Origin of the sequence: Moorena sp. SIO4G3 (assembly GCF_010692305.1) — a bacterium.
In the GTDB taxonomy this organism is placed as follows: domain Bacteria; phylum Cyanobacteriota; class Cyanobacteriia; order Cyanobacteriales; family Coleofasciculaceae; genus Moorena; species Moorena producens_A.
In genome coordinates this window covers 1-44,646 of sequence record NZ_JAAHIG010000006.1, presented here as the reverse complement: position 1 = coordinate 44,646, position 44,646 = coordinate 1, and the positions used below count along the sequence as shown (strand labels likewise).

At 43.6% G+C, this 44,646-nt stretch carries 45 protein-coding genes; 21 read left to right on the top strand and 24 right to left on the bottom strand.

Features of this window, described 5'->3' with window-relative positions:
• Positions 1 to 711, bottom strand: coding sequence for a caspase family protein (locus F6J99_RS02030; RefSeq protein WP_293111499.1), 711 nt, complete (start codon positions 709 to 711; stop codon positions 1 to 3).
• Between the two features lie 139 nt (positions 712 to 850).
• Between F6J99_RS02030 and F6J99_RS02025 the strand changes: the two genes are divergently transcribed.
• On the top strand, positions 851 to 1,048 hold the full coding sequence (locus F6J99_RS02025) for a DNA-binding protein (RefSeq protein ID WP_293111498.1): 198 nt from the start codon (positions 851 to 853) through the stop codon (positions 1,046 to 1,048).
• A 207-nt stretch (positions 1,049 to 1,255) separates the two neighbouring features.
• Entirely contained in the window at positions 1,256 to 1,744 is a 489-nt protein-coding gene (locus F6J99_RS02020; protein WP_293111497.1) for a hypothetical protein, read from the top strand.
• Here the strand turns inward: F6J99_RS02020 and F6J99_RS02015 are convergent.
• A complete protein-coding gene (locus F6J99_RS02015; protein WP_293111496.1) occupies positions 1,729 to 3,108 on the bottom strand; it encodes a transposase in 1,380 nt (459 codons plus the stop codon). The two genes, F6J99_RS02020 and F6J99_RS02015, sit on opposite strands and share 16 nt — an antisense overlap.
• A gap of 278 nt (positions 3,109 to 3,386) precedes the next feature.
• On the opposite strand from F6J99_RS02015, the gene F6J99_RS02010 reads away from it, so the two are divergent.
• The gene (locus F6J99_RS02010) at positions 3,387 to 3,572 is read left to right on the top strand and encodes a hypothetical protein (RefSeq protein WP_293111495.1); all 186 of its coding nucleotides are present in this window, start codon (positions 3,387 to 3,389) and stop codon (positions 3,570 to 3,572) included.
• A gap of 23 nt (positions 3,573 to 3,595) precedes the next feature.
• Here the strand turns inward: F6J99_RS02010 and sodX are convergent, their stop codons facing one another.
• A complete protein-coding gene (gene sodX / locus F6J99_RS02005; protein WP_293111494.1) occupies positions 3,596 to 3,943 on the bottom strand; it encodes a nickel-type superoxide dismutase maturation protease in 348 nt (115 codons plus the stop codon).
• 231 nt (positions 3,944 to 4,174) lie between these two features.
• Positions 4,175 to 4,648 (bottom strand): superoxide dismutase, Ni, encoded by a 474-nt coding sequence (gene sodN / locus F6J99_RS02000; protein ID WP_293111493.1) that lies wholly within the window; start codon positions 4,646 to 4,648, stop codon positions 4,175 to 4,177.
• 501 nt (positions 4,649 to 5,149) lie between these two features.
• On the opposite strand from sodN, the gene F6J99_RS01995 reads away from it, so the two are divergent.
• Positions 5,150 to 5,533 (top strand): element excision factor XisH family protein, encoded by a 384-nt coding sequence (locus F6J99_RS01995; protein WP_293111492.1) that lies wholly within the window; start codon positions 5,150 to 5,152, stop codon positions 5,531 to 5,533.
• A 201-nt stretch (positions 5,534 to 5,734) separates the two neighbouring features.
• Here F6J99_RS01995 and F6J99_RS01990 read toward each other — a convergent pair whose 3' ends face one another.
• Positions 5,735 to 5,878 (bottom strand): ribbon-helix-helix protein, CopG family, encoded by a 144-nt coding sequence (locus F6J99_RS01990; protein ID WP_293111491.1) that lies wholly within the window; start codon positions 5,876 to 5,878, stop codon positions 5,735 to 5,737.
• Positions 5,879 to 5,946: 68 nt separating this feature from the next.
• Between F6J99_RS01990 and F6J99_RS01985 the strand changes: the two genes are divergently transcribed.
• From F6J99_RS01985 to F6J99_RS01965, 5 genes are all read left to right on the top strand, one after another.
• Positions 5,947 to 7,164, top strand: a complete 1,218-nt coding sequence (locus F6J99_RS01985; RefSeq protein ID WP_293111500.1) for a transposase — start codon at positions 5,947 to 5,949, stop codon at positions 7,162 to 7,164.
• Between the two features lie 310 nt (positions 7,165 to 7,474).
• On the top strand, positions 7,475 to 7,828 hold the full coding sequence (locus tag F6J99_RS01980) for an element excision factor XisI family protein (RefSeq protein WP_293111490.1): 354 nt from the start codon (positions 7,475 to 7,477) through the stop codon (positions 7,826 to 7,828).
• A 5-nt stretch (positions 7,829 to 7,833) separates the two neighbouring features.
• On the top strand, positions 7,834 to 8,058 hold the full coding sequence (locus F6J99_RS01975) for a hypothetical protein (protein ID WP_293111489.1): 225 nt from the start codon (positions 7,834 to 7,836) through the stop codon (positions 8,056 to 8,058).
• A 262-nt stretch (positions 8,059 to 8,320) separates the two neighbouring features.
• Complete coding sequence (locus tag F6J99_RS01970; protein ID WP_293111488.1) at positions 8,321 to 8,533, top strand: hypothetical protein; 213 nt, start codon at positions 8,321 to 8,323, stop codon at positions 8,531 to 8,533.
• An 82-nt stretch (positions 8,534 to 8,615) separates the two neighbouring features.
• The gene (locus F6J99_RS01965) at positions 8,616 to 10,829 is read left to right on the top strand and encodes an RNA degradosome polyphosphate kinase (protein WP_293111487.1); all 2,214 of its coding nucleotides are present in this window, start codon (positions 8,616 to 8,618) and stop codon (positions 10,827 to 10,829) included.
• Positions 10,830 to 11,071: 242 nt separating this feature from the next.
• Here F6J99_RS01965 and F6J99_RS01960 read toward each other — a convergent pair whose 3' ends face one another.
• The 4 genes from F6J99_RS01960 to F6J99_RS01945 all read right to left on the bottom strand — a co-directional run bounded on the left by F6J99_RS01960 (position 11,072) and on the right by F6J99_RS01945 (position 15,730).
• On the bottom strand, positions 11,072 to 11,755 hold the full coding sequence (locus tag F6J99_RS01960; protein ID WP_293111486.1) for an HAD hydrolase-like protein: 684 nt from the start codon (positions 11,753 to 11,755) through the stop codon (positions 11,072 to 11,074).
• A 151-nt stretch (positions 11,756 to 11,906) separates the two neighbouring features.
• Positions 11,907 to 13,820, bottom strand: a complete 1,914-nt coding sequence (locus F6J99_RS01955; RefSeq protein WP_293111485.1) for a transketolase C-terminal domain-containing protein — start codon at positions 13,818 to 13,820, stop codon at positions 11,907 to 11,909.
• Positions 13,821 to 14,236: 416 nt separating this feature from the next.
• Positions 14,237 to 15,241: an acylneuraminate cytidylyltransferase family protein gene (locus tag F6J99_RS01950; RefSeq protein ID WP_293111484.1), complete on the bottom strand. Its 1,005-nt coding sequence runs from the start codon at positions 15,239 to 15,241 to the stop codon at positions 14,237 to 14,239.
• 318 nt (positions 15,242 to 15,559) lie between these two features.
• Positions 15,560 to 15,730, bottom strand: coding sequence for a hypothetical protein (locus F6J99_RS01945; RefSeq protein WP_293111483.1), 171 nt, complete (start codon positions 15,728 to 15,730; stop codon positions 15,560 to 15,562).
• Between the two features lie 250 nt (positions 15,731 to 15,980).
• Between F6J99_RS01945 and F6J99_RS01940 the strand changes: the two genes are divergently transcribed.
• The 3 genes from F6J99_RS01940 to F6J99_RS01930 all read left to right on the top strand — a co-directional run bounded on the left by F6J99_RS01940 (position 15,981) and on the right by F6J99_RS01930 (position 17,522).
• Positions 15,981 to 16,352: a hypothetical protein gene (locus F6J99_RS01940; RefSeq protein WP_293111482.1), complete on the top strand. Its 372-nt coding sequence runs from the start codon at positions 15,981 to 15,983 to the stop codon at positions 16,350 to 16,352.
• A gap of 193 nt (positions 16,353 to 16,545) precedes the next feature.
• On the top strand, positions 16,546 to 16,938 hold the full coding sequence (locus F6J99_RS01935) for a hypothetical protein (RefSeq protein WP_293111481.1): 393 nt from the start codon (positions 16,546 to 16,548) through the stop codon (positions 16,936 to 16,938).
• Positions 16,939 to 17,144: 206 nt separating this feature from the next.
• A complete protein-coding gene (locus F6J99_RS01930; protein WP_293111480.1) occupies positions 17,145 to 17,522 on the top strand; it encodes a hypothetical protein in 378 nt (125 codons plus the stop codon).
• A 119-nt stretch (positions 17,523 to 17,641) separates the two neighbouring features.
• Here F6J99_RS01930 and F6J99_RS01925 read toward each other — a convergent pair whose 3' ends face one another.
• Positions 17,642 to 18,328 carry a PEP-CTERM sorting domain-containing protein gene (locus tag F6J99_RS01925; protein WP_293111479.1) on the bottom strand — a complete coding sequence of 229 codons (687 nt, stop codon included), beginning with the start codon at positions 18,326 to 18,328 and terminating at the stop codon, positions 17,642 to 17,644.
• A 129-nt stretch (positions 18,329 to 18,457) separates the two neighbouring features.
• On the opposite strand from F6J99_RS01925, the gene F6J99_RS01920 reads away from it, so the two are divergent.
• The gene (locus F6J99_RS01920; protein WP_293111478.1) at positions 18,458 to 19,003 is read left to right on the top strand and encodes an N-acetyltransferase; all 546 of its coding nucleotides are present in this window, start codon (positions 18,458 to 18,460) and stop codon (positions 19,001 to 19,003) included.
• 278 nt (positions 19,004 to 19,281) lie between these two features.
• On the opposite strand, the gene F6J99_RS01915 is transcribed toward F6J99_RS01920, so the two are convergent.
• The 4 genes from F6J99_RS01915 to F6J99_RS01900 all read right to left on the bottom strand — a co-directional run bounded on the left by F6J99_RS01915 (position 19,282) and on the right by F6J99_RS01900 (position 25,115).
• Complete coding sequence (locus tag F6J99_RS01915) at positions 19,282 to 21,522, bottom strand: tetratricopeptide repeat protein (protein ID WP_293111477.1); 2,241 nt, start codon at positions 21,520 to 21,522, stop codon at positions 19,282 to 19,284.
• A complete protein-coding gene (locus F6J99_RS01910) occupies positions 21,522 to 22,952 on the bottom strand; it encodes a caspase family protein (protein WP_293111476.1) in 1,431 nt (476 codons plus the stop codon). Before F6J99_RS01910 ends, F6J99_RS01915 begins: the two co-directional genes overlap by 1 nt.
• 141 nt (positions 22,953 to 23,093) lie before the next feature.
• Positions 23,094 to 24,278, bottom strand: coding sequence for a hypothetical protein (locus tag F6J99_RS01905; RefSeq protein WP_293111475.1), 1,185 nt, complete (start codon positions 24,276 to 24,278; stop codon positions 23,094 to 23,096).
• 603 nt (positions 24,279 to 24,881) lie between these two features.
• Positions 24,882 to 25,115, bottom strand: coding sequence for a hypothetical protein (locus tag F6J99_RS01900; protein WP_293111474.1), 234 nt, complete (start codon positions 25,113 to 25,115; stop codon positions 24,882 to 24,884).
• A 371-nt stretch (positions 25,116 to 25,486) separates the two neighbouring features.
• On the opposite strand from F6J99_RS01900, the gene F6J99_RS01895 reads away from it, so the two are divergent.
• Positions 25,487 to 25,666 (top strand): hypothetical protein, encoded by a 180-nt coding sequence (locus tag F6J99_RS01895; protein ID WP_293111473.1) that lies wholly within the window; start codon positions 25,487 to 25,489, stop codon positions 25,664 to 25,666.
• 50 nt (positions 25,667 to 25,716) lie between these two features.
• Positions 25,717 to 26,388 (top strand): DUF938 domain-containing protein, encoded by a 672-nt coding sequence (locus tag F6J99_RS01890; protein WP_293111472.1) that lies wholly within the window; start codon positions 25,717 to 25,719, stop codon positions 26,386 to 26,388.
• Between the two features lie 165 nt (positions 26,389 to 26,553).
• Here F6J99_RS01890 and F6J99_RS01885 read toward each other — a convergent pair whose 3' ends face one another.
• The gene (locus F6J99_RS01885; protein ID WP_293111471.1) at positions 26,554 to 28,026 is read right to left on the bottom strand and encodes an aldehyde dehydrogenase family protein; all 1,473 of its coding nucleotides are present in this window, start codon (positions 28,024 to 28,026) and stop codon (positions 26,554 to 26,556) included.
• 24 nt (positions 28,027 to 28,050) lie between these two features.
• The gene (locus F6J99_RS01880) at positions 28,051 to 28,251 is read right to left on the bottom strand and encodes a hypothetical protein (protein WP_293111470.1); all 201 of its coding nucleotides are present in this window, start codon (positions 28,249 to 28,251) and stop codon (positions 28,051 to 28,053) included.
• Between the two features lie 107 nt (positions 28,252 to 28,358).
• Here F6J99_RS01880 and F6J99_RS01875 point away from each other — a divergent pair, with 107 nt between their 5' ends.
• A complete protein-coding gene (locus F6J99_RS01875) occupies positions 28,359 to 28,499 on the top strand; it encodes a hypothetical protein (protein ID WP_293111469.1) in 141 nt (46 codons plus the stop codon).
• Here F6J99_RS01875 and F6J99_RS01870 read toward each other — a convergent pair.
• The 8 genes from F6J99_RS01870 to F6J99_RS01835 all read right to left on the bottom strand — a co-directional run bounded on the left by F6J99_RS01870 (position 28,493) and on the right by F6J99_RS01835 (position 36,811).
• On the bottom strand, positions 28,493 to 29,389 hold the full coding sequence (locus F6J99_RS01870; RefSeq protein WP_293111468.1) for a hypothetical protein: 897 nt from the start codon (positions 29,387 to 29,389) through the stop codon (positions 28,493 to 28,495). The two genes, F6J99_RS01875 and F6J99_RS01870, sit on opposite strands and share 7 nt — an antisense overlap.
• Positions 29,390 to 29,488: 99 nt before the next feature.
• Positions 29,489 to 30,295, bottom strand: a complete 807-nt coding sequence (locus tag F6J99_RS01865) for an SDR family oxidoreductase (RefSeq protein WP_293111467.1) — start codon at positions 30,293 to 30,295, stop codon at positions 29,489 to 29,491.
• 15 nt (positions 30,296 to 30,310) lie between these two features.
• Entirely contained in the window at positions 30,311 to 31,384 is a 1,074-nt protein-coding gene (locus F6J99_RS01860; RefSeq protein WP_293063007.1) for an N-acetylneuraminate synthase family protein, read from the bottom strand.
• 350 nt (positions 31,385 to 31,734) lie between these two features.
• Positions 31,735 to 32,673 (bottom strand): glycosyltransferase, encoded by a 939-nt coding sequence (locus F6J99_RS01855; RefSeq protein WP_293111466.1) that lies wholly within the window; start codon positions 32,671 to 32,673, stop codon positions 31,735 to 31,737.
• A 299-nt stretch (positions 32,674 to 32,972) separates the two neighbouring features.
• The gene (locus tag F6J99_RS01850) at positions 32,973 to 33,737 is read right to left on the bottom strand and encodes an FkbM family methyltransferase (RefSeq protein ID WP_293111465.1); all 765 of its coding nucleotides are present in this window, start codon (positions 33,735 to 33,737) and stop codon (positions 32,973 to 32,975) included.
• Positions 33,738 to 33,756: 19 nt separating this feature from the next.
• Positions 33,757 to 34,728 carry a glycosyltransferase gene (locus F6J99_RS01845; protein ID WP_293111464.1) on the bottom strand — a complete coding sequence of 324 codons (972 nt, stop codon included), beginning with the start codon at positions 34,726 to 34,728 and terminating at the stop codon, positions 33,757 to 33,759.
• Positions 34,729 to 34,941: 213 nt separating this feature from the next.
• On the bottom strand, positions 34,942 to 35,136 hold the full coding sequence (locus F6J99_RS01840; protein WP_293111463.1) for a hypothetical protein: 195 nt from the start codon (positions 35,134 to 35,136) through the stop codon (positions 34,942 to 34,944).
• Positions 35,123 to 36,811: a capsule biosynthesis protein gene (locus F6J99_RS01835; RefSeq protein ID WP_293111462.1), complete on the bottom strand. Its 1,689-nt coding sequence runs from the start codon at positions 36,809 to 36,811 to the stop codon at positions 35,123 to 35,125. Before F6J99_RS01835 ends, F6J99_RS01840 begins: the two co-directional genes overlap by 14 nt.
• A gap of 354 nt (positions 36,812 to 37,165) precedes the next feature.
• Here F6J99_RS01835 and F6J99_RS01830 point away from each other — a divergent pair, with 354 nt between their 5' ends.
• From F6J99_RS01830 to F6J99_RS01810, 5 genes are all read left to right on the top strand, one after another.
• On the top strand, positions 37,166 to 37,972 hold the full coding sequence (locus F6J99_RS01830; protein WP_293111461.1) for an ABC transporter permease: 807 nt from the start codon (positions 37,166 to 37,168) through the stop codon (positions 37,970 to 37,972).
• Positions 37,973 to 38,722, top strand: coding sequence for an ABC transporter ATP-binding protein (locus F6J99_RS01825; protein ID WP_293111460.1), 750 nt, complete (start codon positions 37,973 to 37,975; stop codon positions 38,720 to 38,722).
• A 152-nt stretch (positions 38,723 to 38,874) separates the two neighbouring features.
• Positions 38,875 to 39,846 carry a glycosyltransferase family 2 protein gene (locus F6J99_RS01820; protein ID WP_293111459.1) on the top strand — a complete coding sequence of 324 codons (972 nt, stop codon included), beginning with the start codon at positions 38,875 to 38,877 and terminating at the stop codon, positions 39,844 to 39,846.
• Between the two features lie 125 nt (positions 39,847 to 39,971).
• Positions 39,972 to 43,301, top strand: coding sequence for a glycosyltransferase (locus F6J99_RS01815; RefSeq protein WP_293111458.1), 3,330 nt, complete (start codon positions 39,972 to 39,974; stop codon positions 43,299 to 43,301).
• 197 nt (positions 43,302 to 43,498) lie between these two features.
• Positions 43,499 to 44,623, top strand: a complete 1,125-nt coding sequence (locus F6J99_RS01810; RefSeq protein WP_293111457.1) for a methyltransferase domain-containing protein — start codon at positions 43,499 to 43,501, stop codon at positions 44,621 to 44,623.
• The last annotated feature ends 23 nt before the right edge of the window (positions 44,624 to 44,646 follow it).

The following is a 44,646-nucleotide window of genomic DNA, read 5'->3' as shown; positions in this document are numbered from 1 at the left end:
TCAAATCGGCTGCTGGGGAGTACCTTTAAGGGTCTGGTCAATATACTCGATCAACTTGTCATTATTAACCACACCCTCCGGTTGTCCTTTGGGGTCGAGTCCCTCCCAAAGTGTCCGAGAGAACACCCCATGCTGCCCTTCGATATCTTCCTCCGCCAGTTCAAATTCCCGTGCGGCAGCAATAAAAAATCTGGTCTGACCCTGACCTGCCGTACCCAAATCTGCCTCAGTAAAATTAAGCAATTCCCCAGCAAAACAGCAGTCTAACCAAACAATTTGCTGAGGTACTGGACTCTTTTGCAACAATTCCCGCAACCAGCGCAGGGAAACTCCCCACTGCTTTTTCCTAGGACTAACATCACTGGTAGCTAAGAACCCTTCAGTAACTCCACCCCGGTCTTTCCGTAACCCGTGACCGATAAAATACAGTAGTGCGGTTTCTGGAAGGTTGTTTCCTACTGGATTAAACAGTTGGACAATGGCATCCTCTAGAGTATCTGCATCCAACACTGATTCTGGATCGATAATGCGCTCACCCTCTTGAATGGTTTCTGGCAGCCGCCGCACTCGAAACCCACCATACTCTTGCAACCGTTGTGCGATCGCTTCTGCATCTAATGCAGGGGTTTTCAGATGTCTTGCCTTGCTCCTGGGAGTATCTTTTAGAAAGGGATACTGATTAATCCCCACCACAAGGGCATCTCGATTCATGGCAATTAATTAAGTTAGTGTATGGTCAATCAATATTATTTCGTGAGTTAGTCAGATGCTTTCCCTAATTAAAGTATAATACCAAATCTGATTGTAAAAACCCCTTTATAAAGTCAGGAAATTAAATAGAATAATAGCTATGAGTTCTATCCAGATTACGATACCGGATGAGCGTTTGCAAAAACTCCAAGACATTGCAGCTAACCTGAATGTTTCTATAGAAGAGTTAGTGTTGATGAGTGTTGAGCAATATTTAACTCAGTCAGAACTATCTTTTAATGATGCTACAGCATACGTTTTGCAGAAAAATGCTGAACTTTATCGCCGACTGGCTTAATGCGTTATCTCACCGTCACTGAAGTTTTAGAACTTTACTATCGAATTATTCACCCCACCAGCGCTGGGACTTTACTCCCATAAACACCTCCAGTAGCGTAGGCATAGCCCATTAGCTTACAGCTGACTGCTTACAGCTGACTGCTGATAGCTGAATTATTACTATGATAGATATGCTCCTAGAGACGATATCACACTACTCTAATCAATGCCCACGCTGTTGAAATTGGCAATAATTGCCGCTCATCTATCGGTCTATCTGGTTGCTGCGCTTAACATCTGGATTTTTTCTTATTGGAGTCCATTTTATACTTCTGTTGTCAAGGTGCGATCGCTACCACTGATCTACTGTGGCTATGCTTGTTTTGCGATCGCTAACTCCTACGAAATTGCTGAACACATCGGCGATGACTGGATTTATGTCAGCCAAGTTTCTGATCTCAATCGGCTATTCTATACCTTCATTACTGCTGGCATGTGCTTGATTGCCCTAGGACTGAAAAAATCCCGCTTTCTGGATTTGATATTGGTTGCCAGCATGGTTGCTGTTCCCCTACTGTATGGTGTTCAAGAGGGCAAAGAATTAATGCAGTTGGTGCAATTAGTTCCTTCGATCATTTTTGTCTATAACTGGTACTTGACATCTCCCCCGGTTGAAACACGGGGGATTCTACAAGGTTATTACACCGCAGGGTGAACCCGTGCGGTTTCACTTCTCGTGCGATATGATTTTTTAAGGGATTTAAAAATGTCATATCGGTGTGGGACTGTCATAGATCCCCTACCTGCCTTGGTTAGGTCAATTCCTAACTGTACAGCTACTTTCCTAGCAATGTTGCCTGCTCCATTACAATCGGCATTAACTAGGTGCCCTTCAGAAGACTTGTATAGCCCACGTTTAATCCTTTTTCCCGACGGTTTCCATCCTTTGGGTTTTTCACCATGTTTTGGGAGGCTGTCGTCGTCAAGGTAAGACGCTTTACTGGTATACGCTTCCTCAGTAATTGTTAGTTTGATTCCATATTCTGAGCAGAGTTGTTTTAGTCGTTCAATTAGTCTTTTTGTTGGGATAACTACGAAATTCTGATTGCCCCGCTTCCCCATATTGGACTGAGTCTTTTGCCCTTCGTTCCAACCAACAATGAGGTTTCCAATACGATCACTTAGACACCGATTGACAATAAACCGAGCAGCCTTATTGATCGCGTCCCTCATCTGGTTGTTTCGTTTTCTCTGAACCCAATCAAGGTTGGGATCCCAGTAAAATCCTGGCTTTCCTTGTTTGTATTTGGCAACCAACCGGCAGTAACCCTGATTCAGTGATTTGAGTTTGCGACCGTCAATAATTAGGCTTTTACCCTGAGTTGAAACGCCGGTAAGCCAGTTGTCGCCGCCATGGTCAAAGCTCCAGGCTTGTGAATAATCAAGATTGGGGTTGTTTTCGATTGGTTGCTTCCCGTCCGAGATCACCCAGTCAATCCATAACTGTCCCAGGTACGGGCGAATTGTTACTTCTTTAACCCAGTCCGGGTCTATGAAATCTGGTGCTTCTAGTATGATTTCGGTTACCAGATCTCCCTTGCTTTCCTTGCTGACAGATGGATAAAATAAACCTTTTTTGTAGTTAAGGGCTTGTCGTGGAAAGCTAACAGCTGCTAGTCCTCCTTTCTTTCTGTATCTTGGCAGTTTTGGCCTATCGACTTTCCCGCTGTAGTAATGGCCGACTAACTGATTGTAGCCATTGATTGATTCGGCTACAGTCTTGAGCGTTTGTTGCGCAGACTGAGCTGCCATCGCCTTATAATGAGGATTATCTTTTAAATTCTTGCAGAGTTCGGCATACTTGACGTTACATTTATAAGTCTTCCACCCATATCTAAGAATATCCTCTTGCCAATAAGTCGAAAAACCTTCCTCTTGCTGCTCTAACCAGGTGTAATGTTTTTGCTTGGAGTAATAGATAGCACAATTGATCAGATTATTTGCCTGTTGACATTGAAAAACCCAAAAAACTTCCTCTTCATCTGTAAAATTAGCTTTTACTGGAATTGTCTTGTACATCCGATTGCCTCCTACTATAATATTAGCAAGTGTACGCGCAAATGGCAATCCACGATGAAAGATGAGCGATTAATGATCCGAATCACTAGATTTGAAAAAATGCAACTAAAACAAGAAGCGGAACGGCGTGGAATGACTCCGTCTGAGCTGGTTAGGAGTCTAATAGCAAAATTTCCCGAACCTAAACAGAGGGACACGGCGGGTTAAAACCAGTCGTGTCCGTTTCATCCCCTCCTTAAAAGATAGGGGCTCTCACGTTCCCGGATATTTGTGTAGTTATGCGGGACTGGCGAGTTTTTCTATTCCCATTATTCGCAAATCTGATCACTGTTGGTTTTGGTATTGCCCTGATTATTACCGGACAGCAGGCGCTTCATCTGTTCGTCGGTTCTCCTTCAGCGATTGGCTTACTAATTCTTGGGCGAGTTGCGTGGGTAAAACCAAAAAGACATTCCAAGGGATAACTTTGGGATGTTACAGAAAACGACTAAAGAAAACGACTGGTTACTTTACCAATAATTTGCTGAGAATCCACTAAACCAAAAGAGCGGCTATCGGTACTTTCTAATCGGTTGTCTCCTTTTAGGAAACAACGTCCATCTTCCAGGACCAAAGTTACCCGTTTCACCAATCGCAACTGGTTTTGGTAAGGGTGTCTAACAACAACAATGTCACCAACCTTGGGCGGAATGTGCCGATAAGCTCTCGGATCAATTAAGATTTCCTCTCCTGGTTTGAGCAGGGGAGTCATGGATACTCCTGTAACTCTGAAGCGCAACCGTTTTCGCAATATCCACAGTGCTAGCTCAGGAATACTGTTTTTTATAGAAAGCATTTGAATTAAGAATGTAGAATTAAGAATTAAAAATTAAGAATTAAAAATTAAGAACTAAGAATTAAGAATTAAGAATGTAGAATTAAGAATTAAGAATTAAGAATTAAGAATTTTACATTCTGCTTTCTGCCTTCTACATTCTGCCTTCTACATTCTGCCTTCTACATTCTGCCTTCTACATTCTGCATTCTAAATTCTACATTCTAAATTCTACATTCTACATTCTGAGGTTTAGCTAGCTTTATACCAGACAATATCGCGATTCTTGGTTGCCCAGAAAATCTTGTGGATATTCTCTACTGCATCAAGTAGCTCATTGGCGTGCTCAAGGCTAACTTCCACCTTGCAGGCAGAGCATAACTTTGCAGCTTTCCAGAAGGTATCGTGTAGGTCTGGGAACTGCTCCAAGTGTACTGGCTTGAAATAGTCTGTCCACAGGATCAGTATTTCCTCTTTGGTCTTCTGAGCCTGCTCTTCCTTAATAGCAATGAACCGGGATAGGGTATTGTGGTAAGCAGCTAATGCCGGTTGATCATTACTCGCAGGTGGCTCAAGATCAAGGATCTTCTTGGTCATTGAGAGTACTGCCTCAGCGGTGATACGTGCAGCAGCTGGGTCATACACCCCGCAAGGTCCGTCACAGTGGGCATGGACTTCTGGAGCAGGGAACCAGTCTTTGAGCTGGGCAATAACTTTTTTCAACATATTTTTTAGAGTTCGCTTGTGGTCAGAGCACGTGGTAAAAATCGGTAAGGGAGGAATAGCCCCAGGATAGCCTATGGCTAATCAGGGTTTTTGACAACCGACTAGACTAAGTTAGTTAACTAACTTAGTTAGCCCAATCTATTCCATCCCCCCCCTACCCATAGTAAGTTATACCAAGTTGTGTTCTAAAGCGATAGTAGATCTGAAGATATGGAATCGGGAATCGGGAATCGGGAATCCTGGGAGGTGTGGGGAGATGGGGAGATGGGGAGATGGGGAGATGGGGAGATCTTATAGAGTTTTGCGTTCGCGTAGCGGCTCTAAAGGAGCATCGCACCAGGAAACTCTCCTCATAGGCCACTTGACTCTGTGATCTGCTGGGGGTGGAGTTGCAACTGTTTTCAACTATGCTAAAATTTCCGAAAGTAGCTCAGAGTATAAGTTTGGTAGCAGTCCAGCGCCATGATAATCGGGGATAAACCGAAGAAGCTTTCATAACTAATGTCTAGACGAGATGAGTTACATTTCTCCCTGCGCCGCACTCTCGAAAATGACGGGTGGACGATTACTGATGACCCGTTCATCTTAGTGTTAGGACAAACGCTCTTGAAAGCTGATTTAGGAGCCGAAAAGTTTTTCGCAGCTGAAAAAGAAGGACGTAAAATTGCTGTGGAAATTAAAGGCTTCGAGTCCCCTTCAGTCATTAATGAACTGGAAAAAACCATGGGACAGCTTCAGCTTTACGAATGGGCTTTGGAGATGCAAGAACCAGAACGGCAGTTGTTTCTCGCTATCAGTCAAGCTATTTATAGTAAACACTTTCAAAAAACTATTTTTAAGCTAGCCGTCGAGAGAAATAAAATTAACTTGTTAGCTGGCCGGTAAAAGAAGCCCCACGTCTCAATCCGTAAGGATGAGCGTGGTCAGAAGTTACCGCATTCAGAGGGTCGCCTTTATAGTTGCCAGGCTATGCATAAAAGAGGTGCGACCCGTGGCGAATTTAATTCGCCGACGGAAAGCGCACCTTTGGTTAAAACTCGTGGAATAAGGCTCCACTCTTCTAAGGTTTCATCTCCGGGATGAATTTTACACAGAGTCTTTGGGATCAGGGAAGCGAGCTATTAAGCTTCTAAGAACTTCTGATTGGTTCATTCCCCTCTTCTCTGCCTCTTGTTCTAGCTTCTTTTTTTCGTATTCGGTTAACCGTATCGTCATTTTTATAGTTTTCATTTTGACTTGCCATTTGACTAGGTATATACTATACTAATAGTAGGTCGAAAAAACAGAAAATGGCAATAATGATAGCGGCATATCAATACCGGTTGAGGCTGACTAAAACTCAGGAATCTGAAATAGAGAGATGGTTGGACATGCTCCGCTGTCAATACAATTATTTATTAGCAGATAGATTCAACTGGTACGAACAAAATCGCTGCTCTATCAACTCCTGTCCCTTAATTTGTCACTTGCCAGACTTAAGAAACAATCCTGACTACTTTTCCCAGAAGAAAACTCTTCCTCAATTAAAAAAGGATAGACCTTGGTATAAAGTAGTTCAGTCTCAAGTCTTGCAGGACTGCGTCAAAAGGGTCGATCTAGCCTTTAAGCGATTCCTTAAAGGTGACAGCAACGGGAAAAGAAGCGGTAGACCTCGATTCAAAGGAAAGAACAGATACCGGTCTTTTACTTTTCCGTCTCTTTCTAAGTCCCCCATAGATGGCAATATTTTGACTCTTCCAAAGTTTGGGAAGGTCAAAATGATTTATCACCGGCCTATTCCAGAAGGTTTCAATATCAAGACAGCCACCATAACTCGAAAAGCTGACGGGTACTATGTCACGTTATCCATTCAAGATGACTCTGTGCCGAATCTTATTCCGGTAGATAGTGTTGAAAATCCTATCGGGATAGATATGGGTCTCAAGTCTTTTCTGATCAAGTCTGATGGTTCGGAGGTGCCGATTCCTCAATACTATCGAAAGGCTCAAAAACGACTAAAGAAAATCCAAAAAGCTGTCAGTCGTTCCAAAAAAAGTAGCAACAACAGAAAGAAAGCCGTTATTGAATTAGGAAAGGCTCACAAAAAGGTAGCTGACACCCGAAAAGATTTTCATTTCAAGACAGCAAAAAGCTTAGTGGACAATCACGATCTAGTTGCTCATGAAAAGTTAAACATTAAAGGTTTGGCCAGAACTAAATTGGCTAAATCTATATTGGATGCTGGGTGGGGTCAATTCCTGTCGATACTATCAAGCAAAGCCGAGAATGCTGGCTTGGTTACAGTGGCAGTGAACCCTCGAAATACCAGTCAGAACTGTTCTAATTGTGGAACCAAAGTACCAAAAAAATTAAAAGACCGCATTCATTCTTGTCCTTCCTGTGGTTATACCGAGGATCGTGATGTGAATGCGGCAATTAATATATTGAAGTTGGCGGTAGGGCATTCCGTCGGAAGTAAAGTTTTCCGAGTATCCGAACCGGTAGGTGGAGTTGGAGTGCGGCTCGTTCTGAGGTAGGAGCCTCCTGAAACAGGAGGGGTATGACCCAGAAGATTCGCGGGGTAAAAACCCCGAATCTTAACTATCAGTTGGATGGTGGTGAAAACCCACCCCATTAAGAGAATCACCAAAGTTGTCACCAACAGATTCACTGGAGTCAAAAAGATACTCAGGAGCCGTGTGAGGCGAAAGTTTCATGCACGGTTCTGGAGCGGAGGTGCTCCCCGTAATAGGGGACATCGACCGTAATAAGAAGCCCACACTCAACCTGAAAAGGTGAGTGTGGGAGTATGTCACTGTACGACCCAGAGCGGGAGGCTATTGTTCAATGGAGCAATCACTAAACTATGCAGATATTCTGAAAAAAACGTTGCAAGAGGAAACTCGCGCCCAACCTCGCTTACAAGCGATTCGGATTTATCCTGTCTGCGATACTGATTCCGGTCAGTTCCTGGTTCTGGCCACTGGCTGGGATAAGCAATGCTGGATTGACTCGATTCTGTTTCACGCTCGCTTGGTCGATAGCCAAGTCATTATTGAAGAAGATAACTTTGAGGAAGGGTTATCCTCTGCACTTATTGCCGCAGGTATCCTAGAAGAACATATTATTACTAGCCTTGATTATGAAGGCGATGCTAACCCAGTGATCGCGACCGCCTCCTCCGCCGGGGTAAGGTTTTAGGGCTTGTGACAGATAGTAGATCTGAAGATATGGAATCGGGAATCGGGAGTTGGGAATCGGGAGTCGGGAGTCGGAAAAGAGAGGGAAGTGTGGGAGGTGTGGGAGGTGTGGGGAGATGGGGAGATGGGGAGATGGGGAGATCTTATAGAGTTTTGCGTTCGCGTTTGGCCTACGGCCACAAGCGTGACCATTCGCGTAGCGTGGCCCAAAGGCCAAGGTCAATCGCGTAGCGGCTCCAAAGGAGAATCCCACTAAGTTAACTGATGTAAACCCCAGATATAGCACTAGGCATTAAAGTTAGGAAATTGATAGAAGCCGAAAAGCTAATGCACGTGAACTTTTGCCTCTTGCCTCTTGCCTCTTGCCTTTTACCTCTTGCCCTTGGGCGTATTGAATAATACCAAATAACTATCCTAAATAAAAAGAATTTTACAGTTATTAACATTTCGTGTTACCTTAATTAAAAAATTAGACAAACTTCAACTTAAATTCATGAATAGTAAAGAGTTAGCGCAATATATAGAAGCTACTGACGGCATCTCCAAACCCTGGTTACTGCTGCAACTGCGCCTGAAGAAGCTTCAGGAGCGCCGCGCCACCCTATCATCGGAAGCTTATATCAGAGAACTAGAAGATATTCACCAGGATTTGATGAATTTAGGTCAGTGGTGGGTAGGTAGAGAAGACGAAGTGTTTAATCCTTGAGGTTCGTTTAACGGTAGAATCTCAGTGACTATTCTCTCGTTGCCGTAAAAGAGCCTGATCAAGTGGGTTAACTCTGAGGATCATGGGTAAAGCTAAAAAGAATAAGTCTGAAGTTGAAAATATCGATTTTCAATTTAAAAATAATACGCCTGAATTTGAACAGACCACAGAACAGAACACAATTGAGCTTAATCTGAGTGACCCTGACTATTACTTCAATCGAGAACTGAGCTGGTTGGAGTTCAATAACCGAGTATTACATGAAGCAACAGACCCCCGAACACCTCTGTTAGAGCGTCTGAAGTTCATGGCCATCTTTAGCTCTAACCTTGATGAATTCTTTATGGTGCGGGTGGCTGGTTTAAAACAACAGGTGCTAGCACAAGTTAGTAAACGGACATCCGATGGTCGCACACCCAGTGAACAACTCGATGCGATCAGAGTGCGGCTGTTACCGATGGTAACTCAACAGCATCAACACTGTGAGCAGGAACTGCGACCCCTGCTAGCCAAAGCAGGGATTTACATTCTCGACTACGTGGACTTGAACCAGAAACAGCGGAATTACTTGGAAAACTACTATTCCGAGCAAATTTTTCCAGTTCTGACTCCCCTGGCTGTGGACCGCAGCCATCCCTTTCCTTACATGTCCAATCTCAGTCTGAATCTGGCGGTAGTGGTCAAAGACCCGGAAACGGGAGCAGAATTGTTTGCTCGGGTGAAAGTTCCTCGAGTATTAAAGCGCTTTGTACCCCTCCCGGAAAAATTGCAGCAACAACAGAATGGAAAAACGACTAGTTGGACTGGTGTTCCTCTCGAACAAATCATTGCCCATAATTTAGAATCTCTGTTTCCAGGGATGAAGATTCAGGAGTGTCATCCCTTCCGGATTACCCGCAATGCTGATTTGACAGTAGAGGAGTACGAGGCAGATGACCTGCTGATAGCGATTGAAGAGGAACTACGGAAGCGACGCTTTGGTCGTTCTGCCGTGCGCATGGAAATTCCTGTGACCACCTCCAAGTTAGTCAGGAAAACCCTGATGCGAGAGCTGGAACTTGAAGAAACCGATGTCTATGAATTGGACGGTCTGTTAGCACTGGGTGACTTGATGTCGTTGATGGCATTGCCACGGCCAGAATTGAAAGACCCTGTGTGGGAACCAGTGGTGCCCCGACGCCTGCGCTTTCCGATCGGGGAAGAGAATGTCGAAGATATCTTCAGCGTAATTCGCAGTAGGGATTTGCTGGTACACCATCCCTATCATTCCTTTGGCGCAACGGTAGAGCGTTTTATTACCCAGGCCGCTCAAGATCCAGATGTCTTAGCCATCAAAATGACCTTATATCGCACATCTGGTGACTCACCCATTATCGATGCCTTGATTAGAGCAGCAGAAAATGGTGAGCAAGTGTCGGTACTCATAGAACTAAAGGCTCGTTTTGATGAAGAAAATAATATCGTCTGGGCAAGGAAGTTAGAACAGGCTGGAGTCCATGTAGTCTATGGTTTGGTGGGTTTAAAAACTCACACCAAAATTGTGCTGGTGGTGCGTCGGGAGGGGGATAAAATTCGTCGGTATGTTCACATTGGGACGGGGAATTATAATTCTAAGACTGCCAAACTATATACTGATTTAGGACTATTGAGTTGCCGTGATGATTTAGGAGCAGATTTGACAGATTTGTTTAATTCTTTGACCGGTTACTCACGGCAAAAGTCTTATCGAAAGTTGTTGGTCGCACCATTTAGTTTACGCGATCGCATGATCGAAATGATTCAGCGGGAGATTGAACATTGCCGCAACGGGGCAACAGGTCGTATTGTTGCCAAAATGAATTCCCTACTAGACCCCAAGATTATTGCCGCCCTCTACAACGCCTCACAAGCTGGTGTAAAAATTGACTTGATTGTGCGGGGAATTTGTGGTCTGCGTCCTGGTCTTAAAGGAGTCAGTGAAAATATCCGTGTGGTGAGTGTCGTGGGTCGTTTTTTAGAACACTCACGGATTTTTTACTTCCAAAATCAGGGTCAAGAGGAAGTCTATATTGGCAGTGCGGACTGGATGCGTCGTAATTTGGATCGACGGGTAGAAGCAGTGACACCAGTGGAAGACCCAGAGATTACCAAAGATTTGGAAGAAATCCTGGCAATTATGTTAGCAGATAACCGTCAAGCTTGGGATTTACAGCCTGATGGCACCTATATTCAACGACAGTCAGCTCAAGGGGTTAAAGAAGAATCGGCTCATCAGATTTTGATGGAGATGGCGTTGCAATCAGCAGGGATGGGATAGTGGTAGAATTAAGAATGTAGAATTAAGAATGTAGAATTAAGAATGTAGAATTAAGAATGTAGAATGTAGAATGTAGAATGTAGAATTAAGAATGTAGAATGTAGAATTGGAAATGTAGAATGTAGAATTTAAAAGGGACAACCTATAATTCTGAATTATAAACTCTAAACTCGGAATTCTTAATTCTTAATTCTTAATTCTTAATTCTTAATTCTTAATTCTTAATTCTTAATTCTTAATTCTTAATTCTTCAAGCCAATCTTTTCCATAAACACTGTTGATGATGGCAGGGATGGTATAGTCCACCAGGGCTGATGTTCCTCTAGGGACTCCTGGTCATATTTACCAGAGGCAACCGCAATCACACGAGCACCAATGGCTTTGCCACAGTGAATGTCATGGGGAGTATCGCCAATGACGTATGTCTTTTGAGATGGGATTGCACCATACTTTTCGGATGCGATCGCTAAAGCTTGTTGGGCAATATCAACTCTAGTTTCAGTTTTATCGGAAAATCCACCATCCCTAAAGTAATCAGCCAAGCCATAATAGCTTAATTTTGCAAATGCTCCTGCTTCGATATTTCCTGTGAGCAACATGGAAACCACATCAGTTCGATCATGCAAAGCATCTAGAATTTCGATTACCCCCTCCAGGACATATCCTTCTCGGCGGGGCAAACTTTGAGGCAAGTAGTTAATGTAGCCTTCCAGCAGTTGATCCACCAATTTAGGTTCTGGGGACAAACCGTACTGCTTGAGAATATTAGCGGCAATTATTGGGTCTGTCATGCCTGCAGTTTCTATATTTGTCAGTGAAACCGTTTCACCAATTACCTCACTAGCCGCCTCTTCTAGGGCAAATATCCCGGCTCGTTTTGTGGTTAATAAAGTGCTGTCGATGTCCCAAAATAAAACGGTAGTCATTACACTCCTCTGGTACTATAACTTGAGGTAATAGTTGTTATTTAATTACCATTATTATAACATTTATCAAATGTAATTCTTGCCTCTTGCCTCTTGCCTCTTGCCTCTTGCCTTTGCTTGAGGGAGTATATTCACAACTTAACTAAAAATGCTACATCATAGTTTTATTAATATCAAATGCTAAACTTTCAGCATCTAGCCCATGAGCACGAAGCACTTCCTGATTTTGACCGCATTTAGGAATATCAAATACTCCAAATTGCCTTACCTGTATTTGCCCAGACAATCCTAATTCTGCCAAACCACTTACAATCCGATCTCCCTGTCCTCCTATCACATAATGGTTATCTAGGGTAAACACCCAGGAGTAACCCTGAAGGATTTGCTCCAACCAGTCTAAATCTACAAAATTTAGCCAAGGCAAATTCACTACTTTTAGGGTGATACCGTGATTCTGAGCCAATAACTGGGCAGCTTGATAGGCTTGTGGTAGCAGCACGGGACCGTAACCAAATAAAATAGCGTCCTGCCCCTCAGTTAAGGCAATCCCCTGACCCAACTCCAACTGATAATCCTCTGGCAATTGATAGGGAATCTGACAGGGGATAGAGACTAGCCTGATATAGGAACTACTGATAGTTCGATGCAAACAGTAGTCTAGGGCAAGGGATACTTCTGCTTCATTAGCTGGTTCAATCATCACCATATTCGGTATCGCTCCTAGGGCAGAAATATCCCTTACCGATTGGTGAGAATGACCAGGACCACCGGGTAGCAACCCAGCTAGGGAGCCAACATAAATAATCTTAGTCCGTTCGGTAGCATTATTATAGATTTGCTCATTGGGTCTGGTGGATAGGAAACAAGCAAAGGAATGCACGATCGGCAGTAACCCTTTCAGTGCCATCCCCCCGGCCTGGGATACCATATCTTGTTCGGCAATGCCACACTCAAAGAACCGTTTCGGGAACTTGTCTTTAAAGGGAATCAACCCACAATCGAGCATTAAATCGGCATCGAGTACTACCAGGTCTTGATTCCGTTCTGCTTGGGTAACCAAAGCTTTGGAATAGGCACTAACCAGTCGTTGCGCCCCATCAGCTACAGCAGGTTTGGCATAGGATAGCATCTCCAATGCTAAGGGGGATGCTCCAATTTGTTCCAATTGGGTATTGGCAGCAGCAATTAGTTCTGCGACTCCGGTCGTGTAGGCTTCATCATCCGGTGCGCCACTATGGAAGCGATATAAGTTGTCTTCTGGTTTGATGGCCGTGTGTTCCATAAAGGAGATTCCTTTTCCCTTAATGGTGTCAGCAATCAGGATTTTGGGCTGGTTAGTGACTGCTTTCAATTTTGCGATCGCATTCCCTAAAGCCTTGACATCATTGCCATCACAGCGGTCAACATACCAGCCATAGGCCGCAAATTTCCGTTCCAAGTCCCCCAAGTCACTCACTTGGGACACCCAAGTATCGGACTGAATTTTATTATGATCCACAATCACAGTCATCTCATGGAGTCCCAGATTTGCTGCTGGTTGGAGAGACTCCCAAAACTGACCCTCCTGCAACTCCCCATCCCCAGTTAAGATATAAACATTTCCCTCTCGACCCATCAGCCGATTTGCGCTAATCATCCCCTTAGCCTTAGAAACCCCCATTCCCAAGGAACCAGTATTCGTTTCCAAGAACGGAATTGAAATATCTGGATGGCCAGGAAGTCCATCTAACCGCCTCAAGCTATGGATACGCTCAAACTCCAGCAAACCATGGCCAATCAAAACCGAGTAAAAACCCGGTACATCGTGACCCTTAGAGGAAAAATAAATATCCCGTGGTTGATTAGAGTTAGTTTTCCTAACCCGTAATTCATTTAAAAACAGCCAACAAACAATATCTAAACTACTAAAACTACTACCAATATGCCCTGAACCCGCCTGTTTTATCATATATAAGGTATTGATTCGACAGTAGGTAGCAAAAAGCTCAGTATGAGTTTCGGGAGTAATGTCTAAATCCTTGAGGCGTTCAAACTCCCGAAACGGGACTAGAGATAGATTTGTCATTGGTTATTGGTTATTGGTTATTGGGGTTGTTGGTTATTGGTCAGGTTTTGGGTTTTAGGGAGCAGGGAGTAGGGAGTAGGGAGCAGGGAATAGGGAGCAGGGAACAGGCAAAAAATCCTGTGTACCTGATAGTTATGAAAAACCCTGTATACTATTAATGTTAAATGGATAACATGACAGCTTAATCTTTACCTTGGTTACTTGCTGATTTTCTTATCCGCAATTTTAAACGTTATTTTTTAAAGTTAATCCCAAATAATTATAATCATTAGTTAGCTATTTTATTAATTAAAACGACTAATTAAACTACTCTAACTAATAGTATAGCGTTTCTGATAGTAATGAGGTACACAGTATTTTTACCCTGTTCCCTACTCCCTACTCCCTACTCCCTACTCCCTACCAAATTGAAAAAACTAAATTGGTTTCTGGGAGACTATAGGTAAGTGAGCTTCTCCCTGTGCTATTAAATATTCCAGATACCACCAATCCTTCAAGTCATTAATATCTAATCCCTCATGATCATGGGTAATAAATGGCATAATAACCTTTCCAGCAATTGTATACTCTTTCAGCACCACTTTTGACCAAGCAATTTCTAAGCTAGCATTTTGCACATAGACCTCTGGCAAGGCCTGATACGGAGTACTATGCCAGGGGGTATGGGGGGTTGTTGGCCTTTGGCCTTCCCGTAGGGTAGGTTGGGGGGTTGTTCGCGTAGCGTGGCCTTTTGGCCAAGGTTGGGGGGTTGAAGGTTGAAGGGTTGAAGGTTGTTCGCGTAGCGTGGCCTTTTGGCCAAGGTTGGGGGGTTGGAGGTTGGGTGGTTGGAGGTTGGGGGGTTGGAGGTTGGGGGGTTGGAGGTTATGGTTAATCTGACAATTGCCTAATTCATTCCCGTAGCGTGGCCTTTTGGCCAAGGTGTTCTGCTCAAGCAACGGTTTCATCAGGCTGCCCTTGAGTACCCACATTTTACCAGGATGCTGCTGGCATTTCTCTACTGCCCGTAAGGAGTCTACTTGATCAGCTTGAGCCAAAAACGCCTGCCAAGCTCGTTGAATGGTCTGTGGTTGGCGACAAGGACTGGTTGGTCGCAGGATGCTGAAGCAATCAAATTCTCGCCCAAGATCATTCAAACGCCTCAGGGTGTAATCAATCCACTCAATATCTGGTGATTTGTCAGTAGCATACTCTGGCGGACGCAAAAATGGTACGTCAGCGCTATAGTAACGAGCAATTTCCGCCACCTCCTCTGAGTCAGTGGAAACAATCACTGCTGAGAACACTTGGCTTTGGGTTGCAGCAGCAATAGTATAAGCAATTAACGGATGCCCTTTCAAACGACGAATATTTTTACCAGGTACTCGTTTAGAACCAGCCCGGGCTGGAATCAAGGCAACTACTGTCGGAGTTTTAGAATCCACCAATTTTCCTGATATTAGACAATAATCTTGCTGGCAAATTTTTGATCACCACTTTATAGTTTACAGAAATAATGAATAGGTAAGCTATCAGCGTTCAGCTATCAGTTATCAGCTATCAGTTATCAGTTATAGCAATCCTAAAGGAGCTTTATTTTCAGCTGACGGGAATCGGGAGTAGAACGGGCATCTTGCCCGTTACAATTTTACGAGTAATTGTTGGTTTTATAATAACTCATAATTGCAGTTAGTTGGCTATTAGTAATTACTAGATTTTAATCCTTGTCAATATTAACAATTATAGTGTATAATTATATAGGGTTAACCCAATTGCTTTAAGTACAAATTACTGGGGTTTAGGAAGTAGGGATTAGGGAGTAATAATTGCTCCTTGCTACCGTCAATTAAATCGCCAATACTTCCCTTAATCATGGAAGAAACTTGTTCGCGTAGCGTGGCCTTTTGGCAAAGGTAAATCATCTGGTAAATCATAAGTAGTAAAAACCCGTTCTAATAGAGCAATGCTAAAAATTAACCGTCACAGCGTGTAATCGCGAATCACACTATAAAAATCACACTATAAACAGAATCTGCACTAGTTTAATCAGAATGATAGCGGTGATACTACTTAGGATTTACACAGAATTTTGATCCTATTACCTGTTCCCTATTACCTAAAATACAAAACGTACTTCAAGCAATTGATAACTGCTATCGTAAACATTCTATTGCAGCAAAGCAAATGACAAACTCAGACCAGTTTGATATCCGTTTCAACCTTTTACTAACTGCCCTGGAGCGGATCAGCCAACAGATTGAACAGCTCGGTCACAGAACCGATTCTAATGCTCGTGCTATCGAGCAGACCAACCAAAAGATTGAACAGCTTGGTCACAGGATCGATTCTAATGCTCGTGCCATTGAAGCTCTAACCAATACTGTCCATGAGTTCAAACGCGATCGCGCTCAAGCATACTCTTTGATGGCAGATTTAGCTCAAAATCAATCCCGAATGTATGGCATGATGGCCAACTTAGATGAGCGACAGGAACAACTGTCTAACCGACAGGGGGAGATTGTAGAAATTCTGAAGTTACTGGCTAAATCTAATTAAGATGCGCGAACCACTAGGGTAAGCATTTAGCTCTCAGTAATCAGCTATCAGCCTATGGGCTACAGATGGTGCTACTGTTCACCCAGCCTGCCCGTAGCGCAATTGGTGCTTTTGAAGAAAATAAGCTGACCGCTGACCGCTGACGGCTGACCGCTGATAGCTCTTGAGAAAACACTAAACACTATTGCAGCAAATGACAAACTCAGACCAGTTTGATACCCGTTTCAACCTTTTACTAACTGCGATCGAGCAGATCAGCCAACAGATTGAACAGCTTCGTCAAAGAACCGATTCTAATGCTCGTGCCATTGAAGCCCTAACTGATACTGTTAATGAGTTCAAACGGGATCGCTCTCAACTGTATTCTGTGATGGCTAATTTAGCACAATCTCAGTCTAATTTATTTCAATCTCAGGCTAATTTAGCGGACAGTCAATCCCGAATGTATGGCGTGATGGAAAACTTAGATCAACGACAGGAACAACTTTCTCAGGGACATGAACAACTTTCCCAGCGACAGGAACAACTGTCTAACCGACAGGGTGAGATTGTGGAAATTCTGAAGTTACTGACTCAATCTAATTAGGGTTTAGAACCACTAGCGTAAGCTATCAGCTATCAGTGATCAGCTATCAGCTATCAGCTATCAGCCTATGGCCTACAGATGGTGCTACTGTTCGCGCAGCATGCCCGTAGCGCAATTGGTGCTTTTGAAGAAAATAAGCTGACCGCTGACGGCTGACCGCTTACTGCTGATAGCTGTTGAGAAAACACTAAACACTGTTGCAGCAAATGACAAATTCAGACCAATTTGATACCCGTTTCAACCGTTTACTAACTGCCATTGAGCGCATCGACCAACAGATTGAACGGATCAGCCAACAGCTCGAAGAGCTTCGTCAAAGAACCGATTCTAATGCTCGTGCTATCGAAGCCCTAACCGATACTGTCAATGAGTTCAAACGCGATCGCGCTCGACTGTATTCTGTGATGGCTAATTTAGCAAACTCTCAGTCTAATTTAGCTGAAAGTCAATCCCGAATGTATGGCCTAATGGAAAACTTAGATGAGCGACAAGAACAACTCTCTCAGCGACAAGAACAACTTTCTAACCGACAGGGGGAGATTGTAGAAATTCTGAAATTATTGACTAAATCTCAACCAGCTTAAATCTAAGCTATCAGCCCTCAGCTGAGGGCTGATAGCTGATATACCAATCCCTGTAGGAATTGCGATAATTTTTGTTCCCAGATCCGCTGTTCCCTGTTCCCTTTGGTATAGCTTATAGCTTAAGCAAAAGGTTTCAGCTTACGTTTGATGGTTGAAGCTAAGCCGAGAGTAGCCAGGGTAAAGAGACTTATACTATGACTAGGTTCAGAGACAATCACCGGTTGCGCAGAAAAACTAATGGGTAACTCACTATCTTCTGGTCCTAAATTTTGAAAACCAGTGATAAATGGCGGTGCCGAAAAAACTTCAAAAAAACTAGGGGGCTGCAAAAAACTAGCGAAAAAGACATTAACAAAGTTTCCACCTGAGGTAGAAAACCCAAAGCCGTCAGTTGTTAACTGATTACCATCAATACTAATTAAATTATCAACCTCGAAAGGTTCGTTTCCCGGTGTAGAAGTACCAGTAGGTTGCAAACCAGTAATTGTTTCGCTGTTGCGCGTGCCAGTAATTTCAGAAATCAAGAAAAAACCCAAATCATCAGGAGTATCATTAGTAGTGAAAGTACCATTGGCTTCGATACCAGGAGCAGAATAAATCCAGTTCCAATTTAAAGCTGAAGCTGCCTGGGGTGCCACCAAAACTAATCCAGAGGTAGCAATCAGGAGTGTGGTAGATAGCAGAGTTAGATTTTTCATCGCAAATTTAGGGTTGAACAAAACTATACCAAAGGGAACAGGGAACAGCGGATCTGGGAACAGGGAGTAGGGAGTAGGGAGTAGGGAAAAGGGAACAAAAATTATCACAATTCCTACACGGATTGGTATATCAGTTATGAGGTACGCTTTTCAACCTCAAAGTCCCCCTTATTAAGGGGGATTTAGGGGGATCAAGTTGTACCTTATGGGATATAGAATTAAATAATAACTCAATACATGAAGCCGCACAACATGATTATCCGAGATGCAGAAATAAGGGATCGTGAGAGCGTGCGCTCCTTACATATGTCGGCCTTTCCGATCGGAGAGGGTGATCTTGTGGCAGGTCTCGCTGATGACCTCATCTCCAATATTACCGAGCCATGTACACTATCATTGGTAGCGGTCGATGACAATGAAATAATTGGAAACGTTGCATATAGTCCTGTATTTATTGCCGAAAAACAAGATTTCCATGGGTATATTCTGGCACCACTCGCTGTTAAGCCAGAATACCAAGGTAATGGTGTGGGGAGTAAACTAATTGATGCTGGGATTAAGCGATTGCGTAGTATGAATGTGACTATTGTTTTCGTGTATGGTGATCCTAGGTATTATGAACGATTTGGCTTTAAAGCAGAGTTGGCAACACATTTCATTACTCCATATCCATTGCAGTGGCCTTTTGGTTGGCAGGCGCTCCTACTTGGGGAGATAGAGGTGCCAGATGCTGCTGTGAATATCAAATGCGTAAAGTCTTTAAATAATCCTAAACTATGGTGATAGGTTGCTATAGCGCTACGCGCAAGGCAATAGGCAATAGGCAATAGGCAATAGGCAATAGCGATCACTGCATCAAGACAGGGAATCAACATCAAAGATAACTGTATCTCATAACTACGATAAACGCTATAGTAATCTTATCTAATTTCTGAAATATAGTGGCTTTAGCAATAGCTGTAACTAGTGTAAAGCAATGATTTAATAGTTTTAATTTTACAACTGATTTAGGATTGCTATAATAATTTCAATTCTTTTGATATCACAGAGCGTTACACTTTTTACGTATCAATCGTTTCAAGCTTTATCGTCACAGGCCTAGGCTCTAAATCCCTAGGATCATTTTTAGGTTGAGATGTTTTCAATAGATGGTTCAAATTACCGGAAATAATTCGGGTTGTGGGATGTTCTTCTCCTAACTGCTTGATAGCAATCTGTAGAGCTTCTTGGTACAGAGGTTCTGCTTTTTCGTCGCGTCCCTGACTCTGGTACAGTCCGGCCAAGTTGTTGAGGGTACTTGCCACATCTGGGTGTTGTTGACCCAGCAGCCGTTGACTCAGGTCTAAGGCTTGCTGGTACAGGTCTTCTGCTTCTTGGTACCGCCTCTGGCTATCGTACAGTAAAGCCAGGTTGTTGAGGGTACTTGCCACATCTGGGTGTTGTTGACCCAGCAGCCGTTCTCTCAGGTCTTTGGCTTGTAGGTAAAGAGGTTGTGCTTCTTCGTAGCGCCCCTGGCTCCAGTACAGTAAAGCCAAGTTGTTAAGGGTGGTGGCCATATCTGGATTTTCTTGACCAACCAGGCGTTTCCTCAGGTCTTTGGCTTGTAGGTACAGGTCTTCCGCTTTTTCGTAGCGCCCCTGACTCCAGTACAGTAAAGCCAGGTTGTTGAGGCTGGTGGCCACATCTGGGTGTTGTTGACCCAGCAGGCGTTGCCTCAAGTCTAAGGCTTGCAGGTAAAGGGTTTCGGCTTTTTCGTAGCGCCCCTGCTTCTCGTAGAGTGCTGCTAGGTTGTTGAGGCTTTGTGCTACATCTGGGTGTTGTTGACCCAGCAGGCGTTTCCTCAGGTTTAAGGCTTTTTGGCATAGGGGTTCTGCTTGTTTATAGCGCCCCTGGCTGCAATACAGTAAAGCCAGGTTGTTGAGGCTGGTGGCCACATCTGGGTGTTGTTGACCTAGCAGGCGTTTCCTCAGGTTTAAGGCTTTTTGGCATAGGGGTTCTGCTTGCTTGTAGCGCCCCTGGCTGCAATACAGTAAAGCCAGGTTGTTGAGGCTTTGTGCCACATCTGGATGTTCTTCACCCAGCAGCTGTTTCCTCATGTCTAAAGCTTGCTGGTACAGGTCTTCCGCTTCTGAGTATCGCCCCTGACTCCAGTACAGTAAAGCCAGGTTGTTGAGGCTGGTGGCTACATCTGGGTGTTGTTGACCCAGCAGGCGTTTCCTCAGGTCTTTGGCTTTTAGGCATAGGAATTCTGCGTGTTTGTAGCGCCCCTGGCTATAGTACAGTAAAGCCAGGTTGTTGAGGCTGGTGGCCACATCTGGGTGGTCTTGACCCAGCAGACGTTTCCTCAGGTCTTTGGCTTGCCGGTAGAGAGGTTCCGCTTCTTGGTAGCGCCCCTGGCTATAGTACAGTAAAGCCAGGTTGTCGAGGCTTTGTGCCACATCTGGATGTTCTTCACCCAGCAGGCGTTGGCTTAGCTCTAAGGCTCTCAGATACAAGGGTTCCGCTTCTGAATATCGCCCCTGGCTATAGTACAGTTCTGCTAGGTTGTTGAGGCTGGTGGCCACATCTCGGTATTGTTCACCCAAGAGGCGTTGCTTCAGCTCTAAGGCTTGCCGGTAAAGGGGTTCGGCTTTTTCGTATCGCCCCTGACTGTCGTATAGTGCTGCCAAGTTGTTAAGGCTGGTGGCCACATCCGGGTGGTCTTGACCCAAGCGCTCTCTAACCGTTAATAAGCATTCCTGATACCAAGGCAAAGCTTGTTCGTAAGCCCCTTGACCATGGTAAAAGCGCGCTAAGCCCACAAAAGGCCAGATTAAATCTTCGTCATTTAAGTAATCGTTTTGGTTAGTGGCAACTTCCACCAGGTGAGGGATAGCAGGGGTAATTTCTATAATTTCGGACTGAGTTGGGGTCTCAGGAATATCCTTTGCTATTGCTACGATAGCTGAACAAAAGCCCCGTTTTAGTTTTTCAATATCAGCTAACTGTTCCCCCTTGATACTCAAAAATTCTCTAATCCGTTCGTGAAGTTGGTAAGTGTTATCATCTAACTTCTGGAGGAAATACTTTTGAACTAAGATATCCCGATTAACGACTAAATCAAATTCCAAGCTAGCAGTTGCAGCAACCTGGGATACTAATAACCAGGGAATAGGAGCCAAGGCAAACAAACTCAAAAGACCAGCCATGGTTTGAGCTGAAGACTCTAACGCATCCCAATTGAGTTCCAGCAGAACATCTTTACCAGAGTCACCTTCTTGAGATTGCTTCTGCTCTAGGAGCAATAAAATTTCTTCTAGCATCATGTATTACCTGGCTCTGAGTATAGCCCTGCCACATGGTATAATTTTAAAGGTATACAGCCAACGAATTGACATATTTCTTTGGCAACCTCTAACTTTTTTTCAACATAGTCTTTCCCTACTAATTTTGCTAATAACTCTAGAGCCTCAGTTTCTGGTAATTCTCCCAAAGGAATTGACGCATAGGGTAACTGTGAACTACGAGTGGTGATTAATACCCTGAATCGAGAACCCATGGGCGGTAAGTAGTCTTTGATTTGCTCGATATCAGTGACATTATCGAAAACCAATAAAACTTTACCTGGTTGCCAGTTTTCCCAACAATAAAGAAGTTGGTAATCAAGGGGTAGGTTTTCAGGAATCTTAAAATCAGGAAATTTTTTCACCATTGCAAATCCCGAGAGCTGGGTTACGATATCCACTCTCTTGAAATACAACCAACAACAGCCACCGGGATAATTTTCTAAATTGTACCAAGAGTATTGAATGGCTAGTTCTGTTTTTCCTACTCCCCCCTGACCTGTGCGATCAGTAATGGCTACAATAGTATTGTCTTGCAATAGCTGATGTAACTCTTCCAGTGGCTGGTGTCTATCCACAAACTTACGGGCTTGAGTACTGGGTATATTGTAGGCAATATCAAAGGGATTAGGATAATAATCCTCCTGATCACCATCCCAACTGCGACGATAAAAATAGGTGGGTAGTTGTTGTTTATTTAAACTAGCAAATTGTTCCTTAACGTGCTTAGCAACTACTTCCATATCTGGCAGCCAGTCCTGTTGCTCCAACGCTTTTATTACGGCTTGGGAAAAGTATCCCGTTTTTGCGGAGGAGTTAACTTTGGCTGTCTCCCCTTCTCTCGTAGCCAGTAATACAAACTGTTGACTGTTTTGCCTAGGTTGACCACTAGGAAACTGTTTCCCTCCCAAATTAGTTGGTCGCCCGTTTGACTCTAAAAGATAATTAGCACAAGCATCGACTATACAAATCTGATTGGGAATCCTAAAGGAATCTGAACCGAAAAGCAGTAACAGGGAATGTAAATCTAGATTTTGCCAATTATTTTTACTAGCATCAGCACAAAGTAGCCTGCGATTTCGCTCTGAGGTAATCAAACCATGACCAGCCCAAAATATAAACAGTAGCTCTCCCGTTTGTTGGGATAGATCATTGGTAATGATATCAAATAGATTCTGCTCCGTTGCTGGCTTTGACGTTATCTCAAAGTTATTAACCAGTTCACTATTTTCAGTTAAAGGAGACAAACAGAGCCTGATATTATTTGTTGGCACGCCTTGTGATAACAACCAATCAGCAAACTTGATAGCATCATGAACGGGACCATTCACATTCCAGTTTGTTGCTTGATACTTCTCGATCCCGACAATCAACCCATAGGTTTTTTCTGGCTTAGCAGTAATAGTCATGGAGTGCATCTAACTTTTATTAATGTCCCGTAGGGTGCGTTAGGGGCGGACTTGCCATGATTTTTTGCGTAGCCAGGGTTGTGATAGCCCGCCCCGTAACGCACCACCGGTTCAAACAGCAAATATGAGATGAACCCATAGTCATGGTAACCTCGGAATAATTGCTTTCCAGGTAGCAGGGTTTGTCCAATAAGCGCTATGAGCTTGGGGAAAGGGTTGTTTACTGTCCACCAAAACATCCTGCACTTTATTAGGGAATAGAGTAGCGCCAATGTAACTAAGGAAATCTCGTAAATCATAAATATTCAACCACTCCGGAAAAAAGTCTGGCAGAGGCTGACCAAATTCTAGGCTATATAAGGCATTAATTTCGTATAAAAAGGGAGCTTGAGAACCCACTGTAATTAGTAATTCTACTTGTTTTATTGGTTGATTAACTAATAAATCAACACAAGCAATCCCTCCTAAACTATGAGCTAATATAACAACTGGTGGTTCAGCCTCTTCTATCGTTTGCTGGATAAAGTCACGTATTTGCTGACCCCGACTTTGATAGAGTATAATGTCACCAGGTGTAGGAGTATTTGCTTCAGTAATTGCACCCCTTTTACTCCTCACCAAAGCTGTAGCTGGACCCGCCAATAAGGAAAGTGGTTTCTGGAGCCAGTCACCCAATCCCAAGTCTTCCTTGGCACCCAAAGCATCACTGAGTGATTTCACGAGTCGATCACGCAATTCCGGATTAGGAAGGATGATGGAATCCTGATTTTGCTGCTGAGAGTCAAACATTGCCTGAGCAATAATTGCTCTTGCGATAGTATCATAACAGTCACTATCTGAATCAGAGACTTGGTTTAATACTTCTTGATAAACAGCACTACTCGTAACATGGCGTCGTGCCTGATCAAACACTTCTGCTATGCCAGCTGCTTGTAATTTTTCTTGCAATTCTCCACTAGGAATTAAATCCAGCAACCGGTCATGTAATTGATCACCTGGTTGCTCTCCAAAGGGATTACTATCAGCATTAGCGCTAGGTTGTAAAGACAACAATCCCAACTCATAAAGGGGATTGCGATATAACTGCTGCCAAAGAATAATTTCTTGCTCTTCTTCCTCTCCCTGATCCAGAGCTAAACTGGCATCAAACAAGGGTATCGATGCCCCTTTAGCATTGAGCTTACTCCCAAATTGCTCACCCCAAAAGCAAGGAACAACGGTAATCTCCGGACGTTTTTCAGTGACAAAACCCTCAACTATCTTAAAAGTTTGCTCATAGGCAGCTTGCCTAACCCCTGTGCCATGGACAAATACTAGCGTTGTCATAGTTGAGAAGATAGTTGATCAATATCTATATATTTTACCCTCAGCGGTCAGCGGTCAGCGGTCAGCGGTCAGCGGTCAGTGGTCAGCCGTCAGCCGTCAGCTTATTTTATTCAAAAGCTGAAAGGTAAGCATATGACCTACTTGAGGTGCTACTTGAGGTGCTACTTGATGTGCCGTCAGCTGATAGCTGATAGCTGATAGCTGATAACTGACCGCTGATAGCTGATAGCTGATAGCTTAGATAAAAAAAAATCCGGTCAAGTTTGGTTTAACCCCAATGCTTGACCGAATTCTATTGTGTAAACCTAATTGAGTACAGCTTAGCTGTCATCAAATCCAAACAAAAACTGAATCAAGGAATCCATTCTTATCAAGTTACTCAGTAACTGCTTTCCAGCAAGCACATCCGAACTCTGTTTACATTATACCCCTCCGCAAAATAACTTGCAAAAAATCACCTCGGCAATTCTTGGCCGCCAGGGCGGCAAACCCTGTCTTGATGCAGTCGCTCATGGGGGAAACCACGGCAGTCGCTCATGGGGGAGACCCCCAAGACCGCGCTGCCTCCCCAAGACCGCGCTGCATCGCTGGCAAACCCCTATCCTAGTCTAGGTATAAATATCGAATTAAAGTGGTCATAACCTCACCAGGGTTTTCCGTAGGCTCGGGAGTGCTCCACTCATCAGGATAAGCGTATTTAAGGGCATAAATGGCATAAATAGTATGCCGAACTTGTTTAGGAGAACCAATCAAGATGTGCTTGACTTTTTTCCCTTTGTGACCTTGATTGTCAGGGTTTTGATTGTCATCGGAGTTGGGGTTAATGTTTTGATTCATGACCAGTTATTAGTGTAAATGGTTTACATTAGTAATATATAAATAAATTAATCGCATGTCAAGGGGTTTAGAAAATTTTTTTTATTACGAAATATGGAGATTGTGGAGAGAGTGGGGAGTGTAATAAATTTGAAAAATATCAGATATAAACCATTTGTATTTTGTTGACATTTTTGATAAAATAAATTCTGTTATGATCAGTTATGTAGGGTGCGTTAGGGACGGATTTTCCCTGATTTTATCCGTAGTCAGTGTTGGGACATTCCGTCCCGTAACGCACCACTTCCTAGATTTTTTTGAAAGCTTGTAAGCTGATGTTTATAGCAGTTTTTAGTCTAATCAGGTAAAGAGGATTGTTTCCCTATTGCCTCTTGCTAGCATGCCTATTGCTAGCATGCCTCTTGCCTCTTGCCTGCTCCGCTGTATGGGATGATATTAATAGCTTTGTGGAATGGGCATCTTGCCCGTTGCCACTGGGTGCATCTCAATGCATGCTGTTTGAACCTGTGGTGCGTTACGGGACGGACTGTCCCAATACTGGCTACGGATAAAATTACGGCAAACCCGTCCCTAACGCACCCTACTCAACTTTTTTACAAATATGAGATGCACCCGTTCCTGCTCTTATCATTATCGGGGAGAAGAATTAGTGGATAGCAGAAAATACGCCCCAGCAACCCAGCGCAACCGGGAACCAATTTTAAACGTACTTTTAGAGATATTACCAGCCACTGGCACAATTTTAGAAATTGCTAGCGGTACCGGAGAACACGCTATCTATTTTGCACAACAGTTAAACCCTCGAAAATGGATTCCTTCCGATATTAATGCTTCCCTCCGTGAAAGTATCATCGCCTGGGCTAAAGATTACCCTAGCGACAACCTCCATCAACCCCTTGATATTGATGTCAGTCAGCCAGTTTGGAAGGTAGAAACGGAAATACTATCAGAAATACCAGATATTGTAGCGATGGTGAATATTAATATGATTCACATTTCACCGTGGTCTACTTGTTTAGGATTAATGGCAGGTGCTGGTCGTATCCTTTCATCAGGAGATATTCTATATTTATACGGTCCCTACAAACAAGGTAATAAACACACTGCACTTTCCAACGCTGATTTTGACTCCTATTTACGAGAACAAAACCCAGAATGGGGAGTACGTAATTTAGAAGATGTTGTAGAGGTTGCCAGTAATCATAATCTCATCCTTGAAAAAACTTACCAAATGCCAGCTAATAATCTTTCGGTAGTATTGAAACATACCTAAGCAGTCAGTGGTCAGTGGTCAGCGGTCAGCAATTATTTGCTTCTAAAACGATTACCCTTGGATAACCGTAATCCAAGGGTATATAACGTTACTTATAGTAATAAAGGAAACAGGATTTTTTCCCTACTCCCTACTCCCTACTCCCTACTCCCTACTCCCTTATGATCAAAATTGCTCAGGATCAATATTAATATAGATATCCTTCAACTCAGAATAGACATCCAAGGCTTCTGTGCCTGGTTCACGGGTACCATTACCAGATTGCTTGAGTCCACCAAAAGGCATATGGGGTTCACTGCCATAGGTACCGGCATTCACTACAGCTACCCCAGTTTGGACTTTCTCACAAAACCTTACTGCACGGTGGATGTTGCGAGTGTGAATCGAAGCAGTTAAGCCATAGGGAGAATCGTTGGCAAGAGCAAGAGCTTCCTTAAAGTCTTTGACCCGGTAGAGACTAGCAATCGGACCAAATAATTCACATTGAGAAATTTCCGCGTGGGGGTCTACATTCTCTAGGAGGGTCGGTGCCATATAAAAACCAGTAGCATGGTCAGGGTCTGTTAAGCGATCGCCTCCCACCAACACCGTTGCTCCTGCTTCTTGTGCCTGTTTCACCGCTGCAATCATGTTAGTCAACTGTTGCTCATTAATCACTGGACCCAGGTCATCCTGGTCAGTGGGACCTAATTTTAATTCCTTAGTTTTCTCCACTAATTGGTCACGGAATTGATCATAGATGCTGTCAAAGACAATAATCCGACTAGCAGAAGCACAACGTTGACCGGCATTACTGAATACTGAGAGTAAGGTCCACTTGACGGCATTGTTCAAATCCGCATCATCACATACCACCAAGGGATTCTTACCCCCCAACTCCAGGGATACCCTACCAAAGCGCTCCCCAGCTACCCGTTGCACAATTCGCCCTACTTCTGTGGAGCCGGTAAAGCTAACCACAGCCACATCATTATGAGCAACCAAGGGAGCTCCAGCTTCTTCACCATATCCCTGAATAATATTGAGTACACCAGGGGGTAACCCAGCCTGTTGAGCAATTTGTCCAACTATCCAAGCCGTGGCAGGAGTGTCTTCTGCTACTTTTAATACCGCGCTATTGCCACAAACCAGTGCTGGAAAGACTTTCCAGGCTACATTAGCAATGGGAGTATTGGCCGCAATAATTAATCCAGCAACTCCCAGAGGTTGACGCACAGTCATGGCATATTTATTAACCACACCGCTGGTAGTGGTGCGACCATACAACCGTTGTCCTTCACTAGCGTAGAATAATCCTAATGCGATCGCACCGCCAGTTTCTCCATAAGCTGAACCATAGGACTTACCCGTTTCTGCTGCTACAATCCTGGCAATCTCTTCCTGACGGGCTTTCATACCCAGGACAATCTCGTGTAAGATGTTTCCCCGTTGTACCGGAGGAGTATCAGCCCAAGCCGGTTGAGCCTGTTTAGCTGACCTTACCGCTTGCTCAATATCTGCTGCTCTGGAGCGAGCCACCTGACATAGCACTTGACCATTAGTGGGGTCTAGCTTATCAAACCATTCTCCTGCCACTGCTGTTACTTGTTGACCATCAATCCAGTTCAAGACTTGGCTCGGTAAATAGTCTGGTGCCATTATTTTTTACCCCTTGGAAGTATCTCATGGTGAGTAATGATATACCATTTTTATTTGAGTTGTGAACATCGGATTTATAAGAAAAGGGAGCAGGGAGCAGGGAGCAGGGAATAGGGAAGAGGGAACAGGGAACAGGGAGTAGGGAGTAGGGAGTAGGAAAGAGATCCAAAGAGTTTTTGATGTTATGAGAAAGCGATGCAGCGCGGTCTTGGGGGTTCCCTCCATGAGCGACTGCATCAAGACACAGCAATATTGTTCATAACCTATTTATATAGGCTATAGTAATTAAGGTAGGTAACTTCGGATTAGGAAACATAAAAAAGTAATAATAGTTGATTACTTCAGTACTTAAATTAAGTTTAATAGCGTTTTTTAGAGCTCTGATATACACAAAATTCCCTGTTCCCTGTTCCCTGTTCCCTGTTCCCTCTACTCCCTACTCCCTACTCCCTACTCCCTACTCCCTCTATTGAGCTCCTAAAAGATATTGATCTATCATTGAAGTATTGTAATTAACTAAGTGAGCATGAAGTGGCTTTCTAACCCATCCAAACCAGGGGAAATTGATAGCAAAGGGGGATATATATTGTAGTATAATTACAAATCTGGGTTTTTTTCCTGGTCGGCTACCGAAATGGAAACATCGGGATGTATCCGCAAATATCATTGTCCCCGACGCACCAGTTATCGAATAGAAATGTTGCGGATCAATCAAGCGACTGATCCACTCATCCGTTAGTCTTCCCCCTTGATAGGATCGGTAGATTTTCTGGGATTCTTGTGCTGGGATTAGGGTCAGAGGACCAGACTCTTCTGTCACATCCTCTACATGAATATATAGCTTGATTTGCCTAACGCCTTCCGGGTCTAAATGAAAAAATTGAGCTCCTCCTTCATAGAGTTTTTTATTGGGCGAGTAGAGTAACTTAACCCCATTGATAATTGGTAAAATGCCAATGTATTTTGTTACTATACTTACTAAGGTTCGATCACAAGCTAGTTTTACTAAAGACTCCGTAAGTTTAGACTTATCTGGATGGATACCTCTGAGGTATTCTTCTTTTCCTTCACCTTGTTTGGTAAAAATAGATTGATCAACAGTAGCGATATAGTCCCGACATTCTCCAATCACTTCGCTAACTGGATCAAAAGTTTTGGGAAACCACACTAAAAATCCATCTTTTTTAGAGATACTAGGTAATTTACCTTGACAATTAATAACGCTAATTCCTAAATCTTTGCGAATACTATAAGTAGGAAAGCTGAAAAATTTACTAATCCTTTCGTAAATCTTTCGCTTGCCGTAGGGATAGTTAAAGTGCTTCTGGTTTTCAATAAACAGTTTAGTGATCAAAGGGTGCATCTAAACGTTGTAACTCTATAACTCAGCGATGCAGTGCCGACCTGAGCAGGTTTCTTCCCTCAGGGACTGCATTAAGACAGTGAGATGCACCAGTTTAGTCTACCAAACGGTAAAACCGCCATCAACTCGGAGTTCGATACCTGTGACATAGGCAGAGGCATCGGATGCTAGAAACACCAATGGGCCAAGTAAATCATCAAACTCTGCCATCCGTCCTAGAGGAACGCGATCGCAAAATTTACCTTTGAATTCCTCATCCTGTCCACCCAATACTCCTCCCGGAGAAAGGGCATTAACCCGGACACCAAAGGGTCCCCAGTGGGTAGCAAAGTACCGGGTTAAATTCACCAGTGCTGCCTTCGATGCCCCATAGGCAGGGGGTTTTAAAAAAGGAGGGTCGCACTCCAGATGCTCATAAAACCGGGCATCGGGAGATACGCTCCCATACAAGGAACCGATATTAATGATTGAACCTCGTCTAGCTTCCACCATCGGGCTACCGAAGACTTGGGTCACCTGGAATGCGCCCAAGACATTCACCTCAAACACCTTGCGGCAAATCTCTAGGGGGATCTCGTCCAAGCTATAGGTTTTCACTGGACCAGGAGGTTGGTCAATCCCAGCATTGTTGACAATCACATCAGGAATGCCAATGTCGCTCAGGATGCGATCGCGAATTGCGGTCATGGCAGTGCGATCGCATATATCACCCCGTTCCAAAAACAAACGAGTCTTGGGATAATGCCCTTGAAGTAGCTCAAAAGACTTTGGCACCTGAGCCAATGGTAGGTCTATGCCCACAACCGTTGCGCCAGCATCCAGTAATGCCCGACTCCACACTGGTCCAAGTTTACCTAAGACTCCAGTAACAATAGCGATTTTGCCAGAGAGGTCAAAATAATTCACAAAGCCAACAATACCCTAAACAGCAACCTGTTCAACATTTTCCACCAACCCAGCCAAGGTAATTGACTCATCCACCCTTAGGGGTTTGGTTAAGACTTTACCAATCACATTGTCCAATTCATAGGGGGGTAAACCATCCCCTGGGGATTTCATCGCGATATCCTCTGCCCTTAAAACATGTCCTACAGGTAAATTATCTGCAGCAACCAGTTTTTTACCCATCTTCAAGTAAGCAGGACGTTCATTCAGGTGTACTTTCTTCACCCCATCCCCAAAAGCTTGGCGAGTGCGTCTGAGGTCTCTTACCATCTTGCGCAACCCTGTCGGTTCTAACGAGAAAGCATGGTCTGTTCCTTTCATCGCCCGGTTCAGGGTAAAGTGTTTCTCAATCACACGAGCCCCAAGAACATAAGCCGCCACTGCCATAGCGATACCGTTGTCATGGCTAGATAGACCAATCACAATATCACCGAACAGTTCCCGATAAGTCTCGATCACCTTCAGGTCAAGTTCTTCAAAGTCCGCTGGATAGCTTGCCGTACATTGCAGGATACACAACTGGGGGTTAATCGGCATAATCGCATCGTAAACCCGTTGCACATCCTCTAACGTAGCTGCACCGGTGCTAACGATCATCGGCTTCTGGAATTGGGCAACATGTTTGATTAGGGGCAAGCTCTTAAGGTCTCCAGAAGCGATCTTATAAGCTGGCATATCCAACTCACCCAAAAAGTCCGCACTCGGAATATCAAAAGCAGTAGAGAAAAACGTAATCCCTACTTCTTCAGCATACTTTTTCAGTTCCTGATATTCGTAAGCACCAAATTCTAGAAACTCCCGATGCTCACCATAGGTCAAACCAAAACTATTTTCATGGTCATAAGGTCTGTCAAAAGCAGCTTTCGTGTAAAGGGCACGATTGTCTCGTTTTTGTAGTTTTACAGCATTCGCTCCGCATTCCTTAGCAATCCGGAACATTTCTTTACACTTTTCCAAGCTGCCTTGATGGTTATTCCCAATTTCAGCAATCACAAAGCAATCGCTATCGTCATTAATTTCAAAACCATTAATAGTCAGTCTTCGGGACATTTTACACTCCTACAACCAATAAATTCCTATCGGTTTTTCACCACTGACCAATGGTTTACCATTAATTAGCTAGGATTTCAATACGTATTTATCTTTTTCTCAGCATATGCGCTACGCGCACGCGTGCGCGAACAGCGGTCAGCCGTCAGCGGTCAGCCGTCAGCCTTTAGCTGATAGCTGATAACTGATAGCCTTTAACTGATTGATAGCACCTCAAGTAGCGTGGCACAGGCTTCTAGCCTGTGATTTAGTGCATTAGCTGATAACTGATAGCTGACCGCTGATAGCTGATAGCTGAACGCGCACGCGTGCGCGTAGCGCATTAGCTGACCGCTGATAACTGATAGCTATTAGGATAACGGCTCCACTTGAAATGATCTCGGTCGTAGATATCCTGGACAATGTTGAATTAAGTGATAACTTTTACGTTGGGTAGTCATCGGATCGGTGATACTAATATACCGACTGGTCATGATATTGTGCCAATCCCGAGGGATAAGATTCCAGAAGATCGGTTGGTCTGAATTGTAGTGTTGATCAAACCCGATCCCTTTACGAAACAATGCCCAAAGATACTTTTTCAGTTGCCAGAACCAACCCCCTTTCGCATACTTTGAGTACCGTTCCGCATAAAGGGCTTTATACTGCTTTTGCCTCTCCATCATTTGGGCATATTCTGGAGTATTAGGATCCGAACTCCAATTCCGGTAATGATGAATAGCAATTTTTTTAGTATAAACAATATCATGCCCTGAAAATAAAACTTTCGTGGTCAAATCCGGATCAATCCCATAATCTCGAAATACTTCACAGAATCCACCCACCTGTTTTAATACCGAAGTTCTCAGCACACCTTGGTTAACATTTAATACACCAATTACTGAGACACCACCGATGTAGGGAGCACTCACGAAGGGCCCTTGTTTATCCCTTACTTTCAGGGCTACCATCCCGATCTTCGGCTTTTCCTCAAGTATTTTTACCGCCGTATCCAGACCCTGGTTCACAATTACATTATCATCACTGACCCAACACACATAGGGAGTATCTATAAGTCTGAACACATCATTATAGGCTTTAGCTTGACCAAGCTTTTCTCCCACCAAAATCGGAATCACCTGTGGATTTGAGGATGCGATCGCATTTAAGTACTCAATAGTGCCATCATCAGACCCCGCATCAGTTACATAAATTTTCGTAGGGGTTGATGTTTGTTCAAGAATACTAGTAATACATTGCTTCAGAAGACTCAATCGATTATAGGTACCAACAACAACAGAAAGTTTCATGTTCCTTCACTCCTCACCTTTACTCTTAACAATTAACCTAAGCATATGCGCACTTATCACAGGCTAGAAGCCTGTGCCACGCACGCGTGCGCGTTCAGCTATCAGCATTCAGCGGTCAGTGGTCAGTGGTCAGCATTCAGCGGTCAGTGGCACAGGCTTCCAGCCTGTGACCTAACCCATAAGCTGATAGCTGATAGCTGATAGCTGATAGCTGATAGCTGATAGCTGATAGCTGATAGCTGATAACTGATAGCTGATAGCTGATAGCTGATAGCTGATAGCTGATAGCTTGCACACCTCTAACGGACATACAAACAATGGCAGAATAATGGCTGTCCAGACTTGATAGAATTAATCTGATTTTTAATTCCCGCAAATCGGTAACCCAACTCTACCAAACAGTCATGTACCTCTTCAAATAATGGTTGTTCCTTATACAGAGGAACAAATGACATTTCTACCAGAACACATCGCCCTAGGGAAAATAGCTTTTTACCTCCCTTTATCACCTTATCTTCAACCCCTTGGACATCAATTTTTATAAAAATATCTCTCTCAAATTTATCAGACTCTAATTCTGACTGTAATAGATCATCCAGGGGGCAAACCTTTACTTTTATTTCACTTTCTCCTGATGTTTGTGGGAATTCCTTCTTACATAGTTCACTTATGCGTAACATCGAAGAAGCTGGCCCGTAAGAATTCTCATAAAATAACTCTTCTCCTTCATAATCCGACAAAGCCACATTAAAAATTTTTAGATTAGGAATCTTAGCCGCTTTCCCTTCTAAGTCTGATAGATAAGATGGCAATGGTTCAAATACATAGGTCTGTTTAGCATTGAAGTAACAAGCTAAAAATTCCGCAAAATCACCATTATTTGATCCAATATCAATCACCGTCTTAATCGAATAATTTTCACGAACCCATCGCCATATATCCCTGCCTGGATCCGGACTCGCTTCAACAATTTGTTTGTAGTCTGAAAGCCTTAGCAACTTTAAATTCATTGACGCTAACAGACGATTTACCAACCGACCAATTTCCTGTTTCACCGAAGCCATTTAGTTACTCCTAGACAACTTAATAAACTAAGTTCATAAACTGGTCTGCTGTTCTAGTTTTGTCCTCATAGAACCTAGTTACTCGTCTCCGGAGATCCCGCTTATATCGATGATAATAAATTCCTTCCCATCGCTGCAAGTAAGCCTCTCGGTCATGGTCTAAAACAGCATTGTTAGTCTGGCGAACCCCTTCATTTCGATCATAATAATGTTCAACATAAGCCCCTGGACAATCTACAATCTCATAATTAAGCTGCCACATCTTTAAACAGAGATCACCATCAGCTTTATAAAATATATATCGCTCTTCATCCGCCCAGTCAACTGCTGCTAGGGCTTCTTTTAAGTACATACCATGATTAACAAACAGCTTGCCACCAAGGGTATGTTGTACATAGTACTCTTGATCCTCTGGCCAATTCCGAAAATAGAAAGCTACTCCCCCTAGTTTGCCGCCAGCTTTTTCCACCTCTTCAAACTTATCCAGCCCTAAATTCACCGCATTCGGTAATAGCAGACAATCATCACTGATCATCAAAATATATTTACCTTTAGCTGATTTAAAGCCAAGATTCATAAAATACCCCCAACTGCGACGCTTGAGTGGCTTTCCTTGGAATTCCCCTCGGTTATGTTGGATGATAGTAATAATATCTTTCTGCTGAATTAGCCATTCTAAAGAGCCATCCGTTGACCCCCCGTCAATCACAATGATTTCATAGGGAACGCGAATCTGATTATCTCGAACACTTTGAATCGCTTTTTCCAGTAAAGGTCTACGGTTATAACTCCCAATCACCACTGAGACCATGCAGGTTTTGTCAGAGCTAATTACCGGTTTAGCGAAAGACTTTAATATCTTCAAATGACTCAATTGTCCTGGATTAGCTAGTCCTGGATTAGCTAGTTGGGAAGGATACTGAGTCAATGAGCTGTGATAAAACTTTTTGACTTGACGAAAAGGCTTAGCCAGAATTCTGATATAGTTCATAATACACTCCTGAACACACCTGTATACAGCCATCACCATTAAGCGATTTAGCTTAACCTGATGTGGCCGTTATAGTGGCACCCTCGGGGATAATGATATCAAAATATCCCATTGTTTATGTTATAATAGTAAACCCCTATGGATAGATAAATCTAAAAATTTTTAGTGCGATGGGTGCGTAGGGTGCGTTAGGGGCGCGCCTTGTCATCATATTTAAACGTCGTAGCCAGTAGCCCCGTAACGCACCACCGAAGGGCTTGCTCCGCTCGAAAATATTGATAACGGGCAAGATGCCCGTGCCACCAACATCCCCGTTCCAGCGAGATGCCCGTTCCACGGCCAGATAACCGTGCCACCAACATCCCCGTTCCAGCAAGATGCCCGTTCCACCAATCTAGACGCGATCAATTCCCAACCGTTCCGCTGGATAGATAAAAGGAGAACCAGACAAGATTCCATCACAGATAATATCCAAACCCGGATCTGCACCAGGAAGTAACTGCTCTAGGCTAGTAATATTGAGCTTCACGTAAGGATTTTCCGATAGGGGTTCCGTAAATTGTAGGGGAATCATTCGTCTGAAAAAGAAATGGTAAGCGTACATCCTGGCTCGTTTAAGGGAATTAGAATCCAACCGTTCACCAAGGGGTAGCTTATCCAAGCACTGGAAATACTCCTGTGCTGTAGAGGGATCGATCGTGATTCCTTTATCTCGGATCCAAGCTTCACCACCAACGATCACCGGAATCCCTACACTGGTCAACTCAACTCCAGTTTTTGTCCCATAAATAATCACCGAGTCGCACTCCATCATCGCTGCGTAGGTACTCACAGGACTTTCTGGAGGAATGATGAAAATATTTTTAGGCAATTGAGACCAGACCTTCTTGATTTCTGGCAACAAGGGTTGGCGAGAAGGCAACGTTCCCCGAATCTCTGCCGGATGAATCCGAATCAGCAGTTGTAACTCAGGACGTTTAGCAAAATACTCAATCGTTTGGAGTACCCACGTCAGCATATTGGGAAAAGCATTAGCCCGATAGTGCAACTGGGCATCCCACATTACATTAGTGAGCATTCCAATCACTGGCTGGTTCAGGTCAAGCCCCATCTCCTCAGCATTGCGGCTAAATTCTTCATCAGGTTTTTCATGAAACCAAATCCAGTCCCTAGTGCCCTGCCATCGACTTTTCAAATACTGTAGAATATCATCTGTCATTGCCTCAGTCCAAGGCACGGTTTCCCAGGCATGCAGAGGCTCACTGAGCATAGTGTGATGATAAGTGTCTCCGTGGCTAAAAATAAAGCAACGCTTGCGGTAGGCAAGAGTCCAGTTAACCACGCGCACTTGGCGTGAGCGACACACTTCACCAATGATGCCATGAGGTAAGTAGATGCCATGATTGAAGCAAGCAGCCTTAAAATCATAGTTATACAGTAGCTTACTAATAGCATACGCAGTCAGCAAAGCCCCTTCAAAATACCGACGCACCACGATTTCACTGTTGGGTTCGTTATCTAGATTCCCACTGGTAAAATAGCGCAACGCCCCAGCATAGGCATGTTCACCGATATTCCAGTTGCCCAAGCAATAGTTTTCAATCTCTGATAGGGGCACATGGGCTGCAATTTGTTTGGCCTCTTGCCTGTCGAGGCCAGTGAGCAGTTCACTCAATACATGGTTGGTCAAATGCAACGGTTGATACAGATAACCACCGGTTGCGAAACACTTTTGGCATTTGATCGTTTCTAGATCATAGTTTTCAATCGTTTCTTGAGGTGTATCCAGTTTTTGAAGATTGAGGCAGGCAGGCAGAGAATGGTCACACAGGAGAGTATGAACCTCTGCTCCTCTGAGGGTAAGGGCTACTGCTAGTAGACTTTCTGGTAGTGACAGTGGCGCTAACCCCCCTACGGTAGTTGCTATTAGCACCTGAGGTCCGAAGTGAGACCGTTGCTTGGCTTCTCTCCAGAGGGAGGGGTTAGTTTCGATAATAGCTCGCCAATCTAACAAGTTACTTTGCCCTAGTCGCCAAGAAAGCAAGGGACTTGGCTCTAGTTCGTCAGCACTAGTCAGAGACATATAATCAAGTCAGAACTTACTTCTCAAGGGATTATACCAAGTTCTTACTCGACAAATTTCCCTAAACTATGATAATAATATACAGACCGAAACAGAACGGTTGCGCGATGCTCCTTGGCCTTTGGGCCACGCTACGCGAATGGAGCCGCTGCGCGATTGGCCGTAGGCCACGCGGGGCGCGTTCGCGCCGTAACCAAAAGTGCGGGGTGGGAACACGACAGGGCGAATTTCTTCGCAGTATATGTTATGGTTCTAGGAATGCGCATTTACGAACCAGTGGGGAGGCTAACTTGAATCCCTATATATTCGGTTCTATATATTCATATTCGGTTGTATATCTTCGGTGTATAAATTATGACCTTATCCCTCAAGGCTAACACCGCACGGTCGCAATTCCAGCGCTATTGGGAGTTGCTGTATATATTAACAGAGCGAAATCTGAAGGGACGTTATCGAGGATCGCTTCTGGGAGTATATTGGTCTTTGTTAAATCCTTTGATTATGACAGGACTATATACAGCAATTTTTGGTGCTACCTTTGCCTCCTATTATGACAACTCAACCATTAACTATATTCTGGCAGCTTTTACTGGGTTGCTTGTTACTAACTTTTTCTCCGCTTCAACCAACCAAGCATTAGTCAGTATAGTTGGTAATGGTGCCCTGTTGAATAAAGTTCGCTTACCAATCAGTGTCTTCCCAGTTTCAACCATTGCTGCTAACGTGTTTCAGTTATCTGTTGGCAGCTTTCCTCTCCTAGCTATTGTTACGTTGCTTACCTCAACAAGTGTAGTCAATTTGCTAGCGTTGAGTCTTCCGTTAATCGCATTAATTTTGGTTAGTATCGGCATCGGTTTTTTCGTCAGTGTTCTCTATGTTTTTTTTAGGGATTTACCTTATTTCTACGAACTAGTATGCTTTGTGATCTGGATTAGCTCTCCAGTCTTTTATCCAGCAGCAATTGTTCCAGAGTCGGTTAGACCCTTTTTGTTTTTAAATCCCTTATTGCCGATTATCGAAAGCATTCGACAGATTTCGTTGTCAGGAGCTTTACCAGATGTAGGGTTGATTGGACACTCATGCCTAAGTGCCATAGTAATTGTATCTTTAGGCTGGACTTGCTTTCGAATTTGGCAGCCGCACTTCATGGATTTGTTATAGATGACAGAAGAAGTTATTAGACTCGATCGGGTTTCATTGTGGCGAAGAACCCAAGAAGAGTTTTCCTATGACCTCAAGAAAACTATACTATCCTTTTTGGAGGGAAAATACCGCAAACCTTCCAAGAATTTAGTCCTTGATGACATTCATTTAGCCGTAAAACCTGGAGAAAAAATCGGCATCATTGGACCGAATGGTTCAGGAAAATCAACCCTGCTTAAAGTTATCTGTGGCATATTACAGCCCACAGGAGGTCAGGTATGGATAAGAGGTGAAATCGCTCCGATGATTGAGCTAGGAGCTGGATTCGATCCAGAACTTTCGGTAGTGGATAACATCAAACTCTATGGCGTGATGCTAGGTTTCTCTAAACAAGAGATGAAACAGAGAACCCCATCGATTTTGGAGTTTGCTGAGCTAGAAGACTACAAGTTGATGCCAGTCAAGGGATTATCCTCAGGGATGTCAGCACGGCTAGGCTTTGCCATTGCCACTGATGTACAGCCAGATATCTTAATTTTGGATGAAGTGTTATCCGTAGGCGATCAAAGTTTTAGAATTAAGTGCCAGCGACGCATGGAAAGATTTTGGGAGGCTCATGCCACTGTTTTAGTGGTCTCCCATGATTTATCCTTTGTGCGCCATTACTGCAAGCGGGTGATTTGGTTAGACAAAGGCAGGATAAAGTTAGCGGGAGAGAGCAATGAAGTAGTCGATTCCTACTTGAATAGTGTCAACCAAGTGGTTTAACCTTAAAAAAAGTTAAAACTTTTAAACAAACCTTAAAAGCTCAAGGTAAATGAAAGATGGTAATCTTCCAAGTTGGAATATAGTTAAACCTATAGTTAAACCTATTAAACCAGTATTATCACCCTAATAGTGATAATTTTGAGGAGGAGCATGTGAGGATTTCAATTATCACTGTATGTAAAAATGCTGAGCGATTTATAGAGCGAGCGATCAAGAGTGTCGTCTCTCAGACCTATGAGGATATAGAGTACATTATTATTGATGGCAACTCCCAAGACAAAACTAAGGAGATTGCTCATAAATATAGTGATCAGATTAGCCGATTTATTAGCGAACCTGATGGCGGTATCTATGAAGCCATGAATAAGGGAATTAGGTACTCCTCTGGTGAGTTTATTGGTTTTATTAATTCAGATGACTATTATCTTGATGATAAGGTTATCCAAGATACCGTTAACTTCCTGTTGGCAAATCCCTCCTGTGATTTTGTGTATGGAGACCTAGAGGTTAGAGAGCAATCTGGGTCTACCATTGTTGTCAAGCCTCCCATGCCTGAAGAGGTAGCTGATGAACTGATCTGTGGATGTTTGCCTCACCAAGCCAGCTTCTCCAGAGCTAACTTGTTTTTCTCTAAGATAGGGCTTTTCAATGAACGCTATAGAATATCATCGGATTATGAATGGTTTCTGAGGCTAATCCAGAATGAAACGGTGAAATTGTGTTACTATCCTCGGACAATGACATCCTATTATGCAGGAGGAATTTCTAGTCAGTTAAGACTATCCCTACCTGAATCCTATAGTATTCAGAACCAATGCCCAATGTATCAAGATTCCTACTGGTTGAACAGAAGAATCCTCAAATATCAGGAATTCGTCATTAACCTGAGAGAATGGCTTCAAAATGCCGAAGACGGTAGAAATACACTAAATCTTAACTATACAGCCCTTGAAAACAAATATCAGGCCGTTGAAACGGAATACAATGCCCTTAAGCTCGAATTAGAGCAAGCCCGGGCGAAAATTGCTGAAATTGCGAAAATTGTTGAGATGGAAACCGGGATGAATCAGAATGGACAAAGTTCTAATCTAAAACTAAACTTTACAAATTTGGAACAAGTATGATTAGGATACAACGTTAGACTAATAGATTAGACTAATAGGTTATTAAATTAACAGCTTAGACGTTATATCTTTCTTGCCAAATTTATTGCAATGTTTTTTCAGGTGTGTGTGAGGGGCTGTTTAATATGCCAAGTAATAGGTCAGGATCCGAACTAGATTATGTAATTCCTCCTGAGATTAAAGACGACGATTTTTATAAAGCGATTCAGAGGATAGCTCAGGAAGAAGATATCAAGACTGTTCTAGAAATTGGGTCTTCATCCGGTGCGGGAAGCACCGAAGCGTTTGTCAAGGGGCTGCGAGAAAATCCTTCTAATCCAGTGTTATTCTGTATGGAGGTTTCAAAACCTCGTTTTACTGAGTTACGGGAACGCTATCGCCAGGATTCTTTTGTCAAATGCTACAATATTTCATCAATTTCCCTAGAGCAGTTTCCTAGAGAAGATGAGGTTAGGGAATTTTATCATGCCCATCGCACCCCTCTAAATAACTACCCTCTTGAACAAGTCTTGGGTTGGCTTCGTCAAGATATCGATTATGTTAGGGAAATGGGAACCTCTGGAGATGGGATTGAAACGATTAAGCAAGAAAACCAAATCGAAGATTTTGATCTGGTCTTAATCGATGGCTCCGAGTTCACAGGTGAGGTGGAATTAGACCAGGTTTACGGAGCAAAATACATTTTACTTGATGATATTTGTACCTATAAAAATTATACTAATCACCATCGGTTATTAAGAGATAAAAACTATAAACTGATTGAGCAAAATGCGTCTGTGCGCAATGGTTACTCCATTTTTGCTAAAGCGGGTAGTCACCACTCTGTTGGGAAGTCAGGTCAAGCCTCAACCCCTCTTCCCATCCATTTTTTTACCATTGTTCTCAATGGTGAACCCTTCCTTCGCTACCATATTGACGTCTTCAGTAAACTACCATTCCCATGGCATTGGCACATTATTGAAGGCGTAGCGAAATTGAAGCATGATACGGCCTGGAGTTTAGCGACGGGTGGGCATGTCAGTGATGAAATTCACCACAACGGTCGTAGTATTGATGGCACCACAGAGTATCTCGACCAACTGATGGAACGCTACCCTGACCAGATCACCGTCTATCGCAAACCAGATGGGGTTTTCTGGGAGGGCAAGCGAGAAATGGTGAATGCTCCCCTTGAGAATATCCAACAAGAGTGTTTGTTGTGGCAGGTAGATGTGGATGAGTTGTGGACAACTGAGCAAATCTGTAAAGCTCGACAGATGTTCATCGACCAACCTGACAAGACAGCTGCTTTCTTCTGGTGTTCGTATTTCGTGGGAGAAAATTTAATTGTCACCAGTCGCAATTGCTATACACAAAACCCCAAACAGGAATGGTTGCGCCTCTGGAGGTTTAAACCAGGAGCTGTCTGGGCAGCCCACGAACCCCCAAGGCTAGTCCAACCGTCGTCAACTAATCAGTCAGCTAATCATGAGCAAGATATAGCAACTATCAATCCATTCCTACATCGAGAAACCGAAGCACAGGGACTGGTCTTTCAACATTTTGCTTATGTAACACCGGAACAGTTGCAGTTTAAGGAGAGCTACTACGGCTACCAGAATGCTCTGGCCGAGTGGCAGGGACTACAGCAGGAGTCTGAATTTCCGGTTTTTCTGCGTCAACATTTATCTTGGGTTAAGGATGAAACCCTGGTTGAACCGGCGGATATCTGTGGTATAGTGCCGATTGCTCAGAAGGAGCCTGACGGCGAAAAATGGCAGTTTTTGCAACTGGAAGAATTTCAGCAACAAACTATGAAGATTGAAAGACCATTCCCCCAAATTGTGGTTGATGGGGTATTTTTCCAATTTTTTCCTAACTCTGGAATTTCCCAAGTCTGGAAGTCTTTGCTAGAGGAATGGGCAACTAATGGCTTTGGGAACCATGTGATTGTTTTAGACCGGGCTGGAACGGCTCCGAGGATTCCTGGAATTCGCTATCGCCCGATTCGAGCTTACGATTACAACAAAACCGGAGCAGATGCTGACTTGTTGCAGGAAATCTGTGATGAAAAAGGGACTGATCTATTCATTTCCAGCTACTATACCGCGCCCCTATCTACTCCTTCTGTATTTATGGCTTATGACATGATTCCAGAGGTGATCGGTGCCAATCTTAACGAAGCAGGTTGGAAAGAAAAACATTACGGTATCTTACACGCCTCCCGTTATATTACGATATCCGAAAGTACGGCTCGAGATCTGATTAAGTTTTTCCCCCATATTTCCCGGTCAAAGGTAACGGTAGCTCACTGTGGAATCAAAAAAGTTTTTTCCCCAGCAAGCGATGATGATATAAATGAGTTTAAGACTAAATTCAATGTCACCAAACCCTACATACTCTTAGTAGGAGAAAGAACTGGTGTTAATGGCTATAAAAACGCTATCTTTCTGTTCAGAGCATTATCTAAGCTGGTGGATAAGGAAGAGTTTGGGGTTATTTGTGTCGGTGGTAGACCTGAGTTAGAACCTGAGCTAGCTGCCCTGGCACCAGGGATAACAACCCAGGTTTTGCCCCTGAGTGATGAAGACTTGAAAGTAGCGTATTCTGGTGCGATCGCTCTGGTTGTCCCCTCTCTGTACGAAGGCTTCGGATTACCAGTTACCGAAGCAATGGTTTGTGGTTGCCCTGTAATTACCTGTCGTCACTCCTCTCTTCCTGAAGCGGCTGGGGAAGCAGCATTGTATGTGGATCAATCTAATGTTTACGAGCTGATTGATGCGCTGTACAAAGTTCAAAACCCAGAGGTTCGTAAGCAGTTGATTGCTGATGGGTTTGAACACGCGAATAAATTTTCCTGGTCAAAGATGGCCGATACCGTGGCAGAGGTTCTGGTCGAAACTGCTAAGACAATCAAAAATGAGACTACTGGTATAGGTTCCCCCCTTTGGGGAGAATTCAGGAAGTTACAGGCTCAAATCCAACAAAAGCTACCCCCAAGTCCGTCCCTAATTCAAGTTCAGCCAACTCAGCTTCAGTCAGGGGATCTCGAAGAGCAATTGAGGTACGCAGAGGCTCAACTTCAGCAAAAACAGCGGGAACTTCAAGAAGCGGGGTCAACTCTAGCTGCAATGCAGTCCAATCAATTCTGGAAATTGCGGTCAGGCTGGTTTCGACTAAAACCCCTGTTAGTTCCACTAGTTAGTCTAATTTTAGGGATAAACTTACTACTGCTATCTACCGCCATGTATGCTGACAGGACTCTTCTGCAACTAATCTCATTCGTTTCTCCTGTCCAAGGAAATCTATTCTTTAGTCTTGGCGGTAGTTTGTTGTCCATTGCACTAATGTTAGGTATGGTGGGCTATCTTGGCTATATGAAGCCTCAGGTTCTCCGCAGGGTCAGAATTGTCATGGGTAGTGGGGGATTAGCGTTGATAGGTTTGACGGTACTACAAAACATTAACCTGTTGTAGATAACTGCCCAGTTTTCCAAGTCTTAATTCTTAAGACCCTTTATTTTTATTCCCTTTAGCCAAGAGGAGGTAATGGTGGTGCTTCAACAAACTTTCGTCCACCTCCGGGGACTGAATTAAAACAAGGGTTTTCAATCTGGACTTGTGATCAGACGTAAGTTCGAGCTAATTTATCAACACCTGGGTGTAACAACAAGATGACACAAACCTTTAGAGATATCTGTTGGTGTGGAAATACTGAGCTAACTGAATTTTCCCCTGACTACTTGGCGTGCTCTCAATGTGGCACTCTAGTGTCAAAAACTGGTTTGAGGTCTGAGCAGCTCCGTGTACAGGATGATAACCATGACTTCTACGGTAAAGAATACTGGTTGTCTTATCAGACCGAGCATTATGGTTTTCCTGATATTCGTCAACGAGCCCGTCAAGATTTACCAGAGCGATGCCTCCACTGGTTGCGTACACTGATGGCTTATAAACTACCACCAGCCAAAGTGCTTGAGTTAGGTTGTGCTCATGGTGGCTTTGTGGCAATGATGGGTTGGGCAGGTTTTGATGCTATGGGTCTGGAGCTTAGCCCTTGGGTGGTGGAATTTGCACAACAGACATTCAATATCCCTATTTTGTCAGGACCGATTGAGGATCAGCAACTAGGAGCCGAATTGTTTGATGCCATCGTACTCTACGATGTCCTAGAGCATCTACCTGATCCAGTGGCTACCATGAGCCATGGGGCATCTCTTCTGAAGGAAGATGGTATTTTCATTGTCCAGATGCCAAATTATGAAGAGGGTAAAACCTATTCAGAGATGGTTGCTCAAAAGGATAATTTTTTACAGCTAATGCAACCTATTGAGCATATCCATCTTTTGAGTAGGCGAGGGGTGTCGCAATTCTTTAAGAACCTCGGTTTTGAGTTTCTGCAATTTGAACAACAGTTGTTCGACTATGATATGTTTTTCGTAGCTAGTCGGCAGCCTTTGGTGCGCTATACTGATGAGCAAATTAGTTACTATCTTCTCAAGAGTCCATCTGGGCGAATGGTTCAGGCATTACTGGACAAATCCTCTGACTTTAATAAACTCAAATTTCAGTATCAAAACATGCAAGTTCAGTATAAAACTAGCGAGACTAGGCGTGCTGAGCTTCTGAAAATTATTGAGCAACAGGATCAAGAGATAGCTTCCTTGCAATCTCAGGTTAATGCAACTGTCACAGACCTCCAGCAGACTAAATCACAATTAACCGAAGCTCACTCAGACCTTCAACATACTCAGTCACAATTAACCCAAGCTCACTCAGACATCGGAAAAGCGTCGTGATGAGAGCGTCATCGCGAGGGGGT

What these genes read in the sequence shown, in the direction of transcription:
- F6J99_RS01835 (WP_293111462.1), bottom strand. Translation starts at nt 36,811, where the DNA reads ATGTCTCTGACTAGTGCTGACGAACTAGAGCCAAGTCCCTTGCTTTCT.
- F6J99_RS01915 (WP_293111477.1), bottom strand. Translation starts at nt 21,522, where the DNA reads ATGCTAGAAGAAATTTTATTGCTCCTAGAGCAGAAGCAATCTCAAGAA.
- F6J99_RS01810 (WP_293111457.1), top strand. Translation starts at nt 43,499, where the DNA reads ATGACACAAACCTTTAGAGATATCTGTTGGTGTGGAAATACTGAGCTA.
- F6J99_RS01855 (WP_293111466.1), bottom strand. Translation starts at nt 32,673, where the DNA reads ATGAAACTTTCTGTTGTTGTTGGTACCTATAATCGATTGAGTCTTCTG.
- F6J99_RS01995 (WP_293111492.1), top strand. Translation starts at nt 5,150, where the DNA reads ATGTCTAGACGAGATGAGTTACATTTCTCCCTGCGCCGCACTCTCGAA.
- F6J99_RS01830 (WP_293111461.1), top strand. Translation starts at nt 37,166, where the DNA reads ATGACCTTATCCCTCAAGGCTAACACCGCACGGTCGCAATTCCAGCGC.
- F6J99_RS01990 (WP_293111491.1), bottom strand. Translation starts at nt 5,878, where the DNA reads ATGAAAACTATAAAAATGACGATACGGTTAACCGAATACGAAAAAAAG.
- F6J99_RS01910 (WP_293111476.1), bottom strand. Translation starts at nt 22,952, where the DNA reads ATGACTATTACTGCTAAGCCAGAAAAAACCTATGGGTTGATTGTCGGG.
- F6J99_RS01815 (WP_293111458.1), top strand. Translation starts at nt 39,972, where the DNA reads ATGCCAAGTAATAGGTCAGGATCCGAACTAGATTATGTAATTCCTCCT.
- F6J99_RS02030 (WP_293111499.1), bottom strand. Translation starts at nt 711, where the DNA reads ATGAATCGAGATGCCCTTGTGGTGGGGATTAATCAGTATCCCTTTCTA.
- F6J99_RS01860 (WP_293063007.1), bottom strand. Translation starts at nt 31,384, where the DNA reads ATGTCCCGAAGACTGACTATTAATGGTTTTGAAATTAATGACGATAGC.
- F6J99_RS01880 (WP_293111470.1), bottom strand. Translation starts at nt 28,251, where the DNA reads ATGGAGGGAACCCCCAAGACCGCGCTGCATCGCTTTCTCATAACATCA.
- F6J99_RS01940 (WP_293111482.1), top strand. Translation starts at nt 15,981, where the DNA reads ATGACAAACTCAGACCAGTTTGATATCCGTTTCAACCTTTTACTAACT.
- F6J99_RS01980 (WP_293111490.1), top strand. Translation starts at nt 7,475, where the DNA reads ATGGAGCAATCACTAAACTATGCAGATATTCTGAAAAAAACGTTGCAA.
- sodX (WP_293111494.1), bottom strand. Translation starts at nt 3,943, where the DNA reads ATGCTTTCTATAAAAAACAGTATTCCTGAGCTAGCACTGTGGATATTG.
- F6J99_RS01955 (WP_293111485.1), bottom strand. Translation starts at nt 13,820, where the DNA reads ATGACAAATCTATCTCTAGTCCCGTTTCGGGAGTTTGAACGCCTCAAG.
- F6J99_RS01960 (WP_293111486.1), bottom strand. Translation starts at nt 11,755, where the DNA reads ATGACTACCGTTTTATTTTGGGACATCGACAGCACTTTATTAACCACA.
- F6J99_RS01905 (WP_293111475.1), bottom strand. Translation starts at nt 24,278, where the DNA reads ATGACAACGCTAGTATTTGTCCATGGCACAGGGGTTAGGCAAGCTGCC.
- F6J99_RS01890 (WP_293111472.1), top strand. Translation starts at nt 25,717, where the DNA reads ATGAGATGCACCCGTTCCTGCTCTTATCATTATCGGGGAGAAGAATTA.
- F6J99_RS01930 (WP_293111480.1), top strand. Translation starts at nt 17,145, where the DNA reads ATGACAAATTCAGACCAATTTGATACCCGTTTCAACCGTTTACTAACT.
- F6J99_RS01945 (WP_293111483.1), bottom strand. Translation starts at nt 15,730, where the DNA reads ATGATTTACCAGATGATTTACCTTTGCCAAAAGGCCACGCTACGCGAA.
- F6J99_RS01985 (WP_293111500.1), top strand. Translation starts at nt 5,947, where the DNA reads ATGATAGCGGCATATCAATACCGGTTGAGGCTGACTAAAACTCAGGAA.
- F6J99_RS01825 (WP_293111460.1), top strand. Translation starts at nt 37,973, where the DNA reads ATGACAGAAGAAGTTATTAGACTCGATCGGGTTTCATTGTGGCGAAGA.
- F6J99_RS01885 (WP_293111471.1), bottom strand. Translation starts at nt 28,026, where the DNA reads ATGGCACCAGACTATTTACCGAGCCAAGTCTTGAACTGGATTGATGGT.
- F6J99_RS01920 (WP_293111478.1), top strand. Translation starts at nt 18,458, where the DNA reads ATGAAGCCGCACAACATGATTATCCGAGATGCAGAAATAAGGGATCGT.
- F6J99_RS01965 (WP_293111487.1), top strand. Translation starts at nt 8,616, where the DNA reads ATGGGTAAAGCTAAAAAGAATAAGTCTGAAGTTGAAAATATCGATTTT.
- F6J99_RS01970 (WP_293111488.1), top strand. Translation starts at nt 8,321, where the DNA reads ATGAATAGTAAAGAGTTAGCGCAATATATAGAAGCTACTGACGGCATC.
- F6J99_RS01935 (WP_293111481.1), top strand. Translation starts at nt 16,546, where the DNA reads ATGACAAACTCAGACCAGTTTGATACCCGTTTCAACCTTTTACTAACT.
- F6J99_RS02020 (WP_293111497.1), top strand. Translation starts at nt 1,256, where the DNA reads ATGCCCACGCTGTTGAAATTGGCAATAATTGCCGCTCATCTATCGGTC.
- F6J99_RS02025 (WP_293111498.1), top strand. Translation starts at nt 851, where the DNA reads ATGAGTTCTATCCAGATTACGATACCGGATGAGCGTTTGCAAAAACTC.
- F6J99_RS01870 (WP_293111468.1), bottom strand. Translation starts at nt 29,389, where the DNA reads ATGCACCCTTTGATCACTAAACTGTTTATTGAAAACCAGAAGCACTTT.
- F6J99_RS01845 (WP_293111464.1), bottom strand. Translation starts at nt 34,728, where the DNA reads ATGAACTATATCAGAATTCTGGCTAAGCCTTTTCGTCAAGTCAAAAAG.
- sodN (WP_293111493.1), bottom strand. Translation starts at nt 4,648, where the DNA reads ATGTTGAAAAAAGTTATTGCCCAGCTCAAAGACTGGTTCCCTGCTCCA.
- F6J99_RS01850 (WP_293111465.1), bottom strand. Translation starts at nt 33,737, where the DNA reads ATGGCTTCGGTGAAACAGGAAATTGGTCGGTTGGTAAATCGTCTGTTA.
- F6J99_RS02015 (WP_293111496.1), bottom strand. Translation starts at nt 3,108, where the DNA reads ATGTACAAGACAATTCCAGTAAAAGCTAATTTTACAGATGAAGAGGAA.
- F6J99_RS02010 (WP_293111495.1), top strand. Translation starts at nt 3,387, where the DNA reads ATGCGGGACTGGCGAGTTTTTCTATTCCCATTATTCGCAAATCTGATC.
- F6J99_RS01900 (WP_293111474.1), bottom strand. Translation starts at nt 25,115, where the DNA reads ATGAATCAAAACATTAACCCCAACTCCGATGACAATCAAAACCCTGAC.